The organism is Nocardioides sp. zg-1228 (genome assembly GCF_017086465.1).
In the GTDB taxonomy this organism is placed as follows: domain Bacteria; phylum Actinomycetota; class Actinomycetes; order Propionibacteriales; family Nocardioidaceae; genus Nocardioides.
Genome location: NZ_CP070961.1, coordinates 789,946 through 845,557, shown reverse-complemented (window position 1 = coordinate 845,557; position 55,612 = coordinate 789,946). Strand labels below are relative to the sequence as shown.

At 72.4% G+C, this 55,612-nt stretch carries 59 protein-coding genes (2 of these 59 running past the window's edge); 19 read left to right on the top strand and 40 right to left on the bottom strand.

The window, feature by feature from the left end; genetic code table 11:
• The 4 genes from JX575_RS04095 to JX575_RS04080 all read left to right on the top strand — a co-directional run.
• Positions 1-1,002 carry the 3' portion of a trypsin-like peptidase domain-containing protein gene (locus JX575_RS04095; RefSeq protein WP_186342413.1) on the top strand. Its footprint begins 267 nt before the window's first position, so 1,002 of the gene's 1,269 nt are visible here — the last part of the coding sequence; its start codon lies off the left edge, out of view; its stop codon occupies positions 1,000-1,002.
• Positions 1,003-1,145: 143 nt separating this feature from the next.
• Positions 1,146-2,297 carry an acyl-CoA dehydrogenase family protein gene (locus tag JX575_RS04090; RefSeq protein ID WP_186342414.1) on the top strand — a complete coding sequence of 384 codons (1,152 nt, stop codon included), beginning with the start codon at positions 1,146-1,148 and terminating at the stop codon, positions 2,295-2,297.
• Positions 2,298-2,306: 9 nt separating this feature from the next.
• Positions 2,307-3,446, top strand: coding sequence for an acyl-CoA dehydrogenase (locus tag JX575_RS04085; protein ID WP_186342415.1), 1,140 nt, complete (start codon positions 2,307-2,309; stop codon positions 3,444-3,446).
• A 15-nt stretch (positions 3,447-3,461) separates the two neighbouring features.
• Positions 3,462-4,610, top strand: coding sequence for an acyl-CoA dehydrogenase family protein (locus tag JX575_RS04080; RefSeq protein WP_186342416.1), 1,149 nt, complete (start codon positions 3,462-3,464; stop codon positions 4,608-4,610).
• A gap of 19 nt (positions 4,611-4,629) precedes the next feature.
• Here JX575_RS04080 and JX575_RS04075 read toward each other — a convergent pair whose 3' ends face one another.
• Positions 4,630-5,829, bottom strand: a complete 1,200-nt coding sequence (locus JX575_RS04075; protein WP_186342417.1) for a helix-turn-helix domain-containing protein — start codon at positions 5,827-5,829, stop codon at positions 4,630-4,632.
• A gap of 149 nt (positions 5,830-5,978) precedes the next feature.
• Between JX575_RS04075 and JX575_RS04070 the strand changes: the two genes are divergently transcribed.
• Genes JX575_RS04070 through JX575_RS04050 form a run of 5 tightly spaced genes read left to right on the top strand, consistent with a single transcriptional unit; the run spans position 5,979 to position 10,748 of the window.
• Positions 5,979-6,740 carry an ABC transporter ATP-binding protein gene (locus JX575_RS04070; RefSeq protein WP_186342418.1) on the top strand — a complete coding sequence of 254 codons (762 nt, stop codon included), beginning with the start codon at positions 5,979-5,981 and terminating at the stop codon, positions 6,738-6,740.
• A complete protein-coding gene (locus tag JX575_RS04065; protein WP_186342419.1) occupies positions 6,740-7,444 on the top strand; it encodes an ABC transporter ATP-binding protein in 705 nt (234 codons plus the stop codon). Before JX575_RS04070 ends, JX575_RS04065 begins: the two co-directional genes overlap by 1 nt.
• Before the next feature lie 12 nt (positions 7,445-7,456).
• The gene (locus tag JX575_RS04060) at positions 7,457-8,335 is read left to right on the top strand and encodes a branched-chain amino acid ABC transporter permease (RefSeq protein WP_186342420.1); all 879 of its coding nucleotides are present in this window, start codon (positions 7,457-7,459) and stop codon (positions 8,333-8,335) included.
• The gene (locus tag JX575_RS04055) at positions 8,335-9,408 is read left to right on the top strand and encodes a branched-chain amino acid ABC transporter permease (protein WP_186342421.1); all 1,074 of its coding nucleotides are present in this window, start codon (positions 8,335-8,337) and stop codon (positions 9,406-9,408) included. Before JX575_RS04060 ends, JX575_RS04055 begins: the two co-directional genes overlap by 1 nt.
• The gene (locus tag JX575_RS04050; RefSeq protein ID WP_186342422.1) at positions 9,405-10,748 is read left to right on the top strand and encodes an ABC transporter substrate-binding protein; all 1,344 of its coding nucleotides are present in this window, start codon (positions 9,405-9,407) and stop codon (positions 10,746-10,748) included. The genes JX575_RS04055 and JX575_RS04050 overlap by 4 nt, the downstream gene beginning before the upstream one ends.
• 22 nt (positions 10,749-10,770) lie before the next feature.
• Here the strand turns inward: JX575_RS04050 and JX575_RS04045 are convergent, their stop codons facing one another.
• The 6 genes from JX575_RS04045 to JX575_RS04020 all read right to left on the bottom strand — a co-directional run bounded on the left by JX575_RS04045 (position 10,771) and on the right by JX575_RS04020 (position 16,584).
• Positions 10,771-12,057, bottom strand: coding sequence for a glycosyltransferase (locus JX575_RS04045; protein WP_186342423.1), 1,287 nt, complete (start codon positions 12,055-12,057; stop codon positions 10,771-10,773).
• A complete protein-coding gene (locus tag JX575_RS04040; protein WP_186342424.1) occupies positions 12,054-13,064 on the bottom strand; it encodes a glycosyltransferase in 1,011 nt (336 codons plus the stop codon). Before JX575_RS04040 ends, JX575_RS04045 begins: the two co-directional genes overlap by 4 nt.
• Positions 13,065-13,147: 83 nt before the next feature.
• Positions 13,148-13,801: a hypothetical protein gene (locus JX575_RS04035; RefSeq protein ID WP_186342425.1), complete on the bottom strand. Its 654-nt coding sequence runs from the start codon at positions 13,799-13,801 to the stop codon at positions 13,148-13,150.
• 42 nt (positions 13,802-13,843) lie between these two features.
• A complete protein-coding gene (locus tag JX575_RS04030) occupies positions 13,844-14,632 on the bottom strand; it encodes an LLM class flavin-dependent oxidoreductase (RefSeq protein ID WP_186342426.1) in 789 nt (262 codons plus the stop codon).
• 22 nt (positions 14,633-14,654) lie between these two features.
• Positions 14,655-14,837, bottom strand: a complete 183-nt coding sequence (locus tag JX575_RS04025) for a hypothetical protein (RefSeq protein WP_186342427.1) — start codon at positions 14,835-14,837, stop codon at positions 14,655-14,657.
• A gap of 67 nt (positions 14,838-14,904) precedes the next feature.
• A complete protein-coding gene (locus JX575_RS04020; protein WP_186342428.1) occupies positions 14,905-16,584 on the bottom strand; it encodes an ATP-binding cassette domain-containing protein in 1,680 nt (559 codons plus the stop codon).
• 397 nt (positions 16,585-16,981) lie between these two features.
• Here JX575_RS04020 and JX575_RS04015 point away from each other — a divergent pair, with 397 nt between their 5' ends.
• Positions 16,982-18,244 (top strand): Nramp family divalent metal transporter, encoded by a 1,263-nt coding sequence (locus JX575_RS04015; protein WP_186342429.1) that lies wholly within the window; start codon positions 16,982-16,984, stop codon positions 18,242-18,244.
• Between the two features lie 6 nt (positions 18,245-18,250).
• On the opposite strand, the gene JX575_RS04010 is transcribed toward JX575_RS04015, so the two are convergent.
• From JX575_RS04010 to mgrA, 3 genes are read right to left on the bottom strand one after another with little or no spacing between them, the layout of a single operon-like run.
• Positions 18,251-18,985: an N-acetyltransferase gene (locus tag JX575_RS04010; RefSeq protein ID WP_186342430.1), complete on the bottom strand. Its 735-nt coding sequence runs from the start codon at positions 18,983-18,985 to the stop codon at positions 18,251-18,253.
• Between the two features lie 45 nt (positions 18,986-19,030).
• Entirely contained in the window at positions 19,031-20,407 is a 1,377-nt protein-coding gene (locus tag JX575_RS04005; RefSeq protein ID WP_186342431.1) for an FAD-dependent oxidoreductase, read from the bottom strand.
• Positions 20,404-21,456: an L-glyceraldehyde 3-phosphate reductase gene (gene mgrA / locus JX575_RS04000; RefSeq protein WP_186342432.1), complete on the bottom strand. Its 1,053-nt coding sequence runs from the start codon at positions 21,454-21,456 to the stop codon at positions 20,404-20,406. The genes JX575_RS04005 and mgrA overlap by 4 nt, the downstream gene beginning before the upstream one ends.
• A 98-nt stretch (positions 21,457-21,554) precedes the next feature.
• On the opposite strand from mgrA, the gene JX575_RS03995 reads away from it, so the two are divergent.
• The 3 genes from JX575_RS03995 to JX575_RS03985 are packed head-to-tail and all read left to right on the top strand — an operon-like array spanning position 21,555 to position 24,546.
• The gene (locus JX575_RS03995) at positions 21,555-22,829 is read left to right on the top strand and encodes a cytochrome P450 (RefSeq protein ID WP_186342433.1); all 1,275 of its coding nucleotides are present in this window, start codon (positions 21,555-21,557) and stop codon (positions 22,827-22,829) included.
• Positions 22,830-22,859: 30 nt separating this feature from the next.
• On the top strand, positions 22,860-23,573 hold the full coding sequence (locus JX575_RS03990; RefSeq protein WP_186342434.1) for a sortase: 714 nt from the start codon (positions 22,860-22,862) through the stop codon (positions 23,571-23,573).
• Between the two features lie 52 nt (positions 23,574-23,625).
• Entirely contained in the window at positions 23,626-24,546 is a 921-nt protein-coding gene (locus JX575_RS03985) for a phosphotransferase (protein ID WP_186342435.1), read from the top strand.
• Here the strand turns inward: JX575_RS03985 and JX575_RS03980 are convergent.
• Positions 24,543-25,139 carry a methyltransferase gene (locus JX575_RS03980; RefSeq protein ID WP_186342436.1) on the bottom strand — a complete coding sequence of 199 codons (597 nt, stop codon included), beginning with the start codon at positions 25,137-25,139 and terminating at the stop codon, positions 24,543-24,545. The genes JX575_RS03985 and JX575_RS03980 overlap by 4 nt on opposite strands.
• Positions 25,132-25,968 (bottom strand): tRNA pseudouridine(38-40) synthase TruA, encoded by an 837-nt coding sequence (truA, locus tag JX575_RS03975; RefSeq protein WP_241005327.1) that lies wholly within the window; start codon positions 25,966-25,968, stop codon positions 25,132-25,134. The genes JX575_RS03980 and truA overlap by 8 nt, the downstream gene beginning before the upstream one ends.
• A 124-nt stretch (positions 25,969-26,092) precedes the next feature.
• On the opposite strand from truA, the gene JX575_RS03970 reads away from it, so the two are divergent.
• From JX575_RS03970 to JX575_RS03955, 4 genes are read left to right on the top strand one after another with little or no spacing between them, the layout of a single operon-like run.
• Positions 26,093-26,467: a metalloregulator ArsR/SmtB family transcription factor gene (locus JX575_RS03970; RefSeq protein WP_186342438.1), complete on the top strand. Its 375-nt coding sequence runs from the start codon at positions 26,093-26,095 to the stop codon at positions 26,465-26,467.
• A complete protein-coding gene (locus tag JX575_RS03965) occupies positions 26,464-26,985 on the top strand; it encodes an SRPBCC domain-containing protein (RefSeq protein WP_186342439.1) in 522 nt (173 codons plus the stop codon). The genes JX575_RS03970 and JX575_RS03965 overlap by 4 nt, the downstream gene beginning before the upstream one ends.
• Positions 26,985-27,551 (top strand): maleylpyruvate isomerase N-terminal domain-containing protein, encoded by a 567-nt coding sequence (locus tag JX575_RS03960; protein ID WP_186342440.1) that lies wholly within the window; start codon positions 26,985-26,987, stop codon positions 27,549-27,551. The genes JX575_RS03965 and JX575_RS03960 overlap by 1 nt, the downstream gene beginning before the upstream one ends.
• Positions 27,552-27,581: 30 nt before the next feature.
• Positions 27,582-28,538 carry a 2-dehydropantoate 2-reductase gene (locus tag JX575_RS03955; protein ID WP_186342441.1) on the top strand — a complete coding sequence of 319 codons (957 nt, stop codon included), beginning with the start codon at positions 27,582-27,584 and terminating at the stop codon, positions 28,536-28,538.
• Between the two features lie 70 nt (positions 28,539-28,608).
• Here the strand turns inward: JX575_RS03955 and rplQ are convergent, their stop codons facing one another.
• The 11 genes from rplQ to JX575_RS03900 all read right to left on the bottom strand — a co-directional run bounded on the left by rplQ (position 28,609) and on the right by JX575_RS03900 (position 43,669).
• Positions 28,609-29,187, bottom strand: coding sequence for a 50S ribosomal protein L17 (rplQ, locus tag JX575_RS03950; protein WP_186342442.1), 579 nt, complete (start codon positions 29,185-29,187; stop codon positions 28,609-28,611).
• A 101-nt stretch (positions 29,188-29,288) separates the two neighbouring features.
• Positions 29,289-30,305, bottom strand: a complete 1,017-nt coding sequence (locus JX575_RS03945) for a DNA-directed RNA polymerase subunit alpha (protein ID WP_056599781.1) — start codon at positions 30,303-30,305, stop codon at positions 29,289-29,291.
• Between the two features lie 122 nt (positions 30,306-30,427).
• Positions 30,428-31,036, bottom strand: a complete 609-nt coding sequence (gene rpsD / locus JX575_RS03940) for a 30S ribosomal protein S4 (protein ID WP_186342443.1) — start codon at positions 31,034-31,036, stop codon at positions 30,428-30,430.
• A 29-nt stretch (positions 31,037-31,065) separates the two neighbouring features.
• Entirely contained in the window at positions 31,066-31,461 is a 396-nt protein-coding gene (gene rpsK, locus JX575_RS03935) for a 30S ribosomal protein S11 (protein WP_056906616.1), read from the bottom strand.
• Positions 31,462-31,543: 82 nt separating this feature from the next.
• A complete protein-coding gene (gene rpsM / locus JX575_RS03930; protein WP_116570804.1) occupies positions 31,544-31,918 on the bottom strand; it encodes a 30S ribosomal protein S13 in 375 nt (124 codons plus the stop codon).
• Between the two features lie 246 nt (positions 31,919-32,164).
• Positions 32,165-32,278, bottom strand: coding sequence for a 50S ribosomal protein L36 (gene rpmJ, locus JX575_RS03925; protein WP_004008316.1), 114 nt, complete (start codon positions 32,276-32,278; stop codon positions 32,165-32,167).
• Between the two features lie 65 nt (positions 32,279-32,343).
• Positions 32,344-32,565: a translation initiation factor IF-1 gene (infA, locus tag JX575_RS03920; RefSeq protein WP_056599768.1), complete on the bottom strand. Its 222-nt coding sequence runs from the start codon at positions 32,563-32,565 to the stop codon at positions 32,344-32,346.
• Between the two features lie 201 nt (positions 32,566-32,766).
• Positions 32,767-35,223: a transglutaminase-like domain-containing protein gene (locus tag JX575_RS03915; RefSeq protein WP_186342444.1), complete on the bottom strand. Its 2,457-nt coding sequence runs from the start codon at positions 35,221-35,223 to the stop codon at positions 32,767-32,769.
• The gene (locus JX575_RS03910; protein ID WP_186342445.1) at positions 35,220-36,389 is read right to left on the bottom strand and encodes a DUF58 domain-containing protein; all 1,170 of its coding nucleotides are present in this window, start codon (positions 36,387-36,389) and stop codon (positions 35,220-35,222) included. Before JX575_RS03910 ends, JX575_RS03915 begins: the two co-directional genes overlap by 4 nt.
• Before the next feature lie 19 nt (positions 36,390-36,408).
• Positions 36,409-37,380, bottom strand: a complete 972-nt coding sequence (locus JX575_RS03905; protein WP_186342446.1) for a MoxR family ATPase — start codon at positions 37,378-37,380, stop codon at positions 36,409-36,411.
• 31 nt (positions 37,381-37,411) lie between these two features.
• Positions 37,412-43,669 carry an Ig-like domain-containing protein gene (locus JX575_RS03900; protein WP_186342447.1) on the bottom strand — a complete coding sequence of 2,086 codons (6,258 nt, stop codon included), beginning with the start codon at positions 43,667-43,669 and terminating at the stop codon, positions 37,412-37,414.
• 176 nt (positions 43,670-43,845) lie between these two features.
• Here JX575_RS03900 and JX575_RS03895 point away from each other — a divergent pair, with 176 nt between their 5' ends.
• Together JX575_RS03895 and JX575_RS03890 are read left to right on the top strand one after the other, a co-directional pair.
• Positions 43,846-45,012 carry an FHA domain-containing protein gene (locus JX575_RS03895; protein WP_186342448.1) on the top strand — a complete coding sequence of 389 codons (1,167 nt, stop codon included), beginning with the start codon at positions 43,846-43,848 and terminating at the stop codon, positions 45,010-45,012.
• Positions 45,009-46,448: a serine/threonine-protein kinase gene (locus JX575_RS03890; RefSeq protein WP_186342449.1), complete on the top strand. Its 1,440-nt coding sequence runs from the start codon at positions 45,009-45,011 to the stop codon at positions 46,446-46,448. The genes JX575_RS03895 and JX575_RS03890 overlap by 4 nt, the downstream gene beginning before the upstream one ends.
• Positions 46,449-46,475: 27 nt before the next feature.
• Here JX575_RS03890 and JX575_RS03885 read toward each other — a convergent pair whose 3' ends face one another.
• The 17 genes from JX575_RS03885 to rplP form a co-directional block, all read right to left on the bottom strand.
• Positions 46,476-47,507 (bottom strand): TerC family protein, encoded by a 1,032-nt coding sequence (locus JX575_RS03885; RefSeq protein WP_186342450.1) that lies wholly within the window; start codon positions 47,505-47,507, stop codon positions 46,476-46,478.
• Positions 47,508-47,713: 206 nt separating this feature from the next.
• A complete protein-coding gene (gene map, locus JX575_RS03880; RefSeq protein WP_186342451.1) occupies positions 47,714-48,538 on the bottom strand; it encodes a type I methionyl aminopeptidase in 825 nt (274 codons plus the stop codon).
• 15 nt (positions 48,539-48,553) lie between these two features.
• On the bottom strand, positions 48,554-49,129 hold the full coding sequence (locus tag JX575_RS03875) for an adenylate kinase (RefSeq protein ID WP_186342452.1): 576 nt from the start codon (positions 49,127-49,129) through the stop codon (positions 48,554-48,556).
• Positions 49,130-50,425 (bottom strand): preprotein translocase subunit SecY, encoded by a 1,296-nt coding sequence (secY, locus tag JX575_RS03870; protein ID WP_186342453.1) that lies wholly within the window; start codon positions 50,423-50,425, stop codon positions 49,130-49,132.
• A gap of 190 nt (positions 50,426-50,615) precedes the next feature.
• The gene (gene rplO, locus JX575_RS03865) at positions 50,616-51,056 is read right to left on the bottom strand and encodes a 50S ribosomal protein L15 (protein ID WP_186342454.1); all 441 of its coding nucleotides are present in this window, start codon (positions 51,054-51,056) and stop codon (positions 50,616-50,618) included.
• Position 51,057: 1 nt separating this feature from the next.
• On the bottom strand, positions 51,058-51,240 hold the full coding sequence (gene rpmD, locus JX575_RS03860) for a 50S ribosomal protein L30 (protein ID WP_056599717.1): 183 nt from the start codon (positions 51,238-51,240) through the stop codon (positions 51,058-51,060).
• On the bottom strand, positions 51,240-51,854 hold the full coding sequence (gene rpsE, locus JX575_RS03855; protein ID WP_186342455.1) for a 30S ribosomal protein S5: 615 nt from the start codon (positions 51,852-51,854) through the stop codon (positions 51,240-51,242). The genes rpmD and rpsE overlap by 1 nt, the downstream gene beginning before the upstream one ends.
• A 40-nt stretch (positions 51,855-51,894) precedes the next feature.
• A complete protein-coding gene (gene rplR, locus JX575_RS03850) occupies positions 51,895-52,278 on the bottom strand; it encodes a 50S ribosomal protein L18 (RefSeq protein ID WP_186342456.1) in 384 nt (127 codons plus the stop codon).
• Between the two features lies 1 nt (position 52,279).
• On the bottom strand, positions 52,280-52,822 hold the full coding sequence (rplF, locus tag JX575_RS03845) for a 50S ribosomal protein L6 (RefSeq protein ID WP_186342457.1): 543 nt from the start codon (positions 52,820-52,822) through the stop codon (positions 52,280-52,282).
• Positions 52,823-52,856: 34 nt separating this feature from the next.
• Positions 52,857-53,276, bottom strand: coding sequence for a 30S ribosomal protein S8 (rpsH, locus tag JX575_RS03840; RefSeq protein WP_135838853.1), 420 nt, complete (start codon positions 53,274-53,276; stop codon positions 52,857-52,859).
• A gap of 69 nt (positions 53,277-53,345) precedes the next feature.
• Positions 53,346-53,531 carry a type Z 30S ribosomal protein S14 gene (locus tag JX575_RS03835; RefSeq protein ID WP_011757321.1) on the bottom strand — a complete coding sequence of 62 codons (186 nt, stop codon included), beginning with the start codon at positions 53,529-53,531 and terminating at the stop codon, positions 53,346-53,348.
• A 1-nt stretch (position 53,532) separates the two neighbouring features.
• The gene (gene rplE / locus JX575_RS03830) at positions 53,533-54,099 is read right to left on the bottom strand and encodes a 50S ribosomal protein L5 (protein ID WP_186342458.1); all 567 of its coding nucleotides are present in this window, start codon (positions 54,097-54,099) and stop codon (positions 53,533-53,535) included.
• A gap of 1 nt (position 54,100) precedes the next feature.
• Complete coding sequence (gene rplX / locus JX575_RS03825; RefSeq protein WP_222129775.1) at positions 54,101-54,454, bottom strand: 50S ribosomal protein L24; 354 nt, start codon at positions 54,452-54,454, stop codon at positions 54,101-54,103.
• A 3-nt stretch (positions 54,455-54,457) separates the two neighbouring features.
• Entirely contained in the window at positions 54,458-54,826 is a 369-nt protein-coding gene (gene rplN, locus JX575_RS03820) for a 50S ribosomal protein L14 (RefSeq protein WP_056599693.1), read from the bottom strand.
• 103 nt (positions 54,827-54,929) lie between these two features.
• Entirely contained in the window at positions 54,930-55,211 is a 282-nt protein-coding gene (rpsQ, locus tag JX575_RS03815) for a 30S ribosomal protein S17 (protein ID WP_186342460.1), read from the bottom strand.
• Positions 55,208-55,450 carry a 50S ribosomal protein L29 gene (gene rpmC, locus JX575_RS03810; RefSeq protein WP_206054509.1) on the bottom strand — a complete coding sequence of 81 codons (243 nt, stop codon included), beginning with the start codon at positions 55,448-55,450 and terminating at the stop codon, positions 55,208-55,210. Before rpmC ends, rpsQ begins: the two co-directional genes overlap by 4 nt.
• Positions 55,450-55,612, bottom strand: partial view of a 50S ribosomal protein L16 gene (gene rplP, locus JX575_RS03805; protein WP_186342461.1) — the 3' portion only. 257 nt of this gene lie beyond the right edge of the window; the window shows 163 of its 420 coding nt (coding positions 258-420); its start codon lies off the right edge, out of view; the stop codon is at positions 55,450-55,452. The genes rpmC and rplP overlap by 1 nt, the downstream gene beginning before the upstream one ends.

The following is a 55,612-nucleotide window of genomic DNA, read 5'->3' as shown; positions in this document are numbered from 1 at the left end:
CACGCCACCCAGGACGAGCCCGCCAGCGCGTCGCAGTCGGCCCCCGCGTCGCCCGCCTCGGAGGCGGACACCCCCGCCCCCGAGGGGTCGGTGGAGTCGGTGGCGCAGAAGGTGCTGCCCAGCGTCGTGAAGATCGACGTCGCCACCGCCCAGGGCGGCGGCTCGGGCTCGGGCATCGTCCTCACCGCCGACGGCACCATCCTGACCAACAACCACGTCGTCGAGGGCGCCGAGGAGGGCGGCCTCCGGGTGTCGTTCGACGACGGCACCACAGCGGACGCGACGGTCCTCGGCACCGACCCGCTGACCGACACCGCGGTGATCAAGGCGGAGGGCGTCTCCGGCCTCACACCCGCGACGATCGGCAAGTCGGCCAACCTCGGCGTCGGTGAGAGCGTCGTCGCGATCGGCTCGCCGTTCGGCCTCGACGCGACCGTCACCAGCGGCATCGTCAGCGCGCTCGACCGTCCCGTCAACGTCGGCTCGGACGACCAGGGCAACTCCACCACCTACCCCGCGATCCAGACCGACGCGGCCATCAACCCCGGCAACTCCGGCGGCCCGCTGGTCGACATGACCGGAGCCGTCGTGGGCATCAACTCCTCCATCCGCTCGGCCGCCTCCCCGTCCCCCTACGGGCAGAGCGAGGCCGGCTCGATCGGTCTCGGCTTCGCGATCCCGATCGACGAGGTCATGCCGATCGTCGACCAGATGGCCGCCGGCGAGACCCCGACCCACGCGCGCCTCGGCCTGCGGGTCACCGACGCCGAGGACGGTGCGCAGATCGCCGGAGTCTCCGACGGCTCGACCGCTGCCGACGCGGGCATCCGTGCCGGCGACGTGATCACCTCGATCGACGACCACCGGATCACCGGCGCCGACTCGCTCGTCGCGACCATCCGGTCCTACCGGCCCGGCGACAAGGTGGAGATCACCTGGACCCGCGACGGCCAGACCAAGCAGGCGACGGTCACCCTGGACTCCGACGCCACCCAGGGCTGACCCCCTCCCATTCCCTCCCCCTCCCCTTCCTTTCCCCGCACTCCCGCCCCCACCCAGTGGGGGCGGGAGTTGTGCGCGTGGAACATCGACCCGTGACCACCGGGCGGACATGATGGGGCCACCCGTCACCCCCGAGGAGTCACATGCAGCTCGAGCTCACCCCCGCCGACGCGGAGTTCCGGACCCGGATGCGGGAGGTCTTCACCACCAAGGTGCCGCAGGAGATCCGCGACGCCGTGCTGGAGGGGCGCCACCTGGCCCGCGAGGACTTCGTGGCGGCCCAGCGCACCCTCAACGCCGAAGGGCTCGCCGTGCCGCACTGGCCGGTCGAGTGGGGTGGGCAGGACTGGACCGACCTCCAGCGCCACCTGTGGCACGAGGAGCTCCAGCGCGCCGGGGTGCCGCCGCCGCTCGCCTTCAACACCTCGATGATCGGGCCGGTCATCGCCCACTTCGGCACGCAGGAGCAGAAGGAGCGCTTCCTGCCCGCGACCGCCAACCTCGACATCTGGTGGTCGCAGGGCTTCTCCGAGCCCGACGCCGGCTCCGACCTCGCCAGCCTGCGCACCACGGCCGTGCGCGACGGCGACGACTGGGTCGTCAACGGCCAGAAGACGTGGACCACCCTGGGCCAGTACGGCGACTGGATCTTCACCCTCGTGCGCACCGACCCCGAGGTCAAGAAGCAGGCGGGCATCTCGATGCTCCTCATCGACATGACCACCCCGGGCGTGGAGGTGCGCCCGATCGAGCTGATCGACGGTGGCCACGAGGTCAACGAGGTGTGGTTCACCGACGTCCGCGTGCCCGGCGACCTGCTGGTCGGCGAGCTCAACGGCGGCTGGACCATCGCCAAGTTCCTCCTCGGCAACGAGCGCGTCGGCGTCGCCCCCGTCGGCACCGTCAAGCGGGTGCTCGCCGGGCTGAAGACCACGGCCGCGGACCGGATGGGCGACCCGCTCGTCCGCGCCCGGGTCGCCGAGCTCGAGACCGAGCTGCTCGCCCTCGAGCTCACCGCGCTCCGCGTCGTGGCCCACTCCTCGCACGGCGCCCCGCACCCGGCCTCGTCCGTCCTCAAGCTCAAGGGCACCGAGCTGCAGCAGGCGGTGAGCGAGCTCGCCCTCGACCTCGCCGGCCCGGCGTCGCTCGCCGCCCGGGCGGGCGACGACTCGCCGCAGGAGGGCTGGGCCCGGCGCACGGCGCCGGCCTACCTCAACCTCCGCAAGGCCTCGATCTACGGCGGATCCAACGAGATCCAGCGCCAGATCATCAGCCGCACCATCCTGGGACTCTGAGGAGACGACGTGGACTTCACCTACGACGACGAGCAGCAGGCGCTGCGCGAGGCCGTCCGCGGCCTCCTGGCCACGACGTACGCCGACCACGACCGACGGCGCCGCACGGTGGCCGAGGAGCCCGGCTTCGACCGCGGGCTGTGGGGACGGCTGGCCGAGATGGGCATCCTCGGGCTGCCCTTCAGCGAGACCGACGGCGGCGTCGGTGCCGGCCCCGTCGAGATCGGCATCGTGTGCCAGGAGCTGGGCCGGGTCCTCGCGCCCGAGCCCTACCTGTCCGCCGTGGTGCACGCGGGCGGCCTGGTCGCCGCGCTCGGCACCGCGGACCAGAAGGCCGACCTGCTCGGCCGGCTGAGCGCCGGCGAGCTCCTGCTGGCCGCCGCCGACACGTCCCCGGGCGATCGCTGGACCTCGCGCGCCGACGGCGTGCGCGCCTCGGCCACCGACGACGGCTGGACCCTCGACGGCGTGGCCGACCCCGTGATGGGCGGCGAGTCGGCCGACCTCCTCGTCGTGACCGCCGCGCTGCCCGCCGGCGGCACCGGGGCCTTCCTCGTGGAGCCGTCCGCGGCGACGGTCTCCGGCTACGCCGCCGCCGACCTCACCCGGGCGGCCACCGTCCGGCTCGACGCCAGCGCCGCGACGCCGCTTGGCGAGCCCGGCCGTGACGTCACGGCGAGCGTCGCGACCCTCAGCGACCTCACCCGGATCATGGGGGCCAACCAGGCGCTCGGCGTCATGCAGAGCCAGGTGCGCGCGACCACCGGCTACCTCAAGAGCCGCAAGCAGTTCGGCGTCACGCTCAACACCTTCCAGGCGCTCACCTTCCGCGCCGCCGACATGTACGTCTCGCTGGAGCTCGCGCACAGCGCGGTCGACTGGGCGACGATGACCATCGCTGGCGGTGACCGCGAGGCGGTGGCCGACGCCGCCGACCGCGTCGGGCTCCAGGTCTCCCGCGCCGCGCGCCACATCGGGCAGGAGGCGATCCAGCTCCACGGCGGCATCGCCATGACCGCGGAGTACGCCGTCGGGGTGGGCACCGCACACCTGACGGTGCTCGAGCAGTGGCTCGGCAACGCCGGGCACCACCTCTCCCGGCTCTCCGAGCGGGTCACCGACCACGACCGCGTCGAGGCGCTGTCGTGAGGCGGGTCGGCTGACGTGGACCTCTCCCTCACCGAGGAGCAGCAGGCGTTCCGCGCCCTCGCGCGCGACTTCCTCGAGCGCGAGGCGGTCCCGCACCGGATGCAGTGGGACCGCGACGAGTCGGTCGACCTCGCGATCGTGCCGCGGATGGCCGAGCTCGGCTTCTTCGGCCTCACCATCCCCGAGGAGTACGGCGGGGTCGGCGGCGACTACGTCACCTACTCCCTCGCCATGGAGGAGCTCGGCCGGGCCGACTCCGCGCTGCGCGGCATCGTCTCGGTCAGCAGCGGCCTGGTCGGCAAGTCGATCCTGTTCCACGGCACCGAGGAGCAGAAGCAGGAGTGGCTGCCGCGCCTCGCCTCAGCCACCGCGCTGGGGTGCTTCGGGCTGACCGAGCCGGGCACCGGCTCCGACGCCGGCAACCTGACCTCGCGGGCCGTGCGCGACGGCTCCGACTGGGTGCTCGACGGTCAGAAGCTCTTCATCACCAACGGCACCTGGGCCGACGTCGCCCTCGTCTTCGCGCGCACCAGCGACGACGGCCCGCGGGGCGTGACGGCGTTCCTCGTCCCGACCGACTCCCCCGGCTTCACCGCACGCGAGGTGACGGGCAAGCTCGGGCTGCGCGGGCAGGCGACCGCCGAGCTGTTCCTCGACGGCGTGCGCGTGCCCGACTCCGCCCGTCTCGGCGAGGTCGGGCAGGGCTTCAGGATCGCGATGGGCACCCTCGACAAGGGCCGGCTCGCCGTCGCGTCCGGGTGCGTCGGCATCGTCCAGGGCTGCCTGGAGGCCTCGGTGGCCTACGCGACGCAGCGCACCCAGTTCGGCAAGCCGATCGCGTCGTTCCAGCTCGTGCAGGACCTGATCGCCGGCATCTCCCTCGACGCCGACGCCGCGCGACTGCTGGCCTGGCGGTGCGCCGACCTCATCGACCGCGGCGAGCCCTACGGCGTCGCCGCCTCCAAGGCCAAGCTCTTCGCCTCCGAGGCGGCCGTCCGCGCCGCCAACGACGCGATCCAGGTGCACGGCGGCGCGGGATACGTCGACGACTTCCCGGTCGCGAAGTACCTCCGCGACGCGCGGGTGATGACCCTCTACGAGGGCACCTCGCAGATCCAGAAGCTCCTGATCGGGCGGGCGGAGACGGGCATCAGCGCGTTCTAGGTGGCACGGTCCCGGCCGGTCAGGACCGCGCCGTCAGCGCCAGCCACAGCAGCATCTTGTCGCGCGGGTCGGTGAGGTCGCGTCCGGTCAGTCGCTCGATCTGCTTGATCCGGTACATGACGGTGTTGCGGTGGCAGTAGAGCTCCTCGGCGGCGTGCGTGGGTGAGCCGTCGTGGGCGAGGAGCGAGCGCAGCGTCTCGAGCAGCGTGTCGACCTGCGGGTGGTCGAGCAGGGCGCCGAACGCCTCGACGATCAGCAGCGGCGTCACGCACGAGTCGCCCGCGAGGAGCACCTCCGGCAGCCGGTCGCTGACGCCGACGACCCCACCCCCGGCCGGTACGGTGCGCGCCGAGCGCATCGCCAGGCGGAACGCGGTGCCGAAGCCGTGGACGCCGTTGCTCGACGCGACGGCGATCCGCCCCTCGCCGGCGGGCTCGATGATCCGGACGAGGCCGGGCTCGTCCGGCAGCCGGCCCGACAGCAGCCCGTAGGCCGCGCCCGAGCGCACGTGCCAGTGGGCGGTGATGCCGTGGCGCTGCAGCTGGTCGTCGAGCCGGCCGACCGGGTCGCCGTCGCCCTGGTCCGCGATGACCACCACGCAGGCGACCGCGTCGTGGGCGTCGAGCCCCAGCGCGGCGCGGGCGGTCTCGGCGAAGGTGGGGTCGCCTCCGCGACCGTCGGCCAGCCCGTCCATCACCGTCTGCTGGCGCTGCTGGTCGCGGCGGTGCACGCGGTCGCGCTCGCGGTGGTAGGCCTCGATCAGGACCGCGCTCTGCACGTCGAGGTTGGACCAGACCGCCCGCGCCGCCACGAGGAGGTCGGTGTCGGGCACGTCGGCCGCACCCGAGCGTCCGGCGGCCTCGGCGAGCGCCTCCCAGAGCACCCGCGCCCCCATCGTGTAGGCGTTGAGGACCAGCTCGAGCGGGACGCCCTGGCGAGCCCGGCGCCGTCCCGTCTCGCGCCACAGCTCGACGGCCGAGGCCTTGGCCGAGTCGATCCCCGACAGCACCTGCAGGCCGCGCCGGATGTGCTCGCGGCAGGACTGCCGGATGTCGTCGGGCAGGTGCGCGTTCATCTCGGCGTAGGTGTCGATGTCACGGGCCAGCAGCCGCGCCGAGATCACGTCGGCCACCTCGTCGGAGCGGTGCAGGATCGAGCGCCAGGCGCGCTCGACCCGCTCGGAGGCCGCAGCCGGCTCGTCGCTCACCCGTGTGTCCACGGCCCCACCGTGGCACCCGGCGCACACAGATCGCCACCGCTGGGGCCGAATTGGCCTCCGGTTCTGTGCTGCCCGCCCAATGTGCTCGCAGCCCGATCTGGTGACAGTGGTCTACGTCATGTCCCGGACCGGGAAGGGTCGAGCCACACGTGGACGAGCTCCAGCTGAACGACGTCACCGTCACCTTCGGCGGGCTCACCGCGCTCCGCGACGTCAGCCTCGCGGTCGGGGCGCGCGAGGTGCACGGCGTGATCGGACCCAACGGAGCCGGCAAGACGACGCTGTTCAACGTGGCGTGCGGATTCGTGCAACCCGACAGCGGCGAGGTGGTCCGGCGCGGCGAGCGGATCGACCGGCTGCGCCCCCGCGACCTCCCGGGGCTCGGGATGGCCCGCACCCTGCAGGGGCTCGGCCTCTTCGACCGGATGACGGTGCTGGACAACGTCATGGTCGGGGCCGACCACCACGCCCGCTCCGGCTTCCTCGGCTCGCTGCTCGCGCTTCCGAGGGCCGGTCGCGACGAACGGGCGCTGCGCGAGCGCTCCCGCGCGACGCTCGACGACCTCGGTGTCGCGGCGTACGCCGATCGCTACCCGCCGAGCCTGCCCTACCCCGTCCGCAAGCGTGTCGCCCTCGCCCGCGCGCTCGTCGCCGCCCCCGAGGTGCTGCTCCTCGACGAGCCGGCGAGCGGGTTGTCGGCGGCCGAGATGGACGAGCTCGGCGAGCTGGTGACCACGCTCGCGGGGACGACCTCCGTGCTGCTCGTCGAGCACCACATGGACCTGGTGATGCAGGTCTGCACCCGCATCACGGTGCTGGACTTCGGCCGGGTCATCGCCCAGGGGACGCCCGAGCAGGTGCGCGAGGACCCGGCCGTCCTCGCGGCCTACCTCGGGGAGGAGGTCGGCTGATGCTCGCCATCACCTCCCTCTGCGCCGGCTACGGCCCGATCACGGCGCTCGACGACGTCACGTTCACGGCCCGCGAGGGAGAGATCACCGCGGTGCTCGGCGCCAACGGCGCCGGCAAGACCACGCTCCTGCGCACCGTGTCCGGGCTGCACCGCGCCCGCTCCGGCACGGTGGAGCTCGCCGGCCGCCCGCTCGACCGGCTGCCGGCCGAGCGGATGCCCGGGCTGGGCATGGCCCACGTGCCCGAGGGCCGCGGCGTCATCACCGAGCTGACCGTCGAGGAGAACCTGCGCCTCGGCGGGCTCGGGCGCGGTGGCAAGGTCAGCCGCGGCGACCTGGACCGCGTCTACGACCTGTTCCCCGTCCTCGGCGATCGTCGCACCGCGCTGTCCACGACCCTGTCCGGGGGCGAGCGGCAGATGCTGGTCGTCGGGCGGGCGCTGATGGCGCGGCCCACGATGCTGCTGCTCGACGAGCCGTCGCTGGGCCTGGCGCCCCGCATCGTGGCGCAGCTCTTCGGCCTGGTCCGCGACCTGGTCCGCGCCGAGGGCCTCAGCGTCCTGCTCGTGGAGCAGAACGCGCGCAGCGCCCTGTCCGTCGCCGACCGCGGGGTCGTGCTCAGCCTCGGCCACGTGGTCGCCGACGCTCCGGCCGACCAGCTCGCCGGCGACGAGAAGCTCCGCCACGCCTACCTCGGATTCTGACCAGGAGACCCTGTGCTGCAGCTCGTCAACACCGCACTGACCGGCCTGACGCTGGGCATGGTCTACGCGGCCTTCGCCCTGGCGCTCGTGCTGATCTGGCGCTCCACCCGCGTCGTCAACTTCGCCCAGGCGCCGATGGCGATGGTGACCACCTTCGTGGCCCTCGTGGTCATCGACGCGGGCCACAGCTACTGGCTGGGGTTCGCGGCTGCGCTGCTGTCGGGCCTGGTCCTGGGCGCGGTGCTCGAGCGGGTGGTGATCCGCCCGGCGGAGGGGGGACCCGAGATCAACGCGGTCATCCTGACCCTCGGCCTGTTCATCGTGCTGCACGCCCTGGCGGCCGTCGTCTTCGGCAACCGCTACCGGTCGTTCCCGGCGCCGTTCGGGCTGCGGGGATTCGAGGTCGGCGGGACGACCATCGCGCTCAACGGGTTCGGCGTCTTCACGATCGTCTCGGTCGGGGTCGTCCTGGTCGCGCTCGTCGCCCTCTTCCGGTTCACCGACGTCGGACTGCGGATGCGCGCCGCCGCCCTCGACCAGGAGGTGGCGCGGCTGCTCGGGGTCCGGGTCGGGCACATGCTCACCCTCGGCTGGGCCCTCGCGGCGGTGGTCGGCTCGCTCGCCGGCCTCCTGATCGCCGGCGGCAGCCTGGTCCACCCCGCCTACATGGACTCGGTCGTGGTGTTCGGCTTCGTCGCGGCCGTCCTGGGCGGGCTCGACAGTGCGCTCGGGGCGGTGGTCGGCGGGCTGGTGCTGGGCGTGTCGCTCAGCTTCGTCAGCGGCTACGTCGGCTCGCAGCTCGTGCCCCTGGCGGCGCTGGCGATCCTCATGCTGGTGCTGACGCTGCGACCCGGCGGCCTGTTCGCCCAGGCCCCGGAGCGTCGGGTCTGATGCGCGCCCGGGCTGCGGCGATCTGGGGCTCCACCCTCGGCCGCCACCTCGTGCTCACGCTGGCTGCGCTCGTGGTGCTGGTGGTGGTCCTCGAGAGCGTCTCTGACTACCGCAACACCCAGCTCGCGGCCATGGCCTACCTCGGCATCGCGGCCGGCGGGCTGACGGTGCTGACCGGCACCAACGGACAGCTCTCGCTGGGGCACGGAGCGCTGATGGCGGTCGGCGCCTACACCGCCGCCCTGCTGCTGCCCGAGCGCGACTCGGGGATGCCGCTGAGCGTCGTCGTCGTGGCCGCCGTGCTGACCACGCTGGCCGTCGGCACCGTGGTCGGGCTGGCCGCCGCGCGCCTGCACGGGCCCTACCTCGCCGGGGCCACCCTGGCGCTCGCGGTCGCCGTCCCGGGCATCGCGCTCTACTTCAAGCAGACCCTCGGCGGCGAGCAGGGCCTGCGCGTGGTGATGCCCGAGATCCCGGTGTGGGTGCTCGACGTCGCGTTCTTCGTCACCGGTCAGGAGCTCACCCGCTCGCGCTTCACGGCGTACGTCGGGTGGCTGACGCTGATCGTGGTCTACCTGCTCCTGGCCAATCTCGGCGCCGGGCGCACCGGGCGCCGGTGGCGGGCCGTGCGCGACGCGGAGGTCGCCGCCGAGCTGGCCGGCATCGACCTCGGGCGTGCGCGGGTCTCGGCGTTCATGGTCAGTGCGGCCGCGGCGGGGGCCGCCGGCGCCATCGTGGCCTTCACCGTCAAGCTCGCCGCCCCGAGCGCGTTCACCCTGACCCTGAGCCTCACCCTGCTCGCGGCGATCGTGCTGGGCGGCCTCGGCAGCCTGACCGGGGCGCTGCTCGGGGCCGGGCTCCTCACCTTCCTGCCCGGCATCGTCACCGACCTCGGCCGCGGCGCCGGGCTCGACGACATCCGCGCGGCCGAGCTGGCCCCACTGGTCTACGGGCTGGTCACGGTGGCGGTCATCCTCCTCGCCCCCGCCGGGATCGTCGGCTCCCTCCGCGGCGCCCTCGCGCGTCGACGCAGCACCCATCGCACCACCTCATCGAAGGGAACATCAGCATGAGCAGACACTTCCGGGTCGCAGGACCCCTGGCCGTCGCGCTGGCGACCTCGCTCGTCCTCGGGGCGTGCGGCGCCGGCGGGCGCGACGACTCCGACGACGGGGACGGGGGCGGTGGCGGGGCCGCCGCCGACCCCGGCGTCACCGACGACACGGTCACGATCGGCGCGACCTTCCCCCTGACCGGCGTGGCGGCGCCGGGCTATGCGGAGATCCCCACCGGCGCGAAGGCCTACTTCGACTACGTCAACGAGGCCGGCGGCGTGCACGGCAGGACCATCGAGTACATCGTCAAGGACGACGGCTACAACCCCACCAACACCAGCACCGTGACCAACGAGCTGGTCCTGCAGGACGAGGTCTTCGCCACGGTCGGCTCCCTGGGCACCCCGACGCAGGCCTCGGTCGCCGACTACCTCAACGACGAGGGCGTGCCGCAGCTGATGGTGTCCTCCGGCTCGCTCCAGTGGGGCGACGACGTCGAGGCACGCCCGATGACCTTCGGCTGGCAGCCCGACTACGAGTCCGAGGGCAAGGTCATCGGCCAGTGGGTCGCCGACAACATGCCCGACGCGCGGGTCGGGCTGTTCCTCCAGGACGACGACCTCGGCGAGGACGCGGAGAAGGGCGTGCGGCGCTACATCGACGACCAGATCGTCGCGGTCGAGCGCTACACCACCGGCAACACCGACGTCGCCCCCCAGATCACCGGCCTGCAGGCCGAGGACGTCGACCTGGTGCTCGCCTTCAACACGCCCTCCTACACGGCGCTGAGCCAGCTGGTCGCGCTCAAGACCGGGTTCACCCCGAAGTGGTTCTACGCCAACATCGGCTCCGACCCGGCCCTCGTCGGCTCGCTGCTCGAGCGGTTCTCCGAGGGCGCCGTCACGGGCGACTCCGGCGCCCTCGACGGGGTGATGACGACCGAGTACATCCCCGGGGTCGACAGCGCCGACGACCCCTGGGTGCAGCTGTGGCAGGAGGTCTGGGACGAGCACGGGGGCAAGGGCGAGCTCACCAACTACCGCATCTACGGCATGTCCCAGGCCTACGCGTTCGTCCAGGCCCTCGACGCGGCGGGCGAGGACCTGACCCGCGACGGACTGGTGGCGGCGATCGAGGAGGGCGGCTCCGAGTGGGAGGGCCCGCAGCTCGCGCCGTTCCGCTACGGCGCCGACAGCCACATGGGCATCGCCGGCATGCGCCTGGTCGAGCTGAAGGCCGGCGTGGGCGAGCCGGTCACCGACGTCCTGGTGACCGACATCGGCGACGCCGAGATCACGACCGACGACTCGGGCCAGGCCGACGACAGCCCGCCGGAGGGCGGAGTGCCGACGAGCTGAGCGGCAGCCGGCGCGTCGGTCCCTAGGCCGGGTCCGACGCGGCGGCCCACCCGCCCAGCCACGCCTCGAGCGTCGCGTCGCCCGTCCACGGCCGCAGCGACGTGGCGAGCGGGGGTCCCGGCGGGGCCAGGTCGGGCCGCCCCCACCGGCCGGCCCGGCGCAGCAGCCGGAGGTCGCGCAGCTCGACGCACCCATCCGCGACCGTGCGCGACCCGGTGCTCCCGTCGAGGCCGTCGATCAGGGCCGGCCAGGCCGCCGCGTCCCCGTGGAGGCCGCGGCGCACCTCGAGGTGCAGCCGGGCCGTGGCCGGCAGGTCGTCCTCGGCAGCCACGACCCTCGGGTCGTCGCCCACGAGGGCTCGGTGCGCGGCGCCGACGCGGACGACGGCACGCGGGAGCGCCGCCAGCAGCGAGTCGACGGTGACGAGCAGCTCGGTGGCGCCGAGGCCGGGCGCGCAGGTCACGACGAGGTCGGCCGGGCCGCGCAGCAGGCCGCGCCACGTCGTGCCGACGGCCGACGTCCGGTCGGCCACGGCCGCTGTCTGGGCGAGGTGGGCGTCGGGGTCGCGCGGACGGGCGGCGGCGTCGGGGCCGTCGTGCCACGCCACCGCGTCGGCCCGGTGGGCCAGCAGCCCGCCCGCGGTCCACGATCGGTGGGCGAACTCCCAGTCCTCGCCTCCGTAGGTGCGGAACGTCTCGTCGAAGCCGCCCACCTCGTCCCACCACCACCGGCTGCAGGCCAGGACGGCGCTGATCACGAAGCGGTGGCTGCTCGCGTCGGCGTCGAGCAGGTCGCGCGTCGAGGCGTACGCCCGGCGCAGCCACGCCGGCTCCGGCAGCTCGCGGGGCGGACCCGCCGCCTCGACGGGCTCGTCGGGCGCGACGCCGGACAGGTCGGCGTGCCGCCGACGCCCCACGACCAGCGCCTCCGGCAGCGCCTCGGGGAGGGCCACCATCCGCTCGACGAAGCCCGGCTCGGGCGTGGTGTCGGCGTCGAGCAGCACCAGCACGTCGCCGGTCGTGGCCGCGACGCCGAGGTTGCGCGCGGCGGCGGCCCGGAAGCCGTCGTCCCGCTGGCGCACCAGGCGCACCCCGGGCGGGACGACGGGAGCCTGCCTTGACCCGTCGTCGGCCACCACCACCTCGTCGGGCGGCCGGGACTGCCGGCCCAGAGCCGCGAGCGTGCGCGCGAGCGCCTGCTCCTGCTCGAAGTGGGTGACCACGACCGACACCCGACGCCGCGGCGCCCCGGCCGGCGCGAGGTCCCAGCGGTTGCCCGGCACGCTGGTGCCGAAGGGCGGCGCGGTCATCGGACCGAGGCCCACCACGCCCGGTAGGCAGCGACGGTGTCCGCGAGGTGCGGGCCGAGGTCGAGGCCGGGTGCGGTCCACGTCGAGGTCGGGTGGCGGAGGGCGGCGTCGAGGCACGGCACGAGGGTCGAGTCGTCGAACAGGGTGATCGTGCCCGGGCGGAGCGCGGCCATCTCGCGGGCGTAGGCCCCGTCGCGGACCAGGGGCCGCCGGCCCGCGGCGATCCAGGAGTTGAGGCTCGCCGAGGCCGACACGTTGCGGTGCGCCGTCACCCCGACCGCCACCGCACGCAGGGCGTCGACCAGCTCGTCGTCCGGCACCCGCCCGGCGACCTCGACCGGGACGCCGCGGGCACGGCTCGTGCGCACCAGCACCTCGAGCTCGTCGGCGTGGCCCGGCGCCGCGTCGCCCAGCACCCGCACCGAGGCCGGTGTGCCGGCTCGGCGCAGCGCCGCCACGGCCCGCACCACCTGGCGGTGGCCCTTGCCGGGGTAGACGAAGCCGAAGACGCCGACCACCGGCTCCGGCACGACCGTCGGGCCCTCCCCCGCGCCGCGGGCCGCGGCGCGCACCGGCAGCGGGATGACGGTGCCGCGGGCGCCGGCGGCGCTCCAGCGGTCGACGAGCGCGTGCTCGTGCCACGAGTTGGTCGCCCACGCGCGGCTGGCCCGCACGATCTGCCCGTAGGCCGCCGCGCGGGCCGCGAAGACCGGCCCGTCGGTGGGCTGCGGGACGTCGTGGAGCGTCACCGTCAGGCTCACCTGCTGCGCGAGCCGGCGCACCGCGGCGGCCGCGCGGGCCGGCTCGGGACCGAAGAGCCGGTCGGTCAGGTGCAGGTGCACCGCCGAGCCCGGAGCGAGGTCGCTGACGTCGCGCACCACCCGCGCCCGCGCGGCGGCGGCCACCTCGCCGGCGTACGCCGTGACGCCGTGCGCGTCGGGGCCGAGCAGCAGGTGGTCGGGCACCACGACGTCCGTGACGCGGACGCCGGCGGTGGGACTCAGCACGCGCCTCATCCTGCGTGACCCGGGACAGACCTTGCCTCCCCCCTAGGCGTGAGCGGCAGACCGTGGGGAGACGGTCGCGCGCGTCAGTCGCACTCGGTGGTGCACCCCGTCCACCCCAGCACCGGCGGGCTCCACCTGCGGCCACTGGGCGCGGTGTCGCTCCTGCCGTCCTTGGCCAGCCGTACGGCGGTCCGCCACGCGCCCCGCGGCCCGTCGCCGGGCGGGCTCGGCGTCCGCAGGCACCGCCACAGGTCGAGCCTGACCTTGAGGAAGCGGTCGGACGAGAAGGCGCCGCCCACGGGCAGGTCGCTGTACGCGGAACCGCAGGGCACCCGCCGCCCGGCGCCGGTCCAGCCACCGCCGATCCGAAAGGCCTGCCGGGCGTGCAGCAGGCGGGGCCATCTGCGGTCCTTCCGCAGCCGCACGGTGAGTCGGCCCTCGGGCGCGGCGTCGCCGTCGATGTCGAACCACACCGTGAGGTGGTGGCCGTCCCGGAACCGGTGCGGCACGGTGATCCACATCCACTGAGCGGTGAAGCTGCCCGAGCTCGCTACGAGGCGGACCTGCGAGATGTCCACCGAGGGCGGTGAGGTGCGGCCGTCCGTGACGGTGACCGACTCGGGCAGCGGCGCCGGGGCGGGCGCGGGGCTCGCACCCGCGGGCAGCGCGGTGACCCCGAGCAGCACGCCCAGGGCGGGGACGAGTCGCAGGCGGAGCGAGCGGCGGCGAGCCGGCATCGTTCGACGCTAGCACCGCCCGGGGCGCGGGGGCACCCCTCCTCAGCGGGGGCCAGTCCGCACCACGCGGCGCACGTCGTCGAGGTCGAGGTCGTAGGGCCCGACCCGGGTGAGCACCCACGACGCGCCGCGGTCCAGCCACGGGGCGGGGTCCTGGTCGGTCCGGAGGTCGACGACGAGGTCGAAGCCCGGCGCCGGGTCGTGCGCCGCCAGGTCGCCGGCGACGGTGTCGAGGTCGCCCGGGTCGTCGAGGCCGATGACGAAGAAGCCGTCGTACGACGCCGCCCGCCGCAGCGGGGCCCGGTTGCCGAAGCGACCGGCCAGCCAGATCGGCACCCGCGGCGCCGGCACGAACCGGGCCTGGCGCGCGCTGTAGTGCTCCCCCACGTGGTCGACGGGCTCCCCCGCGAGCAGACCGGTCAGCACGCCGAGGCCCTCGTCGAGCATCCGGCCGCGCACCCCCGGGTCGGGCTCGTCGCCGAAGGCGCTGAACTCCCCCACCCAGTCGTCCCCCAGTCCGAGGCCGAGGACGAGGCGCTCGCCCGACAGCACCGACAGGCTGGCCGCCTGGCGCGCCAGCACCTGCGGACGACGGCGGGGCAGCGGCGTCACCATGGGCCCGAGCAGCAGTCGCTCGGTGCGCAGGGCGATCGCGGCGCAGCACGTCCACGGGTCGGCGATCGCGGCCACCCGGTCTCCGTACTGCAGGTGGTCCCAGACGAAGAACCCGTCCCAGCCCGCCTCCTCGGCGTCGGCGGCGAGGTCGCCGACCACCCGCGGGTCGGCCAGGCCGTCGAAGGGCGCGACGAAGAGCCCGCGACGCGTGGTCATGCGGTCAGGGAAGCACGGGACGTCAGGCGCCGGGCCCCTCGGAGCCCTCAGCGTCCTCGGCGTCCTCGGGGGAGTCCGGGGTGGGATCCTCCTCCGCGTCCTCCTCGGGCTCGAAGGTGTTGGGCTCGTCGGTCATGCCGATCTCGGCACCGACGGGCTCCTCGCCCTCGGGCCGCCCGGTTGCTGCGTCGCTGGAATCGCTCATGCGTGGGCCTCCTTGCCGTTCGGTCTCCTGTCGACTTCTGGTACCCGCTGCAGGCGCGAGCGATGCGTCACCGCGAGCGGGCCACGCGACCCTCGTCCCACACGGGTCCGTCCGACTCGTAGACCTCGCCGTCGGCGCCGTAGACCAGGAAGCGGTCGAAGCCGCGGGCGAACCAGCGGTCGTGGGTCACGGCCAGCACCGTGCCGTCGAACGCCTCGAGCCCGGCCTCGAGGGCCTCGGCCGACTGGACGTCGAGGTTGTCGGTGGGCTCGTCGAGCAGCAGCAGGGTGGCGCCCGAGAGCTCGAGGAGCAGGATCTGGAAGCGCGCCTGCTGCCCGCCGCTGAGCGACTCGAACCGCTGCTCGCCGGCGTGGGCGAGCTCGTAGCGGTCGAGCACCCGGCTCGCGGCCTCGCGGCCCATCCCGTCGCGGTGGTCGTCGCCGCGGTGCAGGATCTCCAGCAGCGTGCGCCCGACCAGCTCGGGGTGCTCGTGGGTCTGCACGAACCAGCCCGGCCGCACCCGCGCGCCGAGCTTGGCGCTGCCGGTGTGCTCGACCGGCGCGGGAGGCACGCCGACCGGCTGGTGCTCGACGTCGGGATCGCTGCCGCCGGCGGCGAGGAGGCGCAGGAAGTGGGACTTGCCGGACCCGTTGGAGCCCAGCACGGCCACCCGCTCGCCGTACCAGACCTCGAGGTCGAAGGGCCTCATCAGGCCGGTCAGCTCGAGGCCCGTGCACACCACCGCGCGCTTGCCCGTGCGCCCGCCCTTGAGGCGCATCTTGACCTGCTGCTCGCGCGGCTGCTCGGTCGGCGGCCCGGCGTCCTCGAACTTCTTGAGCCGGGTCTGGGCCGCCTGGTAGCGGCTGGCCATGTCGGAGTTGTAGGCCGCCTTCTGCTTGTACATCAGCATCTGCGCGCGCAGCTTGGCGTACTCCTCGTCCCAGCGGCGCCGAAGCTCCTCGAAGCGCTCGAAGCGCTCCTCGCGGGCCTGGTGGTAGGTCGCGAACCCGCCCGGGTGGGTCCACACCAGGTTGCCGGCGCTGCCGAGCTCGACGGTGACGATCCGCGTCGCGGTGTTGGCGAGCAGCTCGCGGTCGTGGCTGATGAACAGGATGGTCTTCGGCGACTCGCGGATCCGCTCCTCGAGCCAGATCTTGCCGGGCACGTCGAGGTAGTTGTCGGGCTCGTCGAGCAGCAGCACCTGGTCGGGCCCCTGCAGGAGGTACTCCAGCACGAGCCGCTTCTGCTCGCCGCCCGACAGCGTCGTGAGGGCGCGATACTTGGCGCGGTCGTAGGGCATCCCCATCGCTGCGGTCGTGACCTTGTCCCAGACCACCTCGAGGTCGTAGCCGCCGACGTCGCCGTAGTGGCCCAGCGCCTCGGCGTACGCCATCTGCACCGGCTCGCTGTCGTCGTCCATCAGCCGGAGCTCCTGGGCCGCGACCTCCTGCGACCACCGGCGTACGTCTGCCGGGGCCACCGAGAGCAGCAGGTCGGCGACGGTCTCGTCGGCACCCCCGTGACCGACGAACTGGCGCATCACCCCCAGCCCGCCCGACCGCGTGACGACACCCGCGTGCGGCTTGAGGTCGCCGGTGACGATGCGCAGCAGGGTCGTCTTGCCGGCGCCGTTGGCACCCACCAGCGCGACCTTCTGCCCGTCGCCGACGCGGAAGCTGACGTCGTCGAGCAGCACCCGCCCGTCCGGCAGCTCGTAGCGCACCCCGGCGACATCCACGTGACCCACGGGAGGATTCTCGCAAGCGACCTGCCGCGGCGTCGCATGTATATCGGTCGGGGCCGTCCGGGGGTGCGGTGCGACCGGCCGCTCAAGCGGGCACGTCCCCGCTCAACCACCCGGATCCGGGTGTCCTAGCGGGGACGAGACCGTCCTAGTGGCCCCGCTCGCCCTGTGCTGCCGCCGCTACCGACCGGGACCACCGCGCACTACCCACCACCCGTCACGCCGAGCGTCCCGCTCCCCAGTCGACCGGCACGCACGGGGTCGCCCGCGATCCGGCCACCCGGGGTGTACGCCGGCCGCGGCGCGCCGCGCAACCTCGGCGAGGATGCGCCGACTCGAGCGACGGTCTCGTCCAGAACGCCGGGCCGCACTGGTCCAGACCGCGGTTATGGTGCTGCCCATGGCTGACACCACCTCGACCGGATCGGCGGAGCAGTCCACGGTCCCCCGCTGGAGGATCATCGGTCCGGGGCTCGTCGTCGCGGCGACGGGCGTCGGCGCCGCCGACCTGGTGGCGACGCTCATCGCGGGCCAGAAGTTCGGCTACACCCTGCTGTGGTGCGTCGTCGTGGGATGCGTCATGAAGATCGTCCTGGTCGAGGGCGCGGGGCGCTACTCCCTCGCGACGGGCCGCACGATCTTCGAGGGCTGGCGCTCCCTCGGCGCCTGGACGACGTGGTACTTCGCGCCCTACATCGTGATCTGGGGCTTCGTCTACGGCGCCGCCGCGATGGCCGGCACGGGGCTGGCCCTCACCGGGCTCCTCGGTGGCCTGAGCACGACGTGGTGGGGCATCCTGTCGGGCCTGATCGGCCTGCTGCTGGTGTGGACGGGCCGCTACAGCGTCTTCGAGAAGGTGCTCGCCGCCCTGGTCGGGATCATGTTCGTGACGATGGTCGGCGCGGCCCTGCTGACGCTGCCCAACCTCGGCGAGCTGCTCACCGGCCTCGCCCCGCGCATCCCCGACGACGGCCTCGTCAACACCCTCGCCCTCGCCGGCGGTGTCGGCGGCACCATCACGCTGGCCGCCTACGGCTACTGGCTGCGCGAGAAGGGCTGGTCCACTCCTCGCTACATGCGGGTGATGCGCATCGACAACGCCGTCGCGTACGTCGTCACCGGCCTCTTCGTCCTCGCCACGCTGGTGGTCGGCGCCGAGCTGCTCTACTCCACCAGCGTCGCCATCGAGAGCGGCGACCAGGGCCTCGTCGACCTCGGCGTGGTGCTGCAGGACCGCTACGGCGAGTGGGCCGGCAAGCTCTTCCTGCTCGGCTTCTGGGCCGCCGCGATGTCGTCGCTCGTGGGCGTGTGGAACGGCGTCAGCCTGATGTTCGCCGACTTCATGACCAACGTGACCAAGGGCGATCCGTCCGAGGCCCGCGCCGGCGGCAGGTGGTACCGCGTCTACATCCTCTGGCTGACCTTCCCGCCGATGGCGATGATGTTCCTCGGCAAGCCGATCTGGCTGATCCTCGCCTACGGCGTGCTCGGGGCGTTCTTCATGCCGTTCCTGGCGATCACCCTGCTGTGGCTGCTCAACACCGACCGGACGCCCGCCGAGTGGCGCAACAAGCTCCACTCCAACGTGCTCATGGCCCTGTGCGCACTGGCATTCATCGCCCTGTGCGTCAACGAGGTCCGCAAGGCCGTCGACGGGGCGTGAGGCCCCTCAGGCGCCCGTCGGGTGCCTGACCCACACGTTGGGCTCGACGTAGGTCGCCGTGCCGTGCTCGGCGTCGCACATCACCGGGGCCAGCGCGCCCGGGACGACGACCGGGCCGGTGGCGTCGAACGGCAGGCCGGTCCACTCGCGCCACTCCCCGACCGTGCCGGGGATGACCATCGAGCGGGGGGCGACCCGGTCGATGCGACCGCCGGCGCGCACGTGGACGCGCAGCCACGGGTCGACGGGCAGGCCGTCGTCGCGGGTGCGGAAAGCGTAGTCGGCCATCGGCTCGTGGACGTCGGTCTTGCCGTTGGGCCGCACCGGGGCGAGCAGCTCGGGATAGCCCAGCCGCCGGGCGTTGTCGCGCAGCGCGGCCACGATCCGGCCGGAGAGCCCGGTGCTCTGCAGGCCCGGCTCGATCGCGATCTCGATCGCGGAGACGGCATCGGGCTCCTCGCCGCGCAGCCTCGTCAGCAGGCCGCTGCGGATCGCGTGGTCCCAGCCGGCGTCGGGCAGCTCGCCCTCGTCCAGCCGGAACGGCACCGAGTGCGCCTTGGCGACCATCCGCCCGGTGTCGTCGAGGACCACCAGCACGTAGTCGGCGAACTCCTCGAGCGCGGCGTAGTAGGCGTTGCCGATGGGGTCGTGCTTCATGAACTCCGGCCAGGAGGTCTCCATGTCCCAGAAGGTCTCCATGAGACCGGGGCGCTCGGCGAGGGTGACGAACTCGAGGTGCATGACGGCATCCTCGCCCACCCGGGCGCGAGACCGCGCCCGGGTTGCTCAGAGCCGCTCGGCCACCCGACGCGCCGCGATCTGCAGCACCTCCCAGGTGGTGGCGAACGGCGGCGCGTAGGCCAGGTCCATCCAGGCCAGGTCGTCGACCGATCCGCCCGCCCACAGCACGGCGGCGGAGGTGTCGATGCGCTTGCCGGCGCCGTGGCCGCCGACGACCTGCACGCCCAGCAGCCGCCGGGTCACCCGGTCGGCCATCACCCAGATCGCGATCGGCTCGGCCTCCGGCATGTAGCCGGTGGCCGTGGTGCCCTCGGTGACCAGGGCCACCGCGTCGTGCCCGGCAGCCGCGGCGTCGGCCCGCGACAGCCCGGTGCGGGCGATCTCCACGTGCACGTCGCCCGCGGAGAAGCGGGTGATCGAGGTGTCGACCATGCCGTCGAAGGTCAGCCCGCCTCCGGCCAGGCTGTCGCCGAGCGCGCGTCCCATCTTGGCGGCGTGGGTGCCGAGCGGGCGGAACACCCACTGGTCGTCGATCCGGCGGCGCACCTCGCAGCAGTCGCCGGCCGCCCACACGTGGTCGGCGACGCGGCCGTGGGGGTCGGGGCGCAGCGCCCCGCCCTCCGACAGCTCGAGGCCGTTGCCGGCCAGGAAGTCCGTGGCGGGCCGGACGCCGATCGCCACCACCACGAGGTCGGCGTCGCCGCGCCCGCCCTCCCAGCGCACCCCGCTCACCCGGTCGCCGTCGACCTCGAGGCCGGTCACCTCGGCTCCCAGGACGAGCTCGACCCCCGCGTCGACGAGGGCGGCGTTGACGCGGTCGGACAACTCCTCCTCCAGCATCGACATGCCGCGCGTGCGGGTGAGCACGGTGACGCCGAAGCCCCGGGCGAGCGCGGCCTCGGCGACCTCCACGCCGACGTAGCCCGCGCCGACCACGACCACGTGCGCACCAGCGCCGGCGGCCGCGAAGCGCTCGACCCAGGCGGCCCCGTCGTCGAGCGTCTTCACCACGCCCACCCCGTCGTACGCCGTGCCGTCGGGGCGCACCGCCCAGTCGGGCACGACGGCAGGGGCGCCGGTGGCCACGACCAGCTCGTCGTAGCCGAGCTCGTCGCCGTCGGCGGTCGTCACGGTCCGCGCCGCGAGGTCAGCGCCGACCACCTCGACGCCGAGCCGCAGGTCGATGCCCGCCTCGCGGTGCTCCGCGGCGGTGCGGGCGACCAGGTCCTGCTGGGTCGGCACGTCGCCCGACATCCAGTAGGGGATGCCGCAGGCGCTGTAGGAGGTGTGGTGGCCCCGGTCGAGCACCGTGACGGCGAGCCGCTCCCCGTGCCGGGCGGCGGTGCGGAGCGCCTGGTGCGCCGCCGACATCCCGGCCCCGTCGGCGCCCACGACCACGACGCGGCGCTCGGCCCCGCTCACTGCTCGGTCTGCCCGGCCCAGAGGTTGACACCCGAGTCGACGGCGTAGCGGTCGATCTCGGCCAGCTCCTCGTCGGTCAGCGGCGGGCCGTCGAGCGCGTCGAGGTTGGTGTCGAGCTGCTCGACGCTGGAGGCGCCGATCACGGCGCTCGTCACGCGCTGGTCGCGCAGCACCCACTGCAGCGCCAGCTGGGCGAGCTCCTGGCCGCGGCCCTCGGCGATCGCGTGGAGCGATCGGACCCGGCCGAGCGTCTCCTCGTCGAGGCCGGCGATCGTGGACTCGGACCGGGCGGCACGCGAGTCGTCGGGGACGCCGTCGAGGTAGCGGTCGGTGAGCAGGCCCTGCGCCAGCGCGGTGAACACGATGCACCCCATCCCCTGCTCCTCGAGCTCGTCGAGCAGGCTCCGGTCGCCGTCGCGCGGCTGCTCGATCCAGCGGTTGAGCATCGAGTAGGACGGCTGGTGGATCAGCAGCGGCGTGCCGAGCTCGCGGGCGACCGCCGCCGCCTCGCGCGTGCGGGCCGCGGAGTAGGACGAGATGCCGACGTAGAGTGCGCGCCCCGAGCGCACCGCCGCGTCGAGCGCCATCATCGTCTCCTCGACCGGCGTCTCGGGGTCGAAGCGGTGGCTGTAGAAGATGTCGACGTAGTCGAGCCCGAGCCTGCCCAGCGACTGGTCGAGGGAGGCCAGGAGGTACTTCCGCGAGCCGCCGCCCTGGCCGTAGGGACCGGGCCACATGTCGTAGCCGGCCTTCGTCGAGACGATCAGCTCGTCGCGGTAGGGCGCGAAGTCGTCGGCGAGGTAGCGGCCGACGTTCTCCTCCGCGCGACCGTAGGGCGGACCGTAGTTGTTGGCCAGGTCGAAGTGGGTGACCCCTCGGTCGAACGCCCGCCGCAGGATCGCCCGCTGCGTCTCCTCGGGGCGGTCGGTGCCGAAGTTCTGCCACAGCCCCACCGAGAGGGCCGGCAGCTTGAGTCCGCTGCGTCCCGTCGCCCGGTAGTGCATCCCGGTCGTGCCGTCGTACCGCTCGGGGGCTGCGTCGTAGGCCATGGCCCCATCCTGCCCGGTGCGGTCACCCGGGGGTGCCCCGGGACGCCTCGGGGACATGCCGGATGGCAGTGGAGCGCCAAACAGTGTGGACTGGACCCATGGCCCCCTCGTTGTCACCGCCCCGGCCGGCTCCCCGGCTGCGCACCACCGCCCTCCGGTTCGCGCTGTCGTCGGCCCGCCGGGTGCCCGCCCGGGTGCGCTTCCCCCTGGAGCGGCACGGCGTCCAGCCGGTCCCGCGGCTCGAGGAGAGCCGGGCGCGCGGCGACGTCGTCCGCCTGGCCAGCCTGCTCGGCACGCGCGTCTGGCTGGTCACGGGCTACGACGTCGCGCGGGAGGTGCTGGCCGACTCCGTGACGTTCGCCAACGACGTGCGCGGACTCATCGGCCGCCAGGACCGCGACGCCCCCGCCGAGCGCATCGGCGGGCTCGGCATGACCGACTCCCCCGACCACGAGCGCCTGCGGCACGTGCTGACGCCCTACTTCACCCGGCGCCGCCTCGCCGACCTCCAGGACGACGTCGACCGGGTCGTCGAGGCCGCGCTCGACGACATGGCCGCCCACGGCCCCGAGGTCGACCTGGTCGCCCGCTTCGGCTTCGCGGTCCCCTTCGGCGTCATCTGCGACCTGCTCGGGATGCCGGAGGTGGACCGCGACGAGTTCCGCCACCGCGGCGCCGCGCGCTTCGACCTCCGAGACGGCGGCGCCGGGATCTTCGACACCGCCGCGGGCACCCGGCAGTTCCTCATCGACCTGGTCGCCGCCGAGCGCCGCTCGCCCCACGTGCCCGACGGCCTCCTCGCCCGGATGGTCGCCGACCACGGCGCCGACTTCGACGACGTCGAGCTGGGCGGGCTGGCCGACGGGGTGTTCCTCGGCGGCTACGAGACCAGCGCGAGCATGCTGTCCCTCGGCACGTGGGTGCTGCTCCAGCACCCGGACGCCTGGGCGACGCTGCAGCGCGGCGAGCGCGGCGAGGTCGACCGCGTCGTGGAGGAGCTGCTCCGCTTCGTGTGCCCGGTGCAGGTCGCGTTCCCGCGGGTGGCCCGGCACGAGGTGCGGGTCGGCGAGCAGGTCGTGCGAGCCGGCGACATCGTCATCGTCTCGCTGACCGGCGCCGGCCGCGACCCGGCGCGGCACGTCGACCCCGCCCGCTTCGACCCCACCACCGCCGCGGCCGGCACCCTCGCGTTCGGCCACGGCGTGCACCGCTGCGTCGGTGCGGAGCTGGCGCGCATCGAGCTGCGCACCGCCCTGGTCGCGCTGGCGAGGCGCTTCCCCGACCTCGCGCTGGCCTGCGACCCGCGTGACCTGCGGTTCAGCGAGCTCGCCATCGTCCACGGGGTGGAGGAGCTGCCGGTCCGCCTCGGGTGAGGCCGACCACCCGCTGCGTACGGTGGACGGGTGCCGGGATGCCGCCTCGCCCTCCTCGCCGCCGCCCTCGTCGCGACGGTCTCGGGATGCGCCGCCGAGGGCCCGCGCCGCGGCGGCGGGCCGGCCGAGGCGCCGGCGCAGCGGCCCGCGACGAGCGCGCCGGGGCCGGCGCCCACCACCGAGCCCACCACCGAGCCCACCGCTGAGCCGGAGGTCGAGGAGTCGGTGCCGGAGCCGCGTCGCTCCTTCGTCACGATCCCGGCCATCGGCCTGCGCGACTTCCCCGTCGTGCGCTACCGGGGCACCCCCGACGACGGCCCCGGCACCGCGCTGCAGAACGCCGGCGAGATGGCCTCCCCGCGCGGGCCGCGCGGCGGCACCGGTCCCGGCGAGGTCGGCAACTACCTCGTCACCGGGCACCGGCTCACCGGCGCCGCTCCCCTGCGCGACTCGCCGTCGCTCAGGAGGGGCGACCGGATCCTGGTGCGCACCGGCGACACCGTCTTCGTCTACGAGGTGCGCCGGACCCGCTGGACGTCGTTCCGCCAGCCCGCGTCCCTCCGCGCGCAGCGTGCCGAGGTGCCCGGGCGGCCGGGCGAGGCGGCGACGCAGCCGATGCTCACCCTGTCCACCTGCGCGACGCCCGAGGACCACGCCGCGGGCAACTACTGGGCCGACGAGTTCGACAACCCCGAGCACCGCATCGACAAGATCGGCGTGCTGGTCGCGACCCGGCCGGCCTGACGGCCGCCTCATCCCGTTGCCCGATGCGCCGCCGCGCGGTGGAATGCCGGGCATGAGCCAGCTCGCCGACCGGTGGCGCGACCCCGCCTTCCTCGACGCCGCCCACGCGTGGATCCACGAGCAGCTCGACACGACCGCGCCGGTCGTGGGCATCGAGCAGACCCACGTCACCGACTGGTCGACGGTCCTGCGGGTCACGACCGGCGCGGGGCAGGTGTGGTTCAAGGCCAACGACGACACGATGCGGCACGAGGCCGCCGTCACCGGCGTCGTCGCGGCGCGATCCGCGGGCCGGGTGCCGGCCCCGCTCGCGAGCGACCCCGGCACGGGCTGGATGCTGCTGGCCGACGCAGGCCCGCGGTTGCGCGAGGTGGTGCCCCTGGAGCGGTCCCTCGACCGCTGGCACGACGTGCTCGACGCCTACGCCCGGGTCCAGCTCGCCTGCGAGGACGAGGTCGACACCCTGCTCGCCCTGGGCCTGCCCGACCGGCGGCTCCACACGCTGCCCGCGGCGTACGCCGACCTGCTGGCCGGGCTCGACGGTGCCGACCCTCGCCTGCCGGACGCCTCGCTGATCGCCGAGCTCTGCGACCGACTCGCGGCCCACGGCATCCGCGAGACGGTGCAGCACGACGACCTCCACGACGGCCAGGTGTTCCTCGGCGACGGCGTGCACCAGGTGCTCGACTGGGGTGACGCCTGCGTCTCGCACCCGTTCTTCACGCTGTCGGTGACGCTGGAGGGCGTCATCGCCTGGGGCGTCGACGACGAGGCGGGCTCCGAGGACCTCGAGCCCCACCTGGCGGCCTACCTGCGTCCCTACGAGGAGCACTACGGCCGGACCGACCTCCGCGACGCGGCGGCGCTGGCGATGCGCCTGGGCTGGGTGTGCCGCGCGATCAACGGGGCGCTGCCGCAGGACCCCGGCAGCACCCGCACCCGGCTCAAGATGTTCCTCGACGCGAGGCCCTAGGCGCGGCGCGTCTCCAGCACCCGGAAGCCCTTGCTGCTCGCCAGGCGCTCGGTCGGCCAGCCGCGCTCGGTGAGCCACCGCTGGAGCGAGTCGGCGCCGAGGTTCTTGCCCACCACCATCACCATCCGACCGCCCGGGGCCAGGCGCGGCAGCCACGTCAGCAGCAGCTCGTGCAGGGCCTCCTTGCCGATGCGGATCGGCGGGTTGGACCAGATCTCGTCGAAGACCTGGTTGCCGGGCACCTGCTCGGGCAGGCAGGCGACGAAGCGGGAGTCGAGGCCGGCGGCACGTGCGTTGTCGTTGGCCAGCAGCAGGGCCCGCTCGTTGACGTCGACGCCGGTCACGTTGGCCAGGGGCACCGCCTTGGCGATCGCCAGCCCGATGACGCCGTAGCCGCATCCCAGGTCGAGGAACTGCCCCTGCACCGGCGGCGCGAGCTCCTTGAAGAGCACGGCCGTGGCGTGGTCGAGGTGACCCTTGCTGAACACCCCCGACCCGGTGTCGAAGGTCAGCGTGCTGCCCCACAGCTCGGCGGTGAAGCTCTCCCGCTCGAAGGGGACGCTGGGGTCGGCGGAGAAGTAGTGCTCAGGCATCGATCGCCTCTCGTCGGGCTCGGGCTCGCTCGGCCTGCGCGGCCAGCTCGTCGTCGTCGGGGTAGCCGACCTGTTCCAGCGTGAGGCCGTGGGCGTGCACCACGCGTACGCCCTGGTCGCGGCGCCGCCCGGCCATCACCTCGGCCGGCCAGCCGGTCGGCATGCGGCCCTCGCCGACGGCGATCAGGCAGCCGACGAGGGCGCGGACCATGTTGTGGCAGAACGCGTCGGCGCGGACCGTGCCGACCGCCCGGCCGGCCTCGTCGCGCCGCCAGTCGAGGTCGAGCAGCGTGCGCACGGTCGTCGCTCCCTCGCGCTGCTTGCAGAAGGAGGCGAAGTCGTGCAGCCCCACCAGCGGCCGGGAGGCCTCGTTCATCGCGTCGAGGTCGAGACGCCGGCCCCAGTCCAGGACGTGGCCGCGCACCAGCGGGTCGGCGAGCTCCTGCGCGTCGGCGATGCGGTAGGCGTAGCGGCGCCAGGTCGCGGAGAACCGCGCGTCGAAGCCGGCCGGCGCCTCGCTGATCCGGCGCACGCGCAGGTCGGGGGGCAGGATGCCGTCGACGCGGCGCGCGAGGGCGGCCGGCGGCGGGTCGCTCGAGCGGCCCGCCGAGACGGCCACGACGTCGGGGTCGACGTCGACGTGGGCCACCTGCCCGCGCGCGTGCACGCCCGCATCGGTGCGCCCGGCCACCGTCACCCGCACCTCCGGCACCCGCAGCGCGGTGGCGAGCGCCGCCTCGAGGGTGCCCTGGACCGTGCGGCGCTCCGGCTGGGCCGCCCAGCCGGAGAAGTCCGCCCCGTCGTAGGCACAGTCGATCCGCAGGCGCACGGGAGCGATCCTAGGCGCCGTCCGCCCGCCCACTCGCGCCGCCCACCTTTGTTCAACCACATGGTTGACAAGGCCGGCCATGGCTCCTACCGTCTACTCAACCAATCAGTTGAGGAAGGTGCTCGTGACCGACCAGCTCTCCCGGGTCTTCGCCGCCCTGGCCGACCCGACCCGCCGTGACATGGTGGCCCGCCTGACCGAGGGCGACCACACCGTCAACGACCTGGCCGCGCCCTACGACGTGAGCCTCCAGGCCGTCTCCAAGCACGTGAAGGTGCTCGAGGACGCCGGCCTGGTGACGCGGACCCGGGAGGCGCAGCGACGTCCCGTGCACCTGGAAGCCGAGGTGTTCGACCTCATGACGAAGTGGATCGAGCGCTACCGACGCCGGGCCGAGGAGCGCTTCGCACGCCTCGACGCCGTGCTCGCCCGCATGCAGGACGACGACGGCTCCGCACCCGGCACCACCACCACCCCGCAGGAAGGAACCGCATCATGACCAGCACGCAGAGCCCCGACGCCTCCACCCGCTACCCCGAGGCCGTCATCGAGGCCGACGAGAAGGTCCCCGCCATCCACATCTGGCGCGACTTCGACGCCACGCCGGCCCAGCTGTTCCGCGCCCACACCGACCCCGACCTCTACGCACAGTGGATCGGCCCCACCGACGTGGGCGCCGACATCACCCACTGGGACGCCCGCGACGGCGGCAGCTGGAGCTACACCGCGAGCGGCAGCGACGGTCGCGAGGAGTTCGAGACGTCGTTCCGCGGGTGCTTCCACACCGTGCGCGAGGACCGGATCGTGCAGACGTTCACGTGGGAGGGGATGCCCGACGCCGTCTCCCTCGAGACGATGACGTTCGAGGACCTCGGCGACGGGCGCACCCGGCTGCACGCGCTCAGCCTGTGCGACTCGTTCGAGGACCGCGACGGCTGGCTGCGCAGCGGCATGGAGGTCGGCGTCAAGGACGGCTACGCCGCCATCGACCGGATGCTCGCCGAGGGCGCGCTCTGATGCCGCTGCCCGAGGCGCCCGCCGAGCGGCACGCGGCGGTCGCCGACGGCTTCGGCCGGCTGGTGGCGCACACCACCGACTGGTCGGCGCCGGCCCCGGTCGACGGGTGGACCGCCCGTGACGTGGTGGCGCACCTCGTCGAGTGGTTCCCGCACTTCCTGGCCGCCGGTGGAGTCGAGCTCGCGCCCGGCCCGTCGGCGTCCGACGACCCGGTCGCCGCGTGGCGGCACCACGCCTCGGCCGTGCAGGCCCTGGTGGAGCAGCGCGGCGAGGAGACCTTCAGCCATCCCCACGCCGGCACCGACCGGCTGGCCGACGTGGTCGACCGGTTCTACACCAGCGACGTGTTCATGCACGCGTGGGACCTGGCCCTCGCCACCGGCCAGGAGCCGGGCCTCGACGCGGTGCACGCCACCCGGCTGCTGGAGGGGATGCGCCCGATCGAGCAGCTGCTGCGCGACTCGGGCCACTACGGTCCCGCGGTCCCGGTGGCCGACGACGCGCCCGCCGCCGACCGGTTGATGGCCTTCGTCGGACGCGATCCCGCCTGGCGGCCCCCCGCCTGACGCCGCGCCGGCCCTCCGTAGGGTCGTGGCATGCGATACGTGGTGTACGGCGCGGGCGCCGTCGGCGGGGTCGTCGGGGCCCACCTCCACCTGGCCGGGCACCACGTCACGCTGGTGGCGCGAGGAGCCCACCTGGCGGCGATCGGCCGCGACGGGCTGGTGCTCGACGCCGGTGACGGACGCCACCGGATCGACGCCCCGGCGACCGACACCGCCGCGGACGTCGCATGGACCGACGACACGGTCGTGCTGCTCGCGGTGAAGTCGCACCAGGCCGCGACGGCGCTCGCCGACCTCCGCGCCCACGCCCCCGACGACGTCCCGGTCGTCTGCGCGACCAACGGCGTCGCGACCGAGACCGCAGCCCTGAGGCTGTTCGCCCGGACCTACGCGGTGTGCGTGATGCTGCCCGCCACCCACCTCGAGCCCGGGGTCGTCGTCGCGGCGTGCCACCCGACCCCGGCGATCCTCGACATCGGCCGCTTCCCGGGCGGCGCCGACGCCACCACCGCCGCCGTGGCCGCCGACCTCCGCGCCGCGCGCATCGAGTCGGAGGAGCGCGACGACATCATGGCGAGGAAGCGCCGCAAGCTGGTGATGAACCTCGGCAACGGTGTCGACGCGTCGTTCGCCGAGGGCGAGGCGGCCGACGAGCTCGCCGAGCTGGCCCAGGCGGAGGGCGAGCGCGTCCTCGAGGCGGCCGGGCTCAGCGTCACCTCCGCCGAGGAGGACCGGCAGCGGCGCGGGACGATCCTGCAGCGCCGACCCGACCTCGAGCGGCGCGGCGGGTCCACCTGGCAGAGCCTGGCCCGCGGCACCGGCGACTCCGAGATCGACTACCTCGCCGGCGAGATCGTGCTCCAGGGACGCCTCCTGGGGCTGCCGACCCCCGTCAACGAGTCGGTGGTCGCCGCGACCCGGCACCTGGTCGCCACCGGTGGCGAGCCGCGCAGCCTGGACGCCGCCGAGGTCCTCGCCCGCCTCTGACCCACGGGCCCGCGAACGCGCGAAGGCCCGCCACCCCGGTGGGGTGGCGGGCCTCGCGATCAGCGGTGGATCAGGCCTTGGCGTCGTCGGCCGGGACCTCGTCGGCCTCGACCTCCGCAGCGTCGCCCTGGGCCTGCGCCTCGGCGGTCTCGGCGTCGGCAGCCTCGGTCTCCACGACCTCGGTCTGACCGTCGACGTCCTCGGCCTCGACCTCGGCAGGAGCGGCGTCGGCGGCGGGCGCCGGCGCGGCAGCAGCCTCGGTCTTCTTGGTCGAGGGAGCCTTGGGGCTGTAGGCCTCGGTCACCAGCTCGATGACCGCCATGGGAGCGTTGTCGCCCTTGCGGGGGCCGATCTTGGTGATCCGGGTGTAGCCACCGGGACGCTCGGCGAAGGTCGGCGCGATCTCGGTGAACAGGGTGTGCACGACCGACTTGTCACGGATGGTCTTGAGGACCTCGCGACGGTTGTGCAGGTCGCCCCGCTTGGCCTTGGTGATCAGCTTCTCCGCGACCGGGCGCAGCAGGCGCGCACGGGTCTCGGTGGTGGTGATCCGGCCGTGCTCGAACAGGGCGGTGGCCAGGTTGGAGAGCATGAGGCGCTGGTGGGCCGGGCTGCCGCCGAGGCGGGGGCCCTTCTTGGGCTTGGGCATGTGGTGCCTTCCTTCTCTCGGGCCGTGTCAGGTACCCGGGTAGACGACCGGCGCGCGCCGGTCGGTTTTGATGGGTGGCCCCGGGAGCCCGGGGCCGCAGGTCAGAGCTGCTCGTCCTCGATGAAGGCATCGTCGTCGTCGTCGCCGTAGGCGGCGAGGGCGGCGTGCGGGTCGAAGCCGGGCGCGCTGTCCTTGAGCGAGAGACCCATCTCGACGAGCTTGGCCTTCACCTCGTCGATCGACTTCGCACCGAAGTTGCGGATGTCGAGCAGGTCCTGCTCCGAGCGGGAGATGAGCTCACCCACGGTGTGGATGCCCTCGCGCTTGAGGCAGTTGTAGCTGCGGACCGTGAGCTGCAGGTCCTCGACCGGCAGGGCCAGGTCGGCGGCGAGCTGCTCGTCGACCGGCGACGGGCCGATGTCGATGCCCTCGGCCTCGACGTTGAGCTCGCGGGCCAGGCCGAAGAGCTCCACCAGGGTCTTGCCGGCCGAGGCGATCGCGTCGCGGGGACGGATCGACGGCTTGGTCTCGACGTCGATGACGAGCTTGTCGAAGTCGGTGCGCTGCTCGACACGGGTGGCCTCGACCTTGTAGGTCACCTTGAGCACCGGGCTGTAGATCGAGTCGACGGGCATGCGGCCGATCTCGTTGTCGGCGCCCTTGTTCTGCACGGCGGAGACGTAGCCGCGACCGCGCTCGACGACGAGCTCCATCTCCAGCTTGCCCTTGTCGGACAGCGTGGCGATCTTGAGCTCGGGGTTGTGCACCTCGACGCCGGCGGGCGGGGTGATGTCGGCGGCGGTGACGTCACCGGCGCCGGACTTGCGCAGGTACATCACGACCGGCTCGTCGTGCTCGGAGGAGACGACGATGCCCTTGAGGTTGAGGATGATCTCGGTCATGTCCTCGGTGACGCCCTCGATCGTCGAGAACTCGTGGAGGACGGAGTCGACCTTGATGCTGGTGACCGAGGCACCCGGGATGGAGCTGAGGAGCGTACGACGAAGCGAGTTGCCGAGGGTGTAGCCGAAGCCGGGCTCGAGGGGCTCGATGACGAAACGCGAGCGGAACTCGTCGACGGTCTCTTCCGTGAGGGTCGGGCGCTGAGCGATAAGCACGGAGTTTTTCCTTTCCGGATCCACCCACTATTTGACGGATCCGAACCTGATGAGGTTGGCGGAGAAGAAGGAATGGGACGAGCTGCGCCGGTGGCCGCCCGGAGGCGGCCACCGGCGGTGGATCACTTCTTGGAGTAGAACTCCACGATCAGCTGCTCCTGGACCGGCACGTCGATCTGCGCGCGGACCGGGACCTGGTGGATGAGGATGCGCATCCGCGACGGGATGACCTCCATCCACGCGGGGACGACGCGCTCGCCGTGGGTCTCGCGGGCGACGATGAGCGGGGTCGCCTCGAGCGACTTCTCGCGCACGTCGATGATGTCGTGGTCGGTGACCTGGTAGGACGGGATGTCGACCTTCTTGCCGTTGACCAGGAAGTGGCCGTGCACGACGAGCTGGCGGGCCTGACGGCGCGTCCGGGCGAACCCGGCGCGGTAGACCACGTTGTCGAGGCGGCACTCGAGGAGCTGCAGGAGGTTGTCGCCGGTCTTGCCCTGGCGACGGCTGGCCTCCTTGTAGTAGCGGACGAACTGCTTCTCCATCACGCCGTAGGTGAAGCGAGCCTTCTGCTTCTCACGAAGCTGCAGCAGGTACTCGGACTCCTTGATGCGGCCGCGGCCGTGCTGGCCGGGCGCGTAGGGACGCTTCTCGAAGGCAGCGTCGCCGCCGACCAGGTCGACACCGAGACGGCGCGACTTGCGGGTCATGGGACCGGTGTAGCGGGCCATGTGTCAGTCTCTCTTTCTCAGTCTCGGGCTCAGACGCGGCGGCGCTTGGGCGGCCGGCATCCGTTGTGCGGGGTGGGCGTGACGTCCTGGATGGTGCCGACCTCGAGGCCGATGGCACCCAGCGACCGGATGGCGGTCTCACGACCCGAGCCCGGGCCCTTGACGAAGACGTCGATCTTCTTCATGCCGTGGTCCATGGCGCGACGGCCGGCGGCCTCGGCAGCCATCTGGGCGGCGAAGGGGGTGGACTTGCGCGAGCCCTTGAAGCCGACGGTGCCGGCAGAGGCCCACGAGATCACCGCACCGGTCGGGTCGGTGATCGTGACGATGGTGTTGTTGAACGTGCTCTTGATGTGGGCTTCGCCCTGAGCGACGTTCTTCTTCTCCTTGCGGCGGACCTTGGTCGCGCGGCTCTTGGGAGGCATTCACTAACTCCTGATGAGGTCTGGTCTTGAAGCTTGCGTGGGGACTGAAGTGATCAGCGCTGCGCCCGGTGAGGGGAGCAGATCACTTCGCCTTCTTCTTGCCGGCGACGGTGCGCTTGGGACCCTTGCGGGTGCGCGCGTTGGTCTTGGTGCGCTGACCGCGGACCGGGAGGCCCATGCGGTGGCGGCGACCCTGGTAGCTGCCGATCTCGATCTTGCGGCGGATGTCCGCCTGGACCTCACGCCGGAGGTCACCCTCGATCTTGAAGTTGGCTTCGATCTCGTCGCGAAGCTTGACCAGCTCCTCGTCACCGAGCGTGTGGACCCGGGCGTTCGGGTCGACGCCGGTGGCGGCCAGGAGCTGCTGGGCGCGGGTACGGCCGATGCCGTAGATGTAGGTGAGAGCGACCTCGATGCGCTTGTCGCGCGGGAGGTCAACACCAACGAGGCGTGCCATGTGGCTGTTCCTTGTCTGTTCTTGCGCTGGTTTCTGGTCGTGACGCGTCCCATCCCGCCTCGGGTGGGCTCCGGCCAGTGCTCCGGAGGTGACTTCGGTCAGGTGGTGCCCGACCTAGCGATCACGTTGTGGGGTGTTGCTGTCGTGCTGGGCTGTCGTGCTGGGCTTCAAGCCCGCTTGCCGCAAGCGGCTGCGCGGCTCGCGCTGCTCGTCCCGCTCCGGCTCCGCCGGATCGGGGCGAATCGCTCAGCCCTGGCGCTGCTTGTGACGCGGGTTCTCGCAGATGACCATGACCCGGCCGTGACGGCGGATGACCTTGCACTTGTCACAGATGGGCTTGACGCTCGGGTTGACCTTCATGTCAACAACTTCCTTGCTGCTCGGCTGGCGCCTGCGCAGATCGGTGGTCTCGCAGGCTCGATCACTTACTTGTAGCGGTAGACGATCCGACCCCGGGTGAGGTCGTAGGGCGAGAGCTCCACCACGACCCGGTCCTCGGGGAGGATCCGGATGTAGTGCTGGCGCATCTTGCCGCTGATGTGGGCGAGCACCTTGTGCCCGTTGGCCAGCTCCACGCGGAACATGGCATTGGGAAGGGCCTCCACGACGGTGCCCTCGATCTCGATCACGCCTTCTTTCTTCGGCATGTCCTCCACAATCTGTCGTCTCGTTGTCTACCGTGGCCCGGGAACCGCCCGGCACCTGCGAGCAGGTGGCCGGTGGACCTCGTGAGGCGGTCCGGGGGTGCCTCTTCCCGGAGCACGCGCGAGCGTCAGCGACGATCACACGAAGTCCCGGGCAGCCGCGAGGCGCCACGAACACAGCCCACGTTGGGCCGACGCACCAGTTTAGTCAGGCGTGCGGCGAGAACGCCAATCAGTGAGGCCGCGCACCCGCCGGGCCAGCGCCGTGACACGCCCGGGCGCGGGGGGCGGACCCGGTGCGGCACCCCCGACGTCGCCGTCGCGCGACGACGTCGTACGCCGCAGCGAGCGGAGGCTGACCGCGGCGCGCAGCCGCTGCCACCGGGTCACCTCGTGCGACATGGCGCGGCGCTCGGCGTCGACGGACTCCCAGTAGGTCGTCGCCGCCGCGACCTCGGGCGCGCTCGGACCGAAGACGAAGCCGTCGGCCCGGCGGGCGAGGACCGCTGCCTGCGCGGAGACGATGCCGGCCGACTGCTCACGACGGGTGACCGTCGGCCCCAGCGGGACCGGCTGCCCGAGGTCGCGGGCGTGGTCGACGAGCTCGCGCCAGGCACCCACGAACCGGGCCGACGGGGAGGCCGCGCTGCGGCGGCGGTGCCGGCGCAGCGCCTTCACCCCGACGACGGCGCCCAGCAGCAGCGCGATCGCGAGCAGCGGCAGCCCGACATAGGTCACGACCCGCCCGACCCACGCCGGGAGGCCGGGGATGAGGGCGTCCTCCTCGTCGGCCTTCTTCTTGCGCGTGGCCTTGCGCTCCTTGAGGTCGGCGTCGCTCTGCTCGCCCGCGTCGGACGGCGGCGGGATCGGGTTGGGCGGCGGGATGACGGTGCCGGACATCGGCGTGTCGGTCTCGGGCACCTGGTCGGCCGGCGGGGTGGTGGACATGAAGGCCTCGGTGGGCAGCGTCCGCCACGACCCGTCGGCGGCGCGCAGCTCGACCCAGGCCGAGACGTCCTTGCCGGTGACCCGGCCGCCGGCGGGCACGACCGCGCCGAGCACGACCCGCGCCGGCACGCCGATGTGGTTGGCGATCAGCGCCATCGTTGCGGCGTACTGCTCGTCGTTGCCGACGATCTGCGGGGCGTTGACGAACTCGTCGGACAGCCGCCAGGTGCTGTGGCCGGCCACGTAGATGCGCTCGGTGCGGCCGATGCCGTCGGAGTACCTGCCGTCCGTGCGCAGGTGCTCGGCCGCGGCGAGCACCCGGTCCATCGGGTCGTTGCCCGCACCCTCGGTCCACTTCTCGCTCGGGCCCTGGATGAACGCCGCGCCGGCCGGGAGCGGGGCGACCTCGGCCGAGCCCACGGTCTGGTCGGTGAGCTCGTCGTCGGGGCTCACCGCGGTGAAGGAGTAGCGGTCACCGCTCTGGAGGCCCGTGGGGACCACCGCGGTCGAGGTGGCGAGGTTGTAGCGGAACACCTCGGCCGTGGCGCGAGCGTCGCCGGTCTCGAACGACACCGACCGCAGCGCGCCGACCGTGGGCATCCACACGCCGGTCCACCCCTCCCCCAGCGTCACCGTCGCGGCGACCGGCTCGCCCTCGACGGGGTTGTCGATGGTGGACGAGACCCGCTGGAAGGAGTCGTCGGCCGGGCCGGGCAGCGCGTCGTCGGTGGCGCCCCACACCATCCCGTCGTAGCGGTCCATCGCGGCGAACCTGACCCGGGTCCCGGCGGGGACGCCCTCGATGTCGAGCAGCGTCTTGTCGTAGACGTTGGCGGGGTCGGCGCGGCCCTTGAGGTCGACGTACTTGCGGAATCCGGCCAGCGGGGAGGGGTAGCGGCCGATGTCGAAGGGGGGCTCGACCCAGTTGCGGGCCACCGCCCGCCGGGAGTCGTCGCCGACGACGATCGCGCTGACGGGCTGGGCGAGCGCTGCCGCGAGCGCGAGCATCGACACCGCGCCCACGCCGCGGACGTACGACGTGGTGCCGCCGTGGACGGTCGCGCTCGCCCGGCGGGCGCGCAGGGCGAGCCAGGCGAGGGCGAGGGCGGTGAAGACGCAGCCCTGAAGCAGGAGGGACTGGGGACGGCGCACGCCGAGCAGGATCACGGCGGCGAGCACCACCGTCATCCCCGCGACGGGCAGGAGCGCGGCCAGCCAGGGCCGCCGCGGCCGCCGCTGCGCGAGGGCGAGGCCGACCAGTCCTGCGACCATCCCGGACAGCCAGGGCAGCACCAGCAGCGGGCCGTCGCCGTCGACCGGCGGGAGCGTGGTCAGCAGGTCCTTCCACCCGAAGACCGCCTGGTCGACGACCCGGGCCAGCGTCGTGGGCCCCGGCAGCGTGTAGGTGTCGCCGAGGGAGCGCAGGCCGAGCGGCCCGCCCAGCACGAGGAACAGCACGAGGCAGATGACGACGGCCGAGACGACCGGCCAGCCGGCCGCCCGGGTCAGGTGCGTGACGACGACCGCGATGACGGCACCCAGCATCCCGACGACCAGGTAGGTCGCGCCGGTGAAGGAGGTGCCGAACGCGAGCAGCGCCACCGCGGCGAGCGCGAGGGTGAAGGCGATGTCGACCCACGAGTGGAGGTCGGGCACGAGCGCGTGGGGCCGCACGCGGGTGCGGGTGCCGGTCGTGGTGCTCTCGGGGCTCATCGCACGCTCCACCTCAGCAGGCCGCCGAGGTCCTCCTTGGCGGCGAGGTGGAGCACGGGCAGCCCGAGGGTCTCGGTCACGCGGCTGTTGCCCCGGGGGTCGATCACGATGCCGAAGCGGCGCACCTCCGGCGGGAAGGCGGCGGAGGCGCGCACCAGGTCGGTGAACGGCGACTCGCTGCCGCCGACGAGGAACGCGAGGCTGGTGTCGGGCGCCAGCATGCTGGCCTGCCGCCCCGACTCGACGATGCCGCGCTCGCCGAGGTCGGCGCGGCACACGGCGTCGAGCGCGAGGTGGCCGTCGGACCCCGACGAGGCGCGGCTGCCGCACACGAACGACACGTCGAACTCGTCGAGCACGGCCCGCACGGCGATCGACGCCGCGACGCTCATCGCGGTCTCGAAGTCGTCCGGGTCCGACCAGGAGTCGAGCCGGTCGTCGACGACGATCGTGGCGTGGCTGCGCCGGGTGTCGAGGTACTGGCGCACCAGCAGGGCCGACTCGCCGGTCGAGGCCATCACCTTGGCCGAGGAGCGCCAGTGGATGTGGCGCAGGTCGTCGCCGGGGACGTACTCGCGCAGGGCGTGGAAGGCGAGGTCGCTCTGGCTGACCGCGTCGGTGGAGACGCCCTCGAGGTCGCGCAGCAGGCCGGCGCCGAGCGACTCCATCGGCACGAGCGGCGGACGGACCAGCACCTCACGCACCGGCGTCCAGACCACGTCGCGGGAGAAGATGCCGATCGGGTCGCCGCGCCGGGTCATCGCGGGACCGACCGCGATCACCCCACGGCGCTCGGTGCGGATCGTGAACGACTCCTCGTGGGCGGCACCCGGCGCCAGCGAGCGGATGCCGTAGCGGTGCACCGCCGACCCGACCGGGACCTCGAGGGTGGTCGGGACCAGCCGCGAGGACGCCCGGTTGACCACCAGCACACCCGCCGCGACCGACTCCCCCGCGGCGACGCGCTCGGGCTGGAGCCGGAGGTCGACCGACACCGACGTGCGACCGAGCAGGAACGGCAGCGCGAGGACGACGAGCAGCAGGCAGCCCACGCCGAGGACCGCCAGCTCACGCCACTGCGTGAACGCGGCGACCAGGAGCGCGCCCAGGCCCAGGCCGAGGACCAGCCAGCCGATCGGCTTGAGGACCTCGAGCGCGTCGTTCAACCGTTGCCTCATCGAGGGCTCAGACCCCCACGCGGTCGGTCGGCGGGGCCACGGCGTCGAGCAGGCGCGAGACGACCGTCTGCACGTCGACGCCGCTGAACTGCGCCTCCGCGTCGAGCAGCAGGCGGTGCGAGAGCACCGGCTCGGCCAGGTCCTTGACGTCGTCGGGCACCACGTGGTCGCGACCGTCGGCGGCGGCCCACGTCTTGGCGACCCGCACGAACGCCAGGCACCCGCGCGGGGACAGACCGAGCTTGACGTGCGGCTGGCGGCGCGACTCCTCCGCGAGCTCGGCCACGTAGCCCACGACGGCCGGGTCGACGTAGACCTCGTCGGCCAGGCCGCTCATCTGCGCGATCGTGGCGGCGGTGATCACCGGGGTGACGAGGGCGGCGCGGTCGCGCACGGCGGCGTTGTTGAGCAGCTCGACGGTCGCCTGGCGGTCGGGATAGCCGACCGAGGTCTTCATCAGGAAGCGGTCGAGCTGGGCCTCGGGCAGGCGGTAGGTGCCGGCCTGCTCGATGGGGTTCTGGGTGGCGATCACCAGGAACGGCTGGCCGACCGGGTGCGCGACGCCGTCGACGGTCACGCGCCCCTCCTCCATCACCTCCAGGAGCGCCGACTGCGTCTTGGGCGAGGCCCGGTTGATCTCGTCGGCCAGCACGATCGTGTGGAAGATCGGCCCCGGGTGGAACTCGAAGGTGCCCTTGTGCTGGTCGTAGACCGTGACGCCGATGACGTCGGAGGGCAGCAGGTCGGGCGTGAACTGGATGCGGGCGTGGCTGCCCTGCACGGTGTTGGCCAGGGCGCGCGCCAGCATGGTCTTGCCGGTGCCGGGGAAGTCCTCGAGCAGGATGTGCCCCTCGGAGAGCAGGCAGGTCAACGCCAGCCGGACGACGTGGCGCTTGCCGAGGACGGCCTTCTCCATGTTGTCGGTGAGCTGGTCGAAGGTCGACTTGAACCACTCGGCCTGTTCGTGGCTGATCGTCATGCTGCTCCTTCGGGCTGCCGGCACGTGCCGGTCAGTCGTTGTTGATGTCCCAGTAGACCGTGGCGGAATTGGCCTGGTAGCCCGTGCTGTCGGTGCACGTGATCGAGATGGTGCCGCCTGCGGAGTACCAGCCTGTCTGGGACCCGCCGGGGAGGTTCTGGTTGTACCACTCCGAGCCGTCGTTGCCCGTCCCCTGGATCGAGCAGCGGTAGTTCTCCTCGAACCCGGAGGTCGCGAGCCGTAGGAAGCTGCAGCTGTTCACGAGGCACGGCGCCTGGGAGTTGCTGCTCCTGCAGGGGTTCGTCGTCTGCGGACCGTCGCCGCACCTGTCGCCCCGAGTGAGGCTCACCACCGGTGGCGGCGGGTTGCCGGACGTGGCGGTGTTGTCGCCCACGTCCTGCCCGCGCCCGGGCTTGGAGGGGTCGTACACCGCGACGCTGATCCGGATGTTCTGGCGGTAGCGGTCGGTGGTGAATGTCTTGGTCTGGAGGCTGAACTGACCGGTTCCGGGTGGCTGCAGGATCGTGACGTCACCTGCCACCTCGTACCGCACGGCGACGGGTGAGCCGTTGGCGGTTCCGGTGATCACCCAGTAGACGTCCTTGCCGTTCACCACCGACCTGACGTCCCCGAGCGCGTCGCCGAGCGGGCCGTAGCTCTGCGCAGGCTTCGCCCCGCTCAGGGTGCACCCCGCCGGCGCGTTCTCGTTGCACACCCTCAGCTCGACGCTGTACGGCTGCTCGTTGCTCGGCAGGCTGACCTTGGTGGTCACCGTCCCGGTGGCGTTGGCCAGCGGCTTCGCGACCGCGCCACCGACCAGGACGTCGACGTTGCTGACACTCCCGCGCGCGTCAGGCACGGTGAAGGAGAGCTGGACCTCCTGGCTCGTGCCAGTGGCCGTGACCGACCAGTCACTCCAGCCCGCCGGACGTCCGACGACCTCGATCGAGGTGCCTGCGCTCGGCTGGGAGCGCTTCGCGGGCTCGTCGCCGGGCTGGTTGGCGGCGACGACGGTGTAGGTGTAGGTGCGACCGTCGTACGGCACGCCGGAGTGGGTGCAGGTCAGCGACGCGAGACGCTGGCAGCCGGGAACGGTCCCCGAGGTCACGCCGTTGTCGTAGCCGACGGTGTAGACCGTGGGGCCCGGACCCTCGGGCAGCACGGCCTGCCAACCGATCCGGATGTTGGTCTGGTTGGCGCCGGCCTCCAGGTCGGTCACTGCCGGGGCCGCGGGTGCCGGCGGCGTCCCGAGCGGCTGCATCTCGCCCGACGTGCGCGGGAGGGAGTAGCCCACCTGGTTCTGGGCCTTGATGGTGAAGTCGTAGCGCTGGTTGTTGTCGAGCCCGACGGCGGTGTAGGACGTCCTGCTGCCCGGTACGACGTCCTGTCCGCCGCGCCAGGTGATGGTGTAGTCGAGGATCCGGGAGGTGTCGGTGGCCGGCTTGTCCCACGCCACCGTGATCTGGCCGTCGCCACGGCTCGCCATCCGGATGTTCTGGACCCGGCCCGGCTGGGTGTCGGCCCGCGCCGAGCGCGACACGTCGCTCCACTCGCTCGACCCCACCCGGTTGACCGCCTGGGCACGGAAGCTGTAGTTGCCGCCGGTCTTGAGCTTGCGGAAGACGCACTCGTTGGTGTCGCACCGCTGCCGGGTGCCCGTCTTCTCCTCACGCACCCAGTAGTGGAGGATCGGCGCCCCGCCGTCGTCGCCCGGAGGGGCCCATCCCATCTTGATGGTGCCCACCTCGTCGGACAGCGGGTAGGGCCGCGGCTCACCGGGTGCCTCGGGCACGCCGACGACCTTGAACTGGATGCGTCCCTGCGCCCGGCGGTTCGCCGGCGGGTCGGACGTGGCGACGTCGCTCACCACGAGGTCGAAGGCCGCATCGGCGCCCCGGGCGTCCTGCGCGGCGCGCAACGTCAGGCGACTGCCGTCGACGCTGGCCTTCACCGCGGAGTTGCCCGTGCTCCGCACCGACACGACCTGCGGCTGGGGGTCGGCCACCCCCGCCTCGAGGTAGGAGCCGATGTCGTAGGTGCGGGTCTGGCCGGCCTCCATGGTCTCGACCCGGATGGGCAGCAGCCGCGGCGGCGGCGCCTGGGCCAGCCGGAAGCGCACCTCCTGGACGTTGCTGTCGCCGGCACGCACGGCCAGGACGGCATCGCCACCCTCGGTGGCCGCATCGGAGGCGGTGACCGCGACGATCGACCCCTGGGGGCTGGCGACCTCCACCCCGTCGAGTCCCTGGCTCCACTCCGCACTGAACTCGAGGGAGGCGGCGTCTCGCGGATCGACGGTGAAGACCTTGCAGTAGCTCGCGATGTCGAGCTCGTAGCGCTGACCGGCCGACATCGGGATCGCGCTCGTCGGGCACTCGAGCGAGGGGGTGTCGTCGCCGACGAGCACCGGGATGGACAGCACGGCCGTGACCCCGTCCTGGGTCGTGGACGTGTCCTCGTTGCCGCCGGCGCCGGTGGCCGTGGTGACCTCCACGAGGACCGAGCCCGGCCCGCGGAAGCCGGCCGGCGCCGACAGGGTGAAGCGGTTGTCGCCGTCGGGTCCGACACTCAGGGCACTGGGCGAGGCGGAGTAGGAGCGCCGGCCGGACGCGAGCCGCACCTGCCTGCCGTCGGGCGCCGCGATGTAGTCGGAGATCCGGCCCGTCGTGCTCTCACCCGAATCGAGCTCGATGAGGGCGTCGGGCAGGACGTAGGGAAGTTGGTCGCCGGTGGGCGGGATGTAGACGGCCGCGGCCGCGACCGCGCCGTCGGCGTCCCGCACCTGGAAGGGCAGCACCTTGGGCGCCGGGCCCCGGTCGGCGCGCACCTGCACCCCGTCGATCACGCGCGCCGAGGGGTCGCCGGTGACGTCGACGAGCTCGAGGTCGTCGACCGACCCGTCGGGGTCGTAGGCGCCCTCGAGGACGTCGACCACGACGCTCTCGCTCTCGTCGGCGCGCCCGAACGCGTCGTAGACGACCGGCGGGTTGTCGTAGTCGTCGGCAGTGTTCAGGGTCATCGTCGAGCGCGACTCGTCGATGCCGTTGGTGACCCGGTAGACGAGCACCGTCGGCGGCGCGGTCGCCGAGCCGGGCGCGGGCACCGTCACCAGGTTGGTGTCCGGGTCCAGGCGTGCGCCCTGGGGACCGTCGAGGATCTCGATCTCCACGGAGTCGCCCGAGGCGATGAAGTCGTTGGCCAGCGGGTCGAACGTCGCCGTGCGGCCGGGCTCGACGGTGAGCCGGTCCTCGACGGCGAGCGGCGGCTGGGGCTGACCGGGCTCGACCACGGCCACCCGGACCGTCCCGGTCGCGAAGGCGCCCTGGGAGTCGACGACGGAGTAGGTGAACTCGTCGGTGCCGACCGTGCGCGGGTAGGCCTGATACTCCAGGAAGTTGCCGCCCACGCCCTCGATCCGACCCAGCCGCGGGGCCGACGTGATGCCGGTGACCGTGACGGGGTCCCCGTTGCGGTCGACCCCGACGCCGGGCACGCGGACCTTGACCACGTCGCCGGAGACGACGCGGCCCTCCAGGGTCGGGGGCTCCGGCGCGTCGTTGGCCTCGTCCGCGGGCACGACGGTCACCTTCAGCACCCCGTCGGCGCGCTTGCCCTCCAGGTTCTGTGCCACGTAGGTGACGCTGTAGGTGTCGCGCTCCTCGACCGTCTCCGGCGCGACGTAGCGCACGACCCGGCCCGACACGAACGCGCGCCCCACGTCGCCCGTGACGTCGATGGGCGCGACGACGGCGAGCTCGCCGGGGGTGCCGGTGCTCGCGAGGTCGTTGAGCAGGGTCAGCCGGTCGCCGGCGGGCGAGACGTCGTTGTCGAGCACGGGCACCGCGACGGCCGCACCGGCACGCACCACGACCTTGTCGCTGACGGTGATCGGCGTGTTGTCCGCCGGGGCGGGACGCTGGGTGAGCACCACTTCGCCGCGCACGCCCGAGCTGGCACCGTTGCTGATCGTGTAGGAGACGGTCTGGGTGGTCGGGGCGAGCACCGGCTGCACCGCGGAGATCCGCAGCCAGCGTCCGTCGATGATCGCCACGTCGAGCTGTTCGTCGAGGTCGGCGGTCGCGCGCTGCACCACGAGCAGGCCGCCGCCCGGGTCGAGGTCGTTGGCCAGCACGTCGACGATGCCGGGGGCCTGGCCGTAGACGGTGAGGGTGTCCGGCATCGCCACCGGGTCGGCCGAGCGCTTGGGGCGCGCCTTGACGTCGACGCGGATCATGCCCTGGTCGAGCGGCGCGTTGCCGAAGCCGGCGTCATAGCTGAGGAAGTAGGTGCCGGCGCGCTCGCCGGTGAACGTCAGCTGGCCGGCGTCGAGGTCGGAGACGATCTTGGCGTTGGGCTGCTGCGGCACCTTGCCGCCGAGCGAGAGCTCGGCGTCGGGGGCGTTGGGGTCGGATCCGGGCAGGTCGTTGAGCAGCGGCCTGATCTTGATCGGCTTGCCGACCTCGCCGCGTACGACGTCGGGCTCGGCCTGCGGCGCATAGGACTTCTGGTCCTTCGGCGCCTGCACCTGGAAGCTCATCGACTTCCTGACCGGGGCGGAGCGGCCGTCGGTGACCGCGAACTCCACCCGCACCAGCTGTGGGCCATCCGCGGGGCCGCTCGGGGCCGTGAAGCGGATCCGGCCGTCGGCCGTGGTGCGCGCGGCCGCTCCGGACTGGTCCCCGCCGACCGCCCGCGCCGAGTCGAGGAGCAGCGTGTCGCCGTCGCGGTCGTCACGCCAGTCGGCGACGACCGGGACCGCGAGCTCGCCGCCGTGCGGCACCTTGTAGGTCGGCTTGGTCCACCCCGCGCGCACGGCCGGCGGCTCGTTCTGCTGGGCGCCGCGCACCTCGATGTCGACGGTGGCGTGTGCGGACAGGCCGTTGCGGCCGTCGTCGATGAAGTAGTCGAACCGCGCCGGCCGGGCGTCCTCGGGCATCTGCAGCACGAGGGTCTGGCCGTCCGGGCTGATCTCGACGCGAGCGCCGCCGGAGGGCTGGTCGACGTCGACGATGCTCAGCAGCCGTCCGGCGGGCGCGGAGTCGTTGTCGAGCGGGTGCAGCACGGTGGTGCGCCCGGCGCGCACGCCGTAGGAGTCCGGCTTGGCGCGCGGGGGGCGCCGGTCGGCCTCGGCCTGGTTCTCGTTCTCCTCGTCGTCGTCCTTGTTCTTCTTCTTGGAGGTGAACGCCTCCCAGTTGTCGATGCGGATCGGCTTGTCCTGCTGGACGTCCCACACCGTGCCGCTGTTGGCATCGTTGAGCACGATCTCGCCCCGGTTGACCCGGAACGCCAGGCTGGTGGCGTTGCCACCGAGGTCGTCCTCCTTGACCTCGGCGGAGCCGCACTGGACCGCGACGGCGCCGAGGCCGCCGGACCAGGCGCCGTAGACGCACGCGCCGAGGCGGACCGGCTCGGCGGGGGCTCCCGACCTGCCCGAGACCGTGGTGACGTCCCCGGAGTCGAGGTCGACGCTCAGCAGTCCCTCGGGCGCGCCCACCAGCACCGTGCCGTGGGCAGGACCGGCCTGCTGCAGCCGGCTGCCCGGCGGGACGGGCACGGTGGCGCCGCCGACGACGCTGAGGACCCCGGCGTCGGCGTCGAGGGTCACGACGCGCTCGCCCACGGTGGTGACCTCCGACACCTGGCCGGCATCGCCGGGGAGGTCGGTGGTGCGGGGCTTGCGGAAGGTCGCGTCGGTGGGCGACAGGGCCGTGAGGGTGCCCTCCTCGGTCGAGGTCACCACCACCGTGCCGCCCTGGCTGACGGCCAGGGCGGCGCCCTCCCCGGTCTCGGCCACCGGCTCGGCCTGCCGGTCGACGGCGCTCACCAGCGGCTTGCCGAGGTGGTCGTCGTAGCGCACGGCCCACACCTCGCCGGTCTCGGCGTCGACGGTGGCCAGGGTGCCGCCCGCCATCGCGACGTCGCCCGTCGCGGGCACCGCGGCGGAGCCGCCGTCCTGGGCCTCCAGCCTGCTGGTCTCGATCGCCTGGCCGCGACTGGTGCCGGCATCCAGGGTGACGACCGCGGCGCCGTCCTGCACCACGTCGAGGCGGGCCTTGCCGTTGTCGCCGGGCACGACGCCGTCGAGCTGGTTGATCGGCTTGTTGAGCCGACCCGACCAGCCCAGCTTGCCGTTGACGACCCACACGCCGCCGTCGTTGAGCTCGGCCTCGTGCGCCTTGTAGCCGTCGGCGGTCACGGCGTAGACGACGACGGCGGTGACGGTGATCGCCAGAGCGACACCTGAGGCGATGCCCGCCCGGTGTCGACGCAGAGCGCCCCCACGTGCCACGTCGGTCCCCCCTCGGCCCCACGAATCGGAGGTGCGCCCGCCGCGATCCCCCAGAGGAGGGTAAGTATGCCTTCGGGGTTCGACAAGTTTACGAGAAGTCCAGACCATGTGCGCGGGACTGGCGTGATGGGTGATGATGGCGCCGTGGGGGTGCGCGAGGGGAGCCGAGGTTGATCGTGGAAGCGCGGTACGCCAGTGGGACCGGCGTGCTCGTCGGGCGGGGGGCGCACTGGGTGCTGCTCACCGACCCCGGTGACGAGCAGGTGCTCCAGGACATCTGGGACGCGCTGTCGCCGACCGCACCGTCGGGCCCGAGCGTCGCGGAGCGGGTGCTGGCCATCGCGGAGAGCGCCTTTGCGGGCGACCCGCCCGCCCTGGCCCTCGCCGACTTCACCTCGGGTGCCTCGAGCACCCTGTCGCGCGGCTCCGGCCACGTACGCCTCGCCGGCCCCTCCCGCGTGCTGGGCATCGACCGAGGCGCCGATCCCGACGGCCTCGCGCCCACCCGACGCCTCGTGGGCGGGGTCGTGGCCGCCGACCGCGTCGAGCTCACGCCGGTCTCGACCCGCACCGCTCCCGCGCCGCGTGCCGACGTGGGCGACCCGCCGGCCGCGGCCGAGGCCCTCATCGACGGGATCCCCGCCGACATCCTCGCCGCCAAGGGACCCGACGGACCGCCGCCGCGCACCCGCGTACGCCGCCCCGTCGAGGACACCGGCTCCCTGGCCGACACCTCCGAGCCCGATCCCCTCGTCATGCAGCGGATCGAGGAGGGCGCGCACACCACGATCCGGCCCGCGCCCGGCCCCGCCGGGGCGTCCGACGACCACGACGGGTCGACGACGCTGCGCCCCTCGCACCTGGCGCACGGCACGGTCCCGACCGTGCTGGCGGTGAGCTGCCCGCTGGGCCACCTCACTCCGCCGGCCGCGCCGCAGTGCCGGGTCTGCCACCAGCGCGTCGCCCCGCAGCAGCCCCGTCGCGTCGACCGCCCGCCGCTGGGCGGGCTGCGGCTCCCGACCGGCGAGGTGGTGCCGCTCGACCGCGGCGTGATCCTGGGCCGCAAGCCCGCGCCGCCCGAGGGCAGCACCGACTGGCCCCACCTCGTCCATCTGCCCTCCGACCACTCCTTCGTCTCGCGCCGCCACCTGCAGATCGAGCTCGACGGCTGGGACGTCGTCGCCCGCGACCTCGAGAGCCGCGGGGGCACCACCGTCGCGCTGCCGGGCCGCGACCCCGAGCGGATGCGTCCCGGCGACGCCTACGTCCTCGAGCCCGGCAGCGTCCTCGACCTGGCGCACGTCTACAGCGTGCGCTTCGAGTCGGGGGCGGTCGCCCGGTGAGCGCCCCCACCATCCCGGGGTTCGCGTTCGTCGAGCACCTGGGCAGCGGCGGATTCGCCGACGTCTTCCTCTACGAGCAGCAGTGGCCGCGGCAGCGGGTCGCGGTCAAGGTGGTGCGCCCCGACGTGCCGCTGACCGACCGGGAGAAGTACCTCTTCACCGCCGAGGCCAACGCGATGGCGCGCCTGGCCGACCACCCCTACATCGTCTCGGTGATCACCGCCGGGGTGACGGCCGAGGGCGGCCGTCCGTTCCTGGTGATGCGCTACTGCCCGCCGCCCGACCTGGGCGTGCGGGTGCGCGCCAACCCGATGGCGCCCGTCGACGCTGTCTCCACCGGGATCAAGCTGGCGAGTGCCATCGAGACCGCCCACCGCTCGGGCATCCTGCACCGCGACATCAAGCCGAGCAACGTGCTGGTCACCAGCTATCACGAGCCGGCCCTGACCGACTTCGGCATCGCCGGGCACATCGCCGACGTCGAGGGCGACAACGACGTCCGCATCTCCTATCCCTGGTCCCCGCCGGAGCTGCTCGACGGGCGCTCCAACGGCTCGGTCGCCTCCGACGTCTACTCGCTCGGCGCCACCATCTGGCACCTGCTGGTGGGACGCTCGCCGTTCTCGATACCGTCGGGCGACAACTCCACGCGGGCGCTCAGCGCCCGCATCCTGCACGCCCCCGCGCCGGCCACCCAGCGCCCCGACGTCCCGCCGGCGCTCGACCGGCTCCTGCAGCAGTGCCTGGCCAAGCGCCCCGACCACCGGCCCTCAAGTGCGCTCGAGCTCGCCCGGGCCCTGCAGCGGATCGAGGCGGCCGCCGGCTGGCCCCGCACGCCTGTGGCCGTCGAGGGCGACCGCCCGGACTCGTCCGTGAGCACCGCACCGGCCGTCGGGGCCGCTGGCGGGGCAGTGGGCTACGCCGGGGACACCGACGACGCCACGGCGATGAAGCCGGTCACCGTGATCTCGGCGAGCGGCCCGCGGCGCATCGCCGCGCAGGTCCCCGCGCCCGTGAGCGACGACCAGGACGAGCAGCGCGGCCGCGTGCCCGCACTGGTGTGGGCCGGCGCCGGGGCGGCGGTCCTCGCGGTGGTGCTCGCCCTCCTCGTGTTCGGAGGCGACGACCGTGGGGAGGACCCCGGGGTGGTGGTGCCGACCGCGTCACAGACGCCCGCCGACGTGGTGCCCGACGTGATCACCGAGGCCGTCACCCTCAACGGCACCCGCACACCTCGCGGCGTGCTGTTCGAGTGGCGCCCGCCGGTGCCGGTGGAGCCGGGCGACTCGTTCGGCTGGCACCGCGACGACACCGACGAGTACGGCACCACCACCCGCAGGCGGCTGCTGGTCCGCACCGACGACCCGGTGTGCCTCGACGTGCGGATGACCCGCGGGTCGGACAACTCGCCCAGTGCGAGCGCCTGCGTGTCCTGACCCGCGGGTCGCGCCGTCAGGCCGCGGTCAGTCGTCCTCCCAGTCGCGGCGCGGGCCGGTGGCCGCGTCCTGCTCCTGGGCCGACATCCGGCTCGAGGCCCACAGCGACACGACCGCGGTGATCGCCAGCGTGGCCACGATGACCACCAGGGAGAGCCAGATCGGGATCTCCAGCCAGGCGTAGTCGAGGTGCTCGCCACCGTTGATGAACGGCAGCTCGTTCTCGTGGAGCGCGTGGAAGAACAGCTTCACGCCGATGAAGGCCAGCAGGAACGCCAGGCCGTAGGACAGGTAGATAAGGCGCTGGAGCAGGCCGCCGATCAGGAAGTAGAGCTGGCGCAGGCCCATCAGCGCGAAGATGTTGGCCGTGAGCACCAGGTAGGGCTCCTTGGTGATGCCGAAGATGGCCGGGATCGAGTCGAGCGCGAACAGCAGGTCGGTCGTGCCGAGGGTGATGATCACGATGAGCATCGGCGTGATCATCTTCTTCGCGCCCTCCCCGCTCACGACCAGCTTCCGGCCGTGCCACTCCGAGGTCGCGGGGAAGCGACGCTCGACGAACGCGACGAGCTTGTTCTCCTCGAACTCGTCGTCCTCGTCCTCCGAGCCCTCCTTGGCCAGCTTGACCGCCGTGTAGACCAGGAAGAGGCCGAAGAGGTAGAAGACCCAGCTGAAGTTGTTGATGGCCGCGGCGCCGACGGCGATGAAGACCGCCCGCATGGCCAGGGCCATCACGATGCCGATCATCAGGGCGTACTGCTGGAGCTCACGCGGCACCGCGAACTTGGCCATGATGATGATGAAGATGAAGAGGTTGTCGATGGAGAGCGAGTACTCCACCAGCCAGCCGGAGTAGAACTCGAGGGCCGGCGTGCCGCCTGATGTGTACCAGACGCCGAGGCCGAAGAGGATGGCCAGGCCGACGTAGATCGACAGGTAGGTCGCGCACTCCTTCATGCTCGGCTCGTGCGGCCGGCGGCCGACCACGGCGAGGTCGAAGGTGAAGATCGCGAGGGTCACCACGCCAGTGGCGATCCAGACCCAGGTGGGTACGTCCACGCTGCTTGCTCCTAGGGATGAGGCGAGATCGGGGTCCGCGCACGGCACGGACGCCAGAGGTCTCTTCCGCCCGCCCGACCGGGCGGACCAGTGGCACCGGGCGCCGCTCGCGCGGACGCCGTACTGACGACACCACTACCAGGGAATACTCCCCTCCAACCGCGTCAGTCTGTCACGCCCGTCACGGTGGGCACGAACCCCAGGGGTCAGCGTCCGCCGAATGGGACGCCGAGCGCCGCGAGCCGCTCGCGGCCCCCGTCGACCGCGGTGAGCACCCAGGCCCCCTCGGGGGTCACGGTGAACGTGTGCTCGAAGTGGGCGGCGTAGGAGCCGTCGACCGTCGAGACGGTCCACTCGTCCGCGTGGAGGTCGGTGTGCTTGCTGCCGAGGGTCACCATCGGCTCGACCGCGAGCGCCAGGCCCTCCACGATCGACGGACCGCGGCCGCGGCGCCCGACGTTGGGCACGTTGGGCGCCATGTGCATCTCGGTGCCGATGCCGTGGCCGGTGTAGTCCTCGAGGATGCCGTAGCGGCCCTGGGCGCGCACGTAGGACTCGACGGCGTGGCTGATGTCGGAGACCCGCCCGCCGAGCCGCGCGGCGGCCATCCCGCGCCAGAGCGACTCCTCGGTCACGCGCAGCAGCTCGGCCACGTCGTCGGCCACCTCGCCCACGGGGACCGTGACGGCGGCGTCGCCGTGCCAGCCGGCGACGATCGCCCCGCAGTCGATCGAGATCACGTCGCCGTCGGCGAGCGTGCGCGGCCCGGGGATGCCGTGCACGACCTCGTCGTTGACGGACGCGCAGATCGTCGCCGGGAAGGGCGGGTGGCTGTAGCCCTTGAACGACGGCACGCCGCCGTGGTCGCGGATGTGGGCCTCGGCGAGGGTGTCGAGCTCGAGCGTCGTCACCCCGGGCCGGACCGCCGAGCGCAGCAGCTCGAGCGTCTCCCCCACCAGCAGCCCGGCGACCCGCATGAGGTCGATCTGCTCAGGGGTCTTGATCTCGATCCCGCGATCGCGGAAGCCCATGGGTGCGCCCGACCGTCAGCTCTGCGGGACGACGTCGAGGGCGCCGAAGATGCGCTCGGTGACCTCGTCGACCTCGCCCATCCCGTCGACCTCGACCAGGAGGCCGCGCTCGCGGTAGACCTCGATCAGCGGCTCGGTCTGCTCGGCATAGAGCTCCTGGCGGCGCCGGATTACGTCCTCGGTGTCGTCGGTGCGACCGTCGGTCACCGCGCGGTTGAGGAGCCGCTGGACGAGCTCCTCCGCGTCGACCGTCAGCACCACGACCGCGTCGAGCCGGTGACCGGTGAAGGCGATCATCTCGTCGAGCTCGCCCACCTGGGCCAGGGTGCGGGGGTAGCCGTCGAGCAGGAAGCCCGGCGCGGCGTCGTCCTCGCCGATGCGGTTGCGCACCATCAGGTTGGTGACCTCGTCGGGGACGTACTCGCCGGCGTCCATGTAGCGCTTGGCCTCGACGCCGAGGGGCGTGCCCTGCGTGACGTTGGCCCGGAAGATGTCGCCGGTCGAGATCGCCGGGATGCCGAAGTGGTCGGCCACGAAGCGGGCCTGGGTGCCTTTTCCGGCTCCCGGGGGGCCCATCAGGATGAGTCTCATCTACTTCAGGAATCCTTCGTAGTTGCGCTGCTGGAGCTGGCTCTCGATCTGCTTCACGGTGTCGAGCGCGACACCGACCATGATCAGGATCGACGTGCCGCCGAACGGGAAGTTCTGGTTGGCCTGGATCATCGCGAACGCGACGAGCGGGACCAACGAGATCAGGCCCAGGTAGAGCGCTCCAGGGAACGTGATGCGGGACAGGACGTAGGACAGGTAGTCCTCGGTCGGCTTGCCCGCCCGGATCCCGGGGATGAAGCCGCCGTACTTCTTCATGTTGTCCGCCACCTCGACAGGGTTGAAGGTGATCGAGACGTAGAAGTACGTGAAGAAGATGATCAGCAGGAAGTAGGTCGCCATGTACAGCGGGTGGTCGCCGTTGACGAAGTAGGTCCCGATGAAGTCGAGCACGGGGTTCTGGCTCTCGGGGTTGAACTGCACCGCCATCGCCGGCAGGTAGAGCAGCGAGGAGGCGAAGATGACCGGGATGATGCCGGCCTGGTTGACCTTGAGCGGGATGTAGGTCGAGTTGCCGCCGAACATCTTGCGCCCGACCATCCGGCGGGCGTACTGCACCGGGATGCGGCGCTGGGCCTGCTCGATGAAGATGACGCCCGCGACCAGCACGAGGCCGATGACCATGACGATGGCGAACGTGACCCAGCCCTGCGAGGTCTGCACGCCCCACAGCGCGGCCGGGAAGGTCGCGACGACCTGGGTGAAGATGAGGATCGACATGCCGTTGCCGATGCCGCGGTCGGTGATGAGCTCGCCGAGCCACATGATCACGGCGGTGCCGGCGGTCATGGTGATGACCATGACGAGGAACGTGGCGGTGCCGTCGTCGTGGAGCAGGTCGCGCGTGCAGCCCTGCAGCAGGGCGCCGTTGCGCGCGAGGGCGACGATGCCGGTCGCCTGGAGGACGGCGAGGCCCAGGGTGAGGTAGCGCGTGTACTGGGTGATCTTCGTCTGCCCGGCCTGCCCCTCCTTCTTCAGCGCCTCGAGCCGTGGGATCACCACGACGAGCAGCTGCAGGATGATGGAGGCCGTGATGTACGGCATGATCCCCAGCGCGAAGATGGTGAGCTGGAGCAGCGCACCGCCCGAGAAGAGGTTGATCAGGCTGTAGAGGCCGCCCTCCTCCAGCTGGCTGATGCACGCCTGCACGTTGGCGACGTGCACACCGGGGGTGGGCACCTGGGAGCCGAGCCGGAAGATCGTGATGACCAGCAGGACGAAGAGCAGCTTGCGCCGCAGGTCCGGAGTCCGGAAAGCGTTGGCGAACGCGCCTAGCACTGGTTCCTCTTTCGTATGGGTGCCCGGCCGGGGTCGGCGGGCGGACGAGACACCCTCGCCGTCGTACGGCGGAGGGCCCGGGGAAGCCTAACAGCCGGGGTGCGACCCGCTTCCCCGCTCAACGACGAAGGCCCGGCCGACAGTTCCCACTGTGCGGCCAGGCCTTCACCGGATGAGCGAGATCGTGACCTCAGGCCACGGTCACGGAGCCGCCGGCGGCCTCGATCTTCTCCTTGGCGGAGCTCGAGAACGCGTCGGCGCTGACCTGGACGGCGACGGAGATGTCGCCCTGGCCCAGGACCTTGACGGGCTGGTTCTTGCGAACGGCGCCCTTGGCGACCAGGTCCTCGACGGTCACGGTGCCGCCGTCGGGGAACAGCTCGCCGAGGCGGTCGAGGTTGACGACCTGGAACTCCACGCGGAAGGGGTTCTTGAAGCCCTTCAGCTTGGGCAGGCGCATGTGGATCGGCATCTGGCCACCCTCGAAGGCGGACGGCACCTGGTAGCGCGCCTTGGTGCCCTTGGTGCCGCGGCCCGCGGTCTTTCCCTTGGAGCCCTCACCGCGACCCACACGGGTCTTGGCGGTCTTGGCGCCCGGAGCGGGACGCAAGTGGTGCAGCTTGAGCGTCATGTCACTCCACCTCCTCGAACGTCACCAGGTGACGGACAGTGTTGATCATGCCCCGGATCTCCGGGCGGTCTTCCTTCACGACGACGTCGCCGATCCGCTTGAGACCGAGCGAGCGCAGCGTCTCGCGCTGGTTGGCCTTGAGGCCGACCAGCCCGCGCTTCTGCTGGACCTTGAGCTGTGCCATCAGGCCGACACCTCCGCAGCGCCCTCGGCGCGCGCCTTGAGCAGCGCGGCCGGGGTGACGTCCTCGACCCGCATGCCGCGGCGAGCAGCCACGGCCTCGGGCTCCTCGAGCATCCGCAGCGCCTCGACGGTCGCGTGGACGATGTTGATCTGGTTGGACGAGCCGAGCGACTTGCTCAGCACGTCGTGGATGCCGGCGCACTCGAGGACCGCACGCACCGGGCCACCGGCGATGACGCCGGTACCGGGGGCGGCGGGACGCAGCAGGACGACGCCCGCAGCCTTCTCGCCCTGCACCGGGTGCGGGATCGTGCCCTGGATGCGGGGGACCTTGAAGAAGTGCTTCTTGGCCTCCTCGACACCCTTGGCGATCGCCGCGGGGACTTCCTTCGCCTTGCCGTAGCCGACGCCGACCAGACCTTCACCGTCGCCGACGATCACGAGGGCGGTGAAGCTGAAGCGACGACCACCCTTCACGACCTTGGCGACTCGGTTGATCGCCACGACGCGCTCGATGTAGGCGGTCTTGTCAGCCTGGTTGCGACCGTTGTCGCGTCCGCGACGGTCACCAGACTGGCGCTCGCCACCGCGCTGTCCGCGCTGGGCTCCGCTCATGAGACTTGCTCCTTAATCGTCATTCTTGGGTGTCGGGCGATCAGAACTGGAGGCCGCCCTCACGGGCGGCGTCGGCCAGGGCCGCGATGCGGCCGTGGTACTTGTTGCCGGCGCGGTCGAAGACCACGTCGTCGATGCCTGCCGCCTTCGCCCGGTCGGCCACCAGCGCGCCGACCTTCTTGGCCTGGTCGGTCTTGTCGCCGCCCGCGTTGCGGACGTCGGCCTCCATCGACGAGGCGTAGGCCAGCGTCGCACCGGCGAGGTCGTCGACGACCTGCACGGTGATGTGACGCGCCGAGCGGGTCACGACCAGGCGCGGACGCTCGGTCGTGCCGTGGATCCGCTTGCGCCCGCGCGCCTGGCGGCGCAGACGGGCACGAACGCGCGGAGCGGTGTGCTTGTTGTTGGACAGCGAGATCGCCATGTCACTTACCGGCCTTTCCGACCTTGCGGCGGATGTGCTCGCCGGCGTAGCGCACGCCCTTGCCCTTGTAGGGCTCGGGCTTGCGGAGCTTGCGGATCTTGGCCGCAACCTCTCCGACGAGCTGCTTGTCGATGCCGACGACACCGAGCTTGGTCGGGCCCTCGACGGTGAAGGTGATGCCCTCAGGGGCGTCGAAGATGATCGGGTGCGAGTAGCCGAGCTGGAACTCGAGCTGCGTCGGCCCCTTGGGCAGGACGCGGTAGCCCACGCCCACGATCTCGAGCTTCTTCTCGTAGCCGTCGGTCACGCCCACGACCATGTTGTGGATCAGCGTGCGGGTGAGGCCGTGGAGCGAGCGGCTGTTGCGCTCGTCGTCGGGACGCTGCACCTCGAGGATGCCGTCCTCGCCCTTGGCGACCGTGATCGGCGACGCGATGGTGTGCGACAGGGTGCCCTTGGGGCCCTTGACGGTCACCAGCGAGTCGTCGATCGCGACGTCGACACCGGACGGGACCGCGATGGGGAGCTTGCCAATGCGCGACATGCTTCTCTCTCTTCCTGGTCTCAGATGGTCCGGGTCACCAGACGTAGGCGAGGACTTCGCCGCCCACGCCCTTCTGGTTCGCCTGGCGGTCGGTCAGCAGTCCCTGCGACGTCGAGATGATCGCGACACCGAGGCCCCCGAGGACCTTGGGCAGGTTGGTGCTCTTGGCGTAGACGCGCAGGCCGGGCTTGCTGATGCGGCGCACGCCCGCGATGGAGCGCTCCCGGTTGCGGCCGTACTTGAGGGTCACGGTCAGCGTCTTGCCCACGGCGGGCTCGCCCTCGGCGCTCACGTTGTCCGCGACGTCGTAGGAGGTGATGTAGCCCTCCTGCTTGAGGATCTCGGCGAGGCCGGCCTTCATCTTGCTGTAGGGCATCGACACCACGTCGTGGTACGCCTGGTTGGCGTTGCGCAGACGCGTGAGCATGTCTGCGATCGGGTCAGTCATCGTCATGATGGGGTTCTTTCTCGTCGTGGTTTCCCGCGGCTCGCGGCCTCGGGACCTTCAACGTGTGTGAGTGAATTACCAGGAGGACTTGGTGACGCCGGGGAGCTCGCCGCGGTGGGCCATCTCCCGCAGGCAGATCCGGCACAGGCCGAACTTGCGGTAGACGGCCTTCGGGCGGCCGCAGCGCTGGCAGCGGGTGTAGCCGCGGACAGCGAACTTCGGCTTGCGGGCGGCCTTGACCTTGAGCGCAGTCTTCGCCATGTCAGTTCTCCTTGAACGGGAAGCCGAGCTGCTTGAGCAGCGCGCGGCCCTCGTCGTCGTTGGTGGCGGTGGTCACGACGGTGATGTCCATGCCGCGGGACCGGTCGATCCTGTCCTGGTTGATCTCGTGGAACATGACCTGCTCGGTGAGACCGAAGGTGTAGTTGCCGCGCCCGTCGAACTGCTTGGGCGAGAGGCCGCGGAAGTCGCGGATGCGGGGCAGCGCCAGGGACAGCAGGCGGTCGAGGAACTCCCACATGCGGTCGCCGCGCAGCGTCACGTGGGCGCCGATCGGCATGCCCTCGCGCAGCTTGAACTGGGCGATCGACTTGCGGGCCTTGGTCACGGCCGGCTTCTGGCCGGTGATCGCGGTGAGGTCGCGGATCGCGCCCTCGATCAGCTTGGAGTCGCGAGCCGCCTCGCCGACGCCCATGTTGACCACGATCTTGGTCAGGCCGGGCACCTGCATGATGTTGGCGATCTCGAACTCCGAGCGCAGCGCGGGGACGATCTCCTCGCGGTAGCGCGCCTTGAGACGGGGAATCTCAGTGGTCTGGGTCTCGGCCATCTCAGATCTCCTTGCCGCTCTTGCGGGACACGCGGACCGAGCGCGACGCGGCGTAGGTCGAGCCGTCCGGACGACGCTTGGTGACCTCGTCGCGGCGGAAGCCGACCCGGGTGACGCCGTCGCCCTCGACGAGCATCACGTTGGAGACGTGGATGGGCGCCTCGCGCGTGATGATGCCGCCGGTGGTGTTGGTCTGCTGGACGGACTTGGTGTGGCGCTTGACGAGGTTGACACCCTCGACGATCACGCGGTCCTCCTCGCGGAGCACCGAGATGACCTTGCCCTGGGCACCCTTGTCCTTGCCGGCGATCACCTTGACGGTGTCGCCCTTCTTGATGTTCATGTGCTTACCCATCTCTCACAACACCTCCGGGGCGAGCGAGATGATCTTCATGAAGCGCTTCTCGCGCAGCTCGCGGCCGACGGGACCGAAGATGCGCGTGCCGCGCGGCTCACCGTCGTTCTTGAGGATGACGGCGGCGTTCTCGTCGAAACGGATGTAGGAACCGTCGGCGCGGCGACGCTCCTTGACGGTGCGCACGACCACGGCCTTGACGACGTCGCCCTTCTTGACGTTGCCACCGGGGATCGCGTCCTTGACGGTGGCGACGATGACGTCACCGATGCCGGCGTAGCGACGCCCAGAGCCACCGAGAACACGGATGCAGAGGATCTCCTTCGCACCGGTGTTGTCGGCGACCTTGAGTCGCGACTCCTGCTGGATCATTGATTTCTCCTGGTTGTCGAGCTGGTTCTCGCCCCCTCAGCGGGGAGCGAGCCTGGCCGAACTGATGTGTGGAAGATGTGGAGCTCGAGGCCGGGGCCTCAGGTCACTTGGCCTTCTCGAGGACCTCGACGAGGCGCCAGCGCTTGGTGGCCGAGAGCGGGCGGGTCTCCATGATCAGGACCCGGTCGCCGATGCCGCACTGGTTGGTCTCGTCGTGCGCCTTGAGACGCGAGGTCTTGCGCAGCACCTTGCCGTAGAGGGCGTGCTTCACGCGGTCCTCGACGGCGACGACGATGGTCTTGTCCATCTTGTCGCTCACGACGAGGCCCTCGCGGACCTTGCGCTGCTTGCGCTCAGCGGACTGGGTGGCAGTGTTCTCGCTCATGCCTTCGCCTCTTCGTTGGTGCCCGGGGTGGTGCGGATGCCGAGCTCGCGCTCGCGCACCACGGTGTAGATGCGGGCGATGTCCTTCTTGACCACGCGCAGCCGGCCGTTGCTCTCCAGCTGGCCGGTCGCGGCCTGGAACCGCAGGTTGAACAGCTCCTCCTTGGCCTCGCGCAGCTTGGCCTCGAGGGCGGTTGCGTCGAGCTCGTCGAGCTCGTGGGCGTTCAGCTTGGTAGCCATCAGAATTCACCGGCCTCACGGGAGATGAACCGGCACTTCATCGGGAGCTTGTGCATCGCGCGGCGCATGGCCTCGCGGGCAACGGTCTCGTCGACGCCGGAGAGTTCGAACATGACGCGGCCGGGCTTGACGTTGGCCACCCACCACTCGGGGGAGCCCTTG

Bases quoted from the DNA above. Each gene is read 5' to 3' on its own strand.
- JX575_RS03955 (WP_186342441.1), top strand. From the start codon at position 27,582: ATGCGATACGTGGTGTACGGCGCGGGCGCCGTCGGCGGGGTCGTCGGG.
- JX575_RS04045 (WP_186342423.1), bottom strand. From the start codon at position 12,057: ATGACCGCGCCGCCCTTCGGCACCAGCGTGCCGGGCAACCGCTGGGAC.
- rplN (WP_056599693.1), bottom strand. From the start codon at position 54,826: ATGATCCAGCAGGAGTCGCGACTCAAGGTCGCCGACAACACCGGTGCG.
- JX575_RS03835 (WP_011757321.1), bottom strand. From the start codon at position 53,531: ATGGCGAAGACTGCGCTCAAGGTCAAGGCCGCCCGCAAGCCGAAGTTC.
- JX575_RS04050 (WP_186342422.1), top strand. From the start codon at position 9,405: ATGAGCAGACACTTCCGGGTCGCAGGACCCCTGGCCGTCGCGCTGGCG.
- JX575_RS04025 (WP_186342427.1), bottom strand. From the start codon at position 14,837: ATGAGCGATTCCAGCGACGCAGCAACCGGGCGGCCCGAGGGCGAGGAG.
- JX575_RS03960 (WP_186342440.1), top strand. From the start codon at position 26,985: ATGCCGCTGCCCGAGGCGCCCGCCGAGCGGCACGCGGCGGTCGCCGAC.
- rpmC (WP_206054509.1), bottom strand. From the start codon at position 55,450: ATGGCTACCAAGCTGAACGCCCACGAGCTCGACGAGCTCGACGCAACC.
- JX575_RS03965 (WP_186342439.1), top strand. From the start codon at position 26,464: ATGACCAGCACGCAGAGCCCCGACGCCTCCACCCGCTACCCCGAGGCC.
- JX575_RS03995 (WP_186342433.1), top strand. From the start codon at position 21,555: ATGGCCCCCTCGTTGTCACCGCCCCGGCCGGCTCCCCGGCTGCGCACC.
- rplE (WP_186342458.1), bottom strand. From the start codon at position 54,099: ATGGCCGAGACCCAGACCACTGAGATTCCCCGTCTCAAGGCGCGCTAC.
- rpsH (WP_135838853.1), bottom strand. From the start codon at position 53,276: ATGACGATGACTGACCCGATCGCAGACATGCTCACGCGTCTGCGCAAC.
- JX575_RS03875 (WP_186342452.1), bottom strand. From the start codon at position 49,129: ATGAGACTCATCCTGATGGGCCCCCCGGGAGCCGGAAAAGGCACCCAG.
- rpmJ (WP_004008316.1), bottom strand. From the start codon at position 32,278: ATGAAGGTCAACCCGAGCGTCAAGCCCATCTGTGACAAGTGCAAGGTC.
- map (WP_186342451.1), bottom strand. From the start codon at position 48,538: ATGGGCTTCCGCGATCGCGGGATCGAGATCAAGACCCCTGAGCAGATC.
- rplO (WP_186342454.1), bottom strand. From the start codon at position 51,056: ATGACGCTCAAGCTGCACCACTTGCGTCCCGCTCCGGGCGCCAAGACC.
- JX575_RS03980 (WP_186342436.1), bottom strand. From the start codon at position 25,139: ATGCCTGAGCACTACTTCTCCGCCGACCCCAGCGTCCCCTTCGAGCGG.
- infA (WP_056599768.1), bottom strand. From the start codon at position 32,565: ATGCCGAAGAAAGAAGGCGTGATCGAGATCGAGGGCACCGTCGTGGAG.
- JX575_RS04055 (WP_186342421.1), top strand. From the start codon at position 8,335: ATGCGCGCCCGGGCTGCGGCGATCTGGGGCTCCACCCTCGGCCGCCAC.
- rpsE (WP_186342455.1), bottom strand. From the start codon at position 51,854: ATGAGCGGAGCCCAGCGCGGACAGCGCGGTGGCGAGCGCCAGTCTGGT.
- rpsK (WP_056906616.1), bottom strand. From the start codon at position 31,461: ATGCCTCCCAAGAGCCGCGCGACCAAGGTCCGCCGCAAGGAGAAGAAG.
- mgrA (WP_186342432.1), bottom strand. From the start codon at position 21,456: ATGGCCTACGACGCAGCCCCCGAGCGGTACGACGGCACGACCGGGATG.
- rpsM (WP_116570804.1), bottom strand. From the start codon at position 31,918: ATGGCACGCCTCGTTGGTGTTGACCTCCCGCGCGACAAGCGCATCGAG.
- JX575_RS04030 (WP_186342426.1), bottom strand. From the start codon at position 14,632: ATGACCACGCGTCGCGGGCTCTTCGTCGCGCCCTTCGACGGCCTGGCC.
- JX575_RS03905 (WP_186342446.1), bottom strand. From the start codon at position 37,380: ATGACGATCAGCCACGAACAGGCCGAGTGGTTCAAGTCGACCTTCGAC.
- JX575_RS04035 (WP_186342425.1), bottom strand. From the start codon at position 13,801: ATGCCGGCTCGCCGCCGCTCGCTCCGCCTGCGACTCGTCCCCGCCCTG.
- JX575_RS03915 (WP_186342444.1), bottom strand. From the start codon at position 35,223: ATGAGCCCCGAGAGCACCACGACCGGCACCCGCACCCGCGTGCGGCCC.
- JX575_RS04090 (WP_186342414.1), top strand. From the start codon at position 1,146: ATGCAGCTCGAGCTCACCCCCGCCGACGCGGAGTTCCGGACCCGGATG.
- rpmD (WP_056599717.1), bottom strand. From the start codon at position 51,240: ATGGCACAGCTCAAGGTCCAGCAGAAGCGCGGGCTGGTCGGCCTCAAG.
- JX575_RS03985 (WP_186342435.1), top strand. From the start codon at position 23,626: ATGAGCCAGCTCGCCGACCGGTGGCGCGACCCCGCCTTCCTCGACGCC.
- rplR (WP_186342456.1), bottom strand. From the start codon at position 52,278: ATGGCGATCTCGCTGTCCAACAACAAGCACACCGCTCCGCGCGTTCGT.
- rpsD (WP_186342443.1), bottom strand. From the start codon at position 31,036: ATGGCCCGCTACACCGGTCCCATGACCCGCAAGTCGCGCCGTCTCGGT.
- rplQ (WP_186342442.1), bottom strand. From the start codon at position 29,187: ATGCCCAAGCCCAAGAAGGGCCCCCGCCTCGGCGGCAGCCCGGCCCAC.
- JX575_RS04065 (WP_186342419.1), top strand. From the start codon at position 6,740: ATGCTCGCCATCACCTCCCTCTGCGCCGGCTACGGCCCGATCACGGCG.
- rpsQ (WP_186342460.1), bottom strand. From the start codon at position 55,211: ATGAGCGAGAACACTGCCACCCAGTCCGCTGAGCGCAAGCAGCGCAAG.
- JX575_RS04015 (WP_186342429.1), top strand. From the start codon at position 16,982: ATGGCTGACACCACCTCGACCGGATCGGCGGAGCAGTCCACGGTCCCC.
- rplF (WP_186342457.1), bottom strand. From the start codon at position 52,822: ATGTCGCGCATTGGCAAGCTCCCCATCGCGGTCCCGTCCGGTGTCGAC.
- JX575_RS04010 (WP_186342430.1), bottom strand. From the start codon at position 18,985: ATGCACCTCGAGTTCGTCACCCTCGCCGAGCGCCCCGGTCTCATGGAG.
- rplX (WP_222129775.1), bottom strand. From the start codon at position 54,454: ATGGGTAAGCACATGAACATCAAGAAGGGCGACACCGTCAAGGTGATC.